Source organism: Bradyrhizobium sp. CCBAU 51627, assembly GCF_028128765.1.
GTDB lineage: Bacteria > Pseudomonadota > Alphaproteobacteria > Rhizobiales > Xanthobacteraceae > Bradyrhizobium.
In genome coordinates this window covers 57,672-114,704 of record NZ_LBJG01000022.1, presented here as the reverse complement: position 1 = coordinate 114,704, position 57,033 = coordinate 57,672, and the positions used below count along the sequence as shown (strand labels likewise).

Annotated in this window: 51 protein-coding genes and 1 pseudogene; 31 read left to right on the top strand and 21 right to left on the bottom strand. The window is 62.6% G+C overall.

What is annotated here, in order from left to right; all coding sequences use genetic code 11:
* Positions 1-60 precede the first annotated feature (60 nt).
* Positions 61-759, top strand: coding sequence for an ABC transporter permease (locus tag XH88_RS11490; RefSeq protein ID WP_271615468.1), 699 nt, complete (start codon positions 61-63; stop codon positions 757-759).
* Here the strand turns inward: XH88_RS11490 and XH88_RS11485 are convergent.
* Entirely contained in the window at positions 733-1,542 is an 810-nt protein-coding gene (locus XH88_RS11485) for an extracellular solute-binding protein (protein WP_271615467.1), read from the bottom strand. The genes XH88_RS11490 and XH88_RS11485 overlap by 27 nt on opposite strands.
* Before the next feature lie 162 nt (positions 1,543-1,704).
* Here XH88_RS11485 and XH88_RS11480 point away from each other — a divergent pair, with 162 nt between their 5' ends.
* The 3 genes from XH88_RS11480 (at position 1,705) to XH88_RS11470 (ending at position 5,883) form a co-directional block, all read left to right on the top strand.
* Positions 1,705-1,992: a hypothetical protein gene (locus tag XH88_RS11480; RefSeq protein WP_271615466.1), complete on the top strand. Its 288-nt coding sequence runs from the start codon at positions 1,705-1,707 to the stop codon at positions 1,990-1,992.
* A 183-nt stretch (positions 1,993-2,175) separates the two neighbouring features.
* Positions 2,176-3,489, top strand: a complete 1,314-nt coding sequence (locus tag XH88_RS11475; protein WP_271615465.1) for a hypothetical protein — start codon at positions 2,176-2,178, stop codon at positions 3,487-3,489.
* A 387-nt stretch (positions 3,490-3,876) separates the two neighbouring features.
* Positions 3,877-5,883, top strand: coding sequence for a putative bifunctional diguanylate cyclase/phosphodiesterase (locus XH88_RS11470; RefSeq protein WP_271615464.1), 2,007 nt, complete (start codon positions 3,877-3,879; stop codon positions 5,881-5,883).
* Positions 5,884-5,890: 7 nt separating this feature from the next.
* Here XH88_RS11470 and hutU read toward each other — a convergent pair whose 3' ends face one another.
* The 3 genes from hutU to hutI are packed head-to-tail and all read right to left on the bottom strand — an operon-like array spanning position 5,891 to position 10,344.
* Positions 5,891-7,561, bottom strand: coding sequence for a urocanate hydratase (gene hutU / locus XH88_RS11465; protein WP_271615463.1), 1,671 nt, complete (start codon positions 7,559-7,561; stop codon positions 5,891-5,893).
* 12 nt (positions 7,562-7,573) lie between these two features.
* Positions 7,574-9,130, bottom strand: a complete 1,557-nt coding sequence (hutH, locus tag XH88_RS11460) for a histidine ammonia-lyase (RefSeq protein ID WP_271615462.1) — start codon at positions 9,128-9,130, stop codon at positions 7,574-7,576.
* Entirely contained in the window at positions 9,130-10,344 is a 1,215-nt protein-coding gene (hutI, locus tag XH88_RS11455) for an imidazolonepropionase (protein ID WP_271615461.1), read from the bottom strand. Before hutI ends, hutH begins: the two co-directional genes overlap by 1 nt.
* A gap of 78 nt (positions 10,345-10,422) precedes the next feature.
* On the opposite strand from hutI, the gene XH88_RS11450 reads away from it, so the two are divergent.
* From XH88_RS11450 to XH88_RS11415, 8 genes are all read left to right on the top strand, one after another.
* Complete coding sequence (locus tag XH88_RS11450) at positions 10,423-11,781, top strand: formimidoylglutamate deiminase (RefSeq protein WP_271615460.1); 1,359 nt, start codon at positions 10,423-10,425, stop codon at positions 11,779-11,781.
* Entirely contained in the window at positions 11,778-12,506 is a 729-nt protein-coding gene (gene hutC, locus XH88_RS11445) for a histidine utilization repressor (protein ID WP_128964844.1), read from the top strand. The genes XH88_RS11450 and hutC overlap by 4 nt, the downstream gene beginning before the upstream one ends.
* Positions 12,507-12,608: 102 nt before the next feature.
* The gene (locus XH88_RS11440; protein ID WP_271615459.1) at positions 12,609-13,553 is read left to right on the top strand and encodes an ABC transporter substrate-binding protein; all 945 of its coding nucleotides are present in this window, start codon (positions 12,609-12,611) and stop codon (positions 13,551-13,553) included.
* Between the two features lie 71 nt (positions 13,554-13,624).
* Positions 13,625-14,398 (top strand): ABC transporter permease, encoded by a 774-nt coding sequence (locus XH88_RS11435; RefSeq protein ID WP_271615534.1) that lies wholly within the window; start codon positions 13,625-13,627, stop codon positions 14,396-14,398.
* Positions 14,395-15,180, top strand: a complete 786-nt coding sequence (locus XH88_RS11430) for an ABC transporter ATP-binding protein (protein ID WP_271615458.1) — start codon at positions 14,395-14,397, stop codon at positions 15,178-15,180. Before XH88_RS11435 ends, XH88_RS11430 begins: the two co-directional genes overlap by 4 nt.
* Positions 15,173-16,414 carry a Zn-dependent hydrolase gene (locus XH88_RS11425; RefSeq protein ID WP_271615457.1) on the top strand — a complete coding sequence of 414 codons (1,242 nt, stop codon included), beginning with the start codon at positions 15,173-15,175 and terminating at the stop codon, positions 16,412-16,414. Before XH88_RS11430 ends, XH88_RS11425 begins: the two co-directional genes overlap by 8 nt.
* Positions 16,415-16,471: 57 nt before the next feature.
* Positions 16,472-16,768, top strand: coding sequence for a hypothetical protein (locus XH88_RS11420; RefSeq protein ID WP_271615456.1), 297 nt, complete (start codon positions 16,472-16,474; stop codon positions 16,766-16,768).
* A 61-nt stretch (positions 16,769-16,829) separates the two neighbouring features.
* Entirely contained in the window at positions 16,830-17,552 is a 723-nt protein-coding gene (locus XH88_RS11415) for a DUF72 domain-containing protein (protein WP_271615455.1), read from the top strand.
* Between the two features lie 6 nt (positions 17,553-17,558).
* Here XH88_RS11415 and XH88_RS11410 read toward each other — a convergent pair whose 3' ends face one another.
* The 3 genes from XH88_RS11410 to XH88_RS11400 all read right to left on the bottom strand — a co-directional run bounded on the left by XH88_RS11410 (position 17,559) and on the right by XH88_RS11400 (position 19,239).
* A complete protein-coding gene (locus XH88_RS11410; RefSeq protein WP_271615454.1) occupies positions 17,559-17,747 on the bottom strand; it encodes a hypothetical protein in 189 nt (62 codons plus the stop codon).
* A gap of 11 nt (positions 17,748-17,758) precedes the next feature.
* The gene (locus XH88_RS11405; RefSeq protein WP_271615453.1) at positions 17,759-18,088 is read right to left on the bottom strand and encodes a four-helix bundle copper-binding protein; all 330 of its coding nucleotides are present in this window, start codon (positions 18,086-18,088) and stop codon (positions 17,759-17,761) included.
* A gap of 77 nt (positions 18,089-18,165) precedes the next feature.
* On the bottom strand, positions 18,166-19,239 hold the full coding sequence (locus XH88_RS11400; protein WP_271615452.1) for a flavodoxin family protein: 1,074 nt from the start codon (positions 19,237-19,239) through the stop codon (positions 18,166-18,168).
* 159 nt (positions 19,240-19,398) lie between these two features.
* Here XH88_RS11400 and XH88_RS39055 point away from each other — a divergent pair.
* A pseudogene (locus XH88_RS39055) lies at positions 19,399-19,773 on the top strand (oxalate decarboxylase); the annotation flags it as partial.
* Positions 19,774-19,862: 89 nt separating this feature from the next.
* Here XH88_RS39055 and XH88_RS11390 read toward each other — a convergent pair.
* Complete coding sequence (locus XH88_RS11390; RefSeq protein WP_271615451.1) at positions 19,863-20,471, bottom strand: cysteine hydrolase family protein; 609 nt, start codon at positions 20,469-20,471, stop codon at positions 19,863-19,865.
* 206 nt (positions 20,472-20,677) lie between these two features.
* Here XH88_RS11390 and XH88_RS11385 point away from each other — a divergent pair, with 206 nt between their 5' ends.
* The gene (locus XH88_RS11385; protein WP_271615450.1) at positions 20,678-21,415 is read left to right on the top strand and encodes an SCO family protein; all 738 of its coding nucleotides are present in this window, start codon (positions 20,678-20,680) and stop codon (positions 21,413-21,415) included.
* Here the strand turns inward: XH88_RS11385 and XH88_RS11380 are convergent.
* The 6 genes from XH88_RS11380 to XH88_RS11355 all read right to left on the bottom strand — a co-directional run bounded on the left by XH88_RS11380 (position 21,357) and on the right by XH88_RS11355 (position 28,409).
* A complete protein-coding gene (locus tag XH88_RS11380; RefSeq protein WP_271615449.1) occupies positions 21,357-22,364 on the bottom strand; it encodes a hypothetical protein in 1,008 nt (335 codons plus the stop codon). The genes XH88_RS11385 and XH88_RS11380 overlap by 59 nt on opposite strands.
* Positions 22,365-22,465: 101 nt before the next feature.
* Positions 22,466-22,996 (bottom strand): c-type cytochrome, encoded by a 531-nt coding sequence (locus XH88_RS11375; protein WP_271615448.1) that lies wholly within the window; start codon positions 22,994-22,996, stop codon positions 22,466-22,468.
* Positions 22,993-23,523, bottom strand: coding sequence for a DUF3341 domain-containing protein (locus XH88_RS11370; RefSeq protein ID WP_271615447.1), 531 nt, complete (start codon positions 23,521-23,523; stop codon positions 22,993-22,995). The genes XH88_RS11375 and XH88_RS11370 overlap by 4 nt, the downstream gene beginning before the upstream one ends.
* Positions 23,516-24,868, bottom strand: coding sequence for an NrfD/PsrC family molybdoenzyme membrane anchor subunit (gene nrfD / locus XH88_RS11365; RefSeq protein WP_271615446.1), 1,353 nt, complete (start codon positions 24,866-24,868; stop codon positions 23,516-23,518). The genes XH88_RS11370 and nrfD overlap by 8 nt, the downstream gene beginning before the upstream one ends.
* Positions 24,869-24,876: 8 nt before the next feature.
* A complete protein-coding gene (locus XH88_RS11360; protein ID WP_271615445.1) occupies positions 24,877-27,756 on the bottom strand; it encodes a TAT-variant-translocated molybdopterin oxidoreductase in 2,880 nt (959 codons plus the stop codon).
* A complete protein-coding gene (locus XH88_RS11355; RefSeq protein ID WP_271615533.1) occupies positions 27,753-28,409 on the bottom strand; it encodes a cytochrome c3 family protein in 657 nt (218 codons plus the stop codon). Before XH88_RS11355 ends, XH88_RS11360 begins: the two co-directional genes overlap by 4 nt.
* A gap of 117 nt (positions 28,410-28,526) precedes the next feature.
* On the opposite strand from XH88_RS11355, the gene XH88_RS11350 reads away from it, so the two are divergent.
* The 5 genes from XH88_RS11350 to XH88_RS11330 are packed head-to-tail and all read left to right on the top strand — an operon-like array spanning position 28,527 to position 32,361.
* The gene (locus tag XH88_RS11350; RefSeq protein ID WP_271615444.1) at positions 28,527-28,880 is read left to right on the top strand and encodes a hypothetical protein; all 354 of its coding nucleotides are present in this window, start codon (positions 28,527-28,529) and stop codon (positions 28,878-28,880) included.
* 26 nt (positions 28,881-28,906) lie between these two features.
* Positions 28,907-29,848: a cytochrome c oxidase subunit II gene (gene coxB, locus XH88_RS11345; RefSeq protein ID WP_271615443.1), complete on the top strand. Its 942-nt coding sequence runs from the start codon at positions 28,907-28,909 to the stop codon at positions 29,846-29,848.
* Positions 29,845-31,452, top strand: a complete 1,608-nt coding sequence (gene ctaD / locus XH88_RS11340) for a cytochrome c oxidase subunit I (RefSeq protein WP_271615442.1) — start codon at positions 29,845-29,847, stop codon at positions 31,450-31,452. Before coxB ends, ctaD begins: the two co-directional genes overlap by 4 nt.
* The gene (locus tag XH88_RS11335) at positions 31,445-32,089 is read left to right on the top strand and encodes a cytochrome c oxidase subunit 3 (protein WP_271615441.1); all 645 of its coding nucleotides are present in this window, start codon (positions 31,445-31,447) and stop codon (positions 32,087-32,089) included. Before ctaD ends, XH88_RS11335 begins: the two co-directional genes overlap by 8 nt.
* Positions 32,086-32,361, top strand: a complete 276-nt coding sequence (locus tag XH88_RS11330; RefSeq protein ID WP_271615440.1) for a cytochrome C oxidase subunit IV family protein — start codon at positions 32,086-32,088, stop codon at positions 32,359-32,361. The genes XH88_RS11335 and XH88_RS11330 overlap by 4 nt, the downstream gene beginning before the upstream one ends.
* A gap of 3 nt (positions 32,362-32,364) precedes the next feature.
* Here XH88_RS11330 and XH88_RS11325 read toward each other — a convergent pair whose 3' ends face one another.
* From XH88_RS11325 to XH88_RS11315, 3 genes are all read right to left on the bottom strand, one after another.
* The gene (locus tag XH88_RS11325; RefSeq protein WP_271615439.1) at positions 32,365-32,694 is read right to left on the bottom strand and encodes a c-type cytochrome; all 330 of its coding nucleotides are present in this window, start codon (positions 32,692-32,694) and stop codon (positions 32,365-32,367) included.
* Between the two features lie 286 nt (positions 32,695-32,980).
* Entirely contained in the window at positions 32,981-33,493 is a 513-nt protein-coding gene (locus XH88_RS11320) for an Lrp/AsnC family transcriptional regulator (protein WP_271615438.1), read from the bottom strand.
* A gap of 56 nt (positions 33,494-33,549) precedes the next feature.
* Positions 33,550-33,870: a hypothetical protein gene (locus XH88_RS11315; protein ID WP_271615437.1), complete on the bottom strand. Its 321-nt coding sequence runs from the start codon at positions 33,868-33,870 to the stop codon at positions 33,550-33,552.
* Here XH88_RS11315 and XH88_RS11310 point away from each other — a divergent pair.
* From XH88_RS11310 to lpdA, 4 genes are read left to right on the top strand one after another with little or no spacing between them, the layout of a single operon-like run.
* Entirely contained in the window at positions 33,870-35,159 is a 1,290-nt protein-coding gene (locus XH88_RS11310) for a 3-methyl-2-oxobutanoate dehydrogenase (2-methylpropanoyl-transferring) subunit alpha (RefSeq protein WP_271615532.1), read from the top strand. The two genes, XH88_RS11315 and XH88_RS11310, sit on opposite strands and share 1 nt — an antisense overlap.
* Positions 35,160-35,162: 3 nt before the next feature.
* Positions 35,163-36,176, top strand: a complete 1,014-nt coding sequence (locus XH88_RS11305; RefSeq protein ID WP_271615436.1) for an alpha-ketoacid dehydrogenase subunit beta — start codon at positions 35,163-35,165, stop codon at positions 36,174-36,176.
* Position 36,177: 1 nt separating this feature from the next.
* Complete coding sequence (locus XH88_RS11300; RefSeq protein WP_271615435.1) at positions 36,178-37,449, top strand: dihydrolipoamide acetyltransferase family protein; 1,272 nt, start codon at positions 36,178-36,180, stop codon at positions 37,447-37,449.
* 7 nt (positions 37,450-37,456) lie between these two features.
* Positions 37,457-38,854 (top strand): dihydrolipoyl dehydrogenase, encoded by a 1,398-nt coding sequence (gene lpdA / locus XH88_RS11295; RefSeq protein WP_271615434.1) that lies wholly within the window; start codon positions 37,457-37,459, stop codon positions 38,852-38,854.
* A 434-nt stretch (positions 38,855-39,288) separates the two neighbouring features.
* Here lpdA and XH88_RS11285 read toward each other — a convergent pair whose 3' ends face one another.
* Complete coding sequence (locus XH88_RS11285; protein ID WP_271615433.1) at positions 39,289-39,735, bottom strand: host attachment family protein; 447 nt, start codon at positions 39,733-39,735, stop codon at positions 39,289-39,291.
* A gap of 129 nt (positions 39,736-39,864) precedes the next feature.
* Here XH88_RS11285 and XH88_RS11280 point away from each other — a divergent pair, with 129 nt between their 5' ends.
* A complete protein-coding gene (locus XH88_RS11280) occupies positions 39,865-40,551 on the top strand; it encodes a CBS domain-containing protein (RefSeq protein ID WP_271615531.1) in 687 nt (228 codons plus the stop codon).
* Between the two features lie 226 nt (positions 40,552-40,777).
* A complete protein-coding gene (gene ppsA, locus XH88_RS11275) occupies positions 40,778-43,189 on the top strand; it encodes a phosphoenolpyruvate synthase (RefSeq protein WP_271615432.1) in 2,412 nt (803 codons plus the stop codon).
* A 22-nt stretch (positions 43,190-43,211) separates the two neighbouring features.
* On the opposite strand, the gene XH88_RS11270 is transcribed toward ppsA, so the two are convergent.
* The gene (locus XH88_RS11270) at positions 43,212-44,552 is read right to left on the bottom strand and encodes an agarase (protein WP_271615431.1); all 1,341 of its coding nucleotides are present in this window, start codon (positions 44,550-44,552) and stop codon (positions 43,212-43,214) included.
* A 190-nt stretch (positions 44,553-44,742) separates the two neighbouring features.
* On the opposite strand from XH88_RS11270, the gene XH88_RS11265 reads away from it, so the two are divergent.
* The 4 genes from XH88_RS11265 to XH88_RS11250 all read left to right on the top strand — a co-directional run bounded on the left by XH88_RS11265 (position 44,743) and on the right by XH88_RS11250 (position 49,187).
* Complete coding sequence (locus XH88_RS11265; protein WP_271615430.1) at positions 44,743-46,077, top strand: GH1 family beta-glucosidase; 1,335 nt, start codon at positions 44,743-44,745, stop codon at positions 46,075-46,077.
* The gene (gene glk, locus XH88_RS11260; protein WP_271615429.1) at positions 46,074-47,051 is read left to right on the top strand and encodes a glucokinase; all 978 of its coding nucleotides are present in this window, start codon (positions 46,074-46,076) and stop codon (positions 47,049-47,051) included. The genes XH88_RS11265 and glk overlap by 4 nt, the downstream gene beginning before the upstream one ends.
* The gene (locus XH88_RS11255) at positions 47,044-48,009 is read left to right on the top strand and encodes a 1-phosphofructokinase family hexose kinase (RefSeq protein WP_271615428.1); all 966 of its coding nucleotides are present in this window, start codon (positions 47,044-47,046) and stop codon (positions 48,007-48,009) included. The genes glk and XH88_RS11255 overlap by 8 nt, the downstream gene beginning before the upstream one ends.
* A 212-nt stretch (positions 48,010-48,221) precedes the next feature.
* Entirely contained in the window at positions 48,222-49,187 is a 966-nt protein-coding gene (locus XH88_RS11250; RefSeq protein WP_271615427.1) for a metallophosphoesterase, read from the top strand.
* Here XH88_RS11250 and XH88_RS11245 read toward each other — a convergent pair.
* Together XH88_RS11245 and XH88_RS11240 are read right to left on the bottom strand one after the other, a co-directional pair.
* Positions 49,168-49,656 carry a CDP-archaeol synthase gene (locus XH88_RS11245; protein ID WP_271615426.1) on the bottom strand — a complete coding sequence of 163 codons (489 nt, stop codon included), beginning with the start codon at positions 49,654-49,656 and terminating at the stop codon, positions 49,168-49,170. The two genes, XH88_RS11250 and XH88_RS11245, sit on opposite strands and share 20 nt — an antisense overlap.
* 114 nt (positions 49,657-49,770) lie before the next feature.
* Positions 49,771-51,051 (bottom strand): family 4 glycosyl hydrolase, encoded by a 1,281-nt coding sequence (locus XH88_RS11240; RefSeq protein ID WP_271615530.1) that lies wholly within the window; start codon positions 51,049-51,051, stop codon positions 49,771-49,773.
* Between the two features lie 122 nt (positions 51,052-51,173).
* Here XH88_RS11240 and groL point away from each other — a divergent pair, with 122 nt between their 5' ends.
* Together groL and XH88_RS11230 are read left to right on the top strand one after the other, a co-directional pair.
* Complete coding sequence (gene groL / locus XH88_RS11235; protein ID WP_271615425.1) at positions 51,174-52,796, top strand: chaperonin GroEL; 1,623 nt, start codon at positions 51,174-51,176, stop codon at positions 52,794-52,796.
* Positions 52,797-53,461: 665 nt separating this feature from the next.
* Positions 53,462-56,500 carry a response regulator transcription factor gene (locus XH88_RS11230; protein ID WP_271615424.1) on the top strand — a complete coding sequence of 1,013 codons (3,039 nt, stop codon included), beginning with the start codon at positions 53,462-53,464 and terminating at the stop codon, positions 56,498-56,500.
* The last annotated feature ends 533 nt before the right edge of the window (positions 56,501-57,033 follow it).

Below are 57,033 nucleotides of genomic sequence, written 5' to 3'. Positions count from 1 at the left end.
TCGCAGCCACGACATCGACGATTCCATGTCATTCGGCTTGGCCCTGAGGCGTCGGGCCGGATGAACGATTTCGCACGATCCATTGCCGCCGCGTTCACGCTGATTGGGGAAGCCGATCCCGAGCTGCTCAGCATCGTCGCGCTGTCGGTGCGTGTCAGCCTGACGGCCAGCGTCGTCGCACTGCTGCTCGGCGCTCCACTCGGGGCCCTGCTAGCGATTGCCCGCTTTCGTGGCCGGCAGGTCATCATCGTTCTGACCAATGCGCTGCTTGGCCTGCCGCCGGTCGTGGTGGGGCTTGCGCTTTATCTGATGTTGTCGCGATCCGGCCCGCTCGGGGCGGCGGGCCTGTTGTTCACGCCGACAGCCATGGTGATCGCGCAGACGCTGCTGGCGACCCCGATCGTGGTCGCGCTGGTGCACCGGCCAGCGAGCCTGTTGTGGGCCGAGTATGGCGACCTCGCGCGGATCGACGGGCTCTCGATATTGCGCAGCATCGGCCTCTTGTTCGCGCTCGGCCGGACTTCGCTGCTGACGGCCTTCCTCGCCGCGTTCGGGCGCGCGATCGCCGAAGTCGGCGCCATCATCATCGTTGGCGGCAATATCAGCGGTTTTACCCGCACGATGACGACCGCGATCGCGCTGGAAACCAGCAAGGGCGACCTGCCGCTGGCACTGGGTCTCGGGCTGATCCTGCTTGCGCTCAGCGTCGCCGTCTCGACCGTCGCCTTCCTGCTAGTGGGACGCGTTGGGGAAAAATAGCTGCTCGCCGCCGACCTTGTAACCGGCGATCGCATCCTGGCCCTTCGGCGAGATCAGCCAGTCGATGAAGGCCTGGCCGTCCTTCGCCTTGACATCAGGATGCTTGTCGGGATTGACCAGCATGACGCCGTATTGGTTGAACAGCCGCTTGTCGCCCTGGGTGAGGATTGCAAGCTCGCCACGGTTCTTGAACGACAGCCATGTGCCGCGGTCTGACAGCAGGTACGCATTCGAGGACGATGCCATGTTCAGCGCCGGCCCCATGCCCTGGCCGATCTCGCGATACCAGCTGCCCTTGGCCGTCGCGATGTCGACGCCTGCCTCTTTCCACAATCTCAGCTCGGCGGCATGCGTGCCGGACTTGTCGCCGCGCGAAATGAACGGCGCCTTGGCCGCGGCGATCTTGCGGAGCGCATCGGCAACGTCCTTGTCGCCGGCAATGTGGGCGGGATCGCTCTTCGGTCCGACAATGACAAAGTCATTGTACATCACGTCGTAGCGCTTCACGCCCTGCCCTTCGGTCATGAACTTGTCTTCCGCCACCCTGTCATGGACGAACACCACGTCCGCATCGCCACGCCGACCGATATCCAGGGCCTGGCCCGTGCCGACGGCGACGACCTTTACGGCGATGCCCTTCTCTTTCGTGAACAGCGGCAGCAGGTAGCCGAACAAGCCCGATTGTTCCGTCGACGTCGTCGAGGCCACCGTGATGGTGCGATCCTGCGCGTATGCGCATGTCGACCAGAACAGGAGTGTTGCGATAGCGGCAAGCTTTCTCATGCGTCGTCCCTCGAACAAGCAACGGCACCTTCCAATAGCCGCTGGCGATGAGGGCGGGAACCCCCGACGTTCGGCGGAGAGTTGATGCGGTGGCGCCGCATCGGGTGGAACGTCGTCGGCACAACCGGTTTGCTGGGGCAGCGCAACGTGAAGGAGAGTCCAATGAAGACAGTCATTCTGGCATCCGCCTGCGCCATGGCGCTGGCGAGCGGTGGCGCCTTTGCGCAGACACAATCAGCCCCCGGTGCCTCCGGTCAGGGCGACGTCGGCCCCTCGTCGCGAGGTCCCGCAACCAAGGGCATGACGACGGGCCGTGCCTCGAACATGCAGAACGAGATCAGCGACGGCAAGGGGACTCAGTCGCCATCCGCAGGTGGCAGCAACACCAACAACACGGGCAGCCAGGCCGGCGGCGGAGCGGGCGCCAGCTCAAGTTCCGGCGGGCGATAGGCCTAAGTCGGCACGGAGATGAACGCGGCGGGAGCTGCTGTGCAGATGTTCTGCAATTGGTCCCGCCTCAATTGACAGGGGTGTGACGGCCGGGGCAGTTTTTCACATTGCTGGCGAATCAGCGCTTGCCCACGGCCCTGAGTACCTCTTGGACAACTCCCAGTGCTATCGAGACTGATATCATTGCTGAGCCGCATTCCTGCGGTGAAATGGGCGTTCAAGCGGCTTCGGCCTCCGCCGCATAACGGCAGCATCGGGGTGATGCCGAGTGCTGCGGATGAGCAGCCAGCAATCATAGCAGAGGCTGCTCCGACGCTCGACAGCGTCAAAATCGAGCCGATGCCTGGCGACGTCGACATCGAAGTCTACGCCACTGCCTCTGTCATCGAAGAGACCCCGTCCGCGGCGACGACCAATGTCCGCGTCAACGACGATTCATCTCGGGAGACACCGGCAGAGGTCGAGTCCGTCGTCATCGTCGAGCAGACTCCGTTCCCGTCGGTTGAGGTCGCGAGCGAGCCGGTTGATCCGCTCGAAGTCATCGGCAACGATCCGACTGCGGCACGTCTGACGGCGGTTGAACCCGAGGTCGTCGACGAGGGACCCGCTTCGTTTGCCGAAGTCGAAGCAACCGATGCTCCCGAGCCGGTCGTCAGCAGCGATCTCCCGGTAGAGCTCCTGACGGATGTTGAAGCCGAAACCGTGGAGGAGACTCCGGTCTCTTCCGTCGAAGGTGAAACGGTTGAAGCCACTGAGCCCGTCATCGGCCGCGATGCATCCCCGGAACGGCCTGAGGATGTCGAGCCGGTCACCGTGGAGCAGGTCTACGTCGCCGCTGCAGAGGCGGAGACAATGTCGGACGCGGCCTGCGAGCAGGTCGTCGAGGACGAACCGGTCTCCGCCGAACCGGTCGCTGTCGACGAGGCCCCCGTCATCGTGGTCGACGAAGGGATTGCCGTGCCCACCTCCGCAGAGGTCAGCGTCGACAGCGAGCCCGCTCCCAGCGTCGCGGCGGAGATCGAGGCCGATGTCGCCAACGATCTGCCGGCCGTCGCGGACATTGCCGCGGAAGATGTGTCCGCCGACGCGCCTGTTGGCATCGCGCACATCGAGCCTCCTGCGGCTTCCTCTCCGAAGAGTTCGAACGCGCCGAAGGCCCGAGCAAAGATCGTGGAGCCCGCCGACCGCGCCACACTGATCCGGCAGCGCTGGTCCGAGACCGGGATCAGGATGTGGAATCCACGGCTTCACGGCACCGGCGAAGCGACCCTGAACATCCAGGGACGCATCGAACTGCTGCCGCCCGAGCCCGGCGAGACGATGCCGCGCTACGACAAGCTGGAATTCAAGATGCTCGGCGGCCAAATCGTCTGTGAAGGCATTATCGTCGAGGCGCCAGTGCATGCGAGCCAGCGCAGCTTTACGCGGCTCGCCGAGCCGCGTGGCGCCGACCGGGCCCGCGAGCCGGTGCGGGCACGACAGGCCGCTCTCGCCTGATCTTTTCAGGGACGCGACGGCAGAGCGCGGCGCGATCGGGCGCCCACTGCCGCCGCGCTCAAACCGGACAGCGCCCGCAAGGCTGGCTCACAGGCGTCTCTTCTACACCTCTCTCTACGGATCCCTACGGGAGAGGTGCACCGAGCGCACCACGCCACCGCGGCGGATATGGTTAGCAGGACGTTGTGCCGTGATGACGGATGGCCCGCATCGCCGCTGCCGGCCCGATATGCTTAACAGTCCCTCAGCGAACGCGCGCGGCTGAAATATGCTGCAATACCAACAACCTGCGATTGTTGTTCCCGCCCGGAACCAATCTAACGCACCCTTTACCCGCGCTGTGCAAGATCGCCTTCGTTTTTGAAGGGATTTGGGGCGCGTATTGCCATGCCTGCCGTTGATTTGAGAGTTCATCTCGCCGCCGCGACGCGGCTGTTTCGCGTGCCGGAGGACCCGGATCTGTCGCGCGCGCAATTCGACGCCTTCTCCAAGCAGATCCCGCTGCTCTACTTCATCCTGATCAGCAATACGATCGCGGTCGCCTATACCTATGTCAACGTCGCCCCGGACTGGCTGACGATGACCGTCCCGAGCGTGCTGACGCTGCTCGCGGCGCTTCGTACATTCTGGTGGCTGCGCCAACGTCACCTCGTGCGCACTGACGCCGACATCCTGCGCAATCTGCGCGCCACCAACTGGATGACCCTGCCGATCGGTGCCGGCTTCACCGCCTGGTCGTTCGCGCTCTATCCTTATGGCGATCCCTTCGCCAAGAGCCAGGTCGCGTTCTACATGGCCGTGACCGTGATCGGCTGCATCTTCTCGCTGATGCATTTGCGTTCGGCGGCGCTGATCGTGACCTTGGTCGTCGACGTGCCCTATGTGCTGTTCTTCTGGGCCACGGGCGAACCGACGCTGAAGGCGATCGCGGTCAACAATCTCCTAGTCTCCGGCGCGATGGTGACGGTGCTGTTCATCTATTATCGCGACTTCGCCGATCTCGTCGCTAGCCGCAAATCGTTGCTGGAGCAGCAGGCGGCGACGCAGGCGCTGTCGGACGAGAACTTTCGCCTCGCAAATCTCGATGCCCTGACCGAGCTGCCGAACCGCCGCCGCTTCTTCGCCGAGCTATCGAGCGCCTTCAGTGATGCCGAGCGCAGGCACTTGCGCGTCGCGGTCGGCATCATCGACCTCGACGGCTTCAAGCCCATCAACGACAATTATGGCCACTCGATCGGCGACCGCGTCCTGATCGAGGCCGGGCGCCGCATCCGCGAGGTCTGCGAAGGCTTTGAGCCGCAACGGGTGGAATTCGCGCGCCTGGGCGGCGACGAATTCGGCCTCGTCGTGTGCGGCGGCCCCGAGGACGCCGATCTGCGGCGGCTCGGCGAGCGTATCGGCGAGCAGGTCAGGCTGCCCTACCAGCTCGACACTGCCCATACCAGCCTGTCCTGCTCGATCGGCTTTGCGCTGTATCCGCGTTCGGCGACGACGGCGGAAGCGCTTTATGAATGTGCAGACTATTCGCTCTACCATGCCAAGCGTCATCTGCGCGGGCGGACGGTGATCTTCTCCAGCGAGCTCGAGGCGGAGATCCGCAGCCGTGGCGTGATCGAGACCCTGCTGCGCACCGCCGATTTCGACACCGAGATGGAGCTGGTGTTTCAGCCGATCGTCGATGCCATGAGCGGGCACACCACAGGTTTCGAGGCGCTGGCGCGCTGGCAGAGCCCCCGCCTCGGCTGGGTCTCGCCGGCCGATTTCATTCCGGCTGCCGAGCGGATCGGCCTGATCCGTCCCCTGACGCAGGCGCTGCTGGTGCGCGCGCTCGCGACCGCCAAGACCTGGCCGAATCACGCCCGCCTGTCGTTCAACCTTTCGGCCCACGACATCTGCTCGCCCGAGGGCATCCTGCCGCTGATCGCCATCATCGAGAGGAGCGGCGTGCCGCCGCGCCGGCTCGACTTCGAAATCACCGAGACCGCCGTCACGTTCGACTTCGTGCGCGCGCAGCAATCGATTGCCGCGCTGAAGGCGATGGGCTGCGGCATTTCGCTGGATGATTTCGGCACGGGCTATTCGTCGCTGAGCCATGTGCACCGCCTGCCGCTGGACAAGCTCAAGATCGACCGCAGCTTCGTCGCCGACATCAACGAGAACCAGGTCAGCCACAAGATCATCAAATCGCTCACGGGCCTGTGCGACGACATGGAGATCGCCTGCGTGGTCGAGGGCGTCGAGACCCGCGCGCAGCTAGACAGCCTGCGCCGCCTCGGATGCGACTTCGTGCAGGGCTATTACTTCTCCAAACCCATGCCGGGTGCGGCGATCGAGGATTATCTGACGAAGGAACGCGAGCGCCTGGAGCAAGGCGCAGCCAAGGTCGTGGCCTGAGGCCGCGCTACTTCGCAAGGCTCGGCAGATCGAGCCCCTTGTCACGGGCGCAGTCGATCGCGATGTCGTAGCCGGCATCCGCGTGGCGCATGACGCCGCTGGCAGGATCGTTCCAGAGCACCCGCGCGATGCGCTTTGCCGCTTCGGGCGTGCCGTCGGCGACGATCACCATGCCGGCGTGCTGCGAATACCCAATGCCGACGCCGCCGCCATGGTGCAGCGACACCCAGGTCGCGCCGCTGGCGCAATTGAGCAGCGCGTTGAGCAGCGGCCAGTCGGACACCGCGTCCGAGCCATCCTTCATCGCCTCGGTCTCGCGGTTCGGGCTCGCTACCGAGCCGCTGTCGAGATGATCGCGGCCGATCACGATCGGCGCCTTCAACTCGCCGCGCGCCACCATCTCGTTGAAAGCAAGCCCGAGGCGATCGCGGTCGCCGAGGCCGACCCAACATATCCGTGCCGGCAGGCCCTGGAATTTGATGCGTTCCCTGGCCATGTCGAGCCAGTTGTGCAGATGCTTGTCGTCAGGCATCAGCTCCTTGACCTTGGCGTCGGTCTTGTAGATGTCCTCGGGATCGCCCGACAGCGCAGCCCAGCGGAACGGCCCGACCCCGCGGCAGAACAGCGGCCGGATATAGGCGGGCACGAAGCCGGGGAAATCGAAGGCGTTCTTCAGGCCCATGTCCTGCGCCATCTGGCGGATGTTGTTGCCGTAATCGAGGGTCGGAATGCCCTGCGCGTGGAAGTCCAGCATGGCTTGAACGTGCTCGACCATCGACATCTTCGAGGCGCGCTCCACTGCCTTCGGATCGGAGGCGCGCTTGGCCTCCCAGTCGGCCAGTGTCCAGCCCTTCGGCAAATAGCCGTTGATCGGATCATGTGCGCTGGTCTGGTCGGTGACGATGTCGGGCTTGACGCCGCGGCGGACCAGTTCGGGGAAGATTTCCGCGGCATTGCCGAGCAGGCCGACCGAAACCGCCTTCTTCGTCTTCGCAGCGTCCGCCATGATCGCGAGCGCTTCGTCGAGCGTTGCGGCCTGGCGATCGAGATAGCCGGTGCGCAGCCGCATCTCGATGCGGCTCGGCTGGCATTCGACCGCGAGCATCGACGCACCCGCCATGGTCGCTGCCAGCGGCTGCGCGCCGCCCATGCCGCCGAGGCCGGCGGTGAGGATCCATTTGCCGGCGAGGCTGCCGTCATAATGGCGGCGGCCGACCTCGACGAAGGTCTCGTAAGTGCCCTGCACGATGCCCTGGCTGCCGATATAGATCCAGGAGCCTGCCGTCATCTGGCCGTACATCATCAAACCCTGGCGATCGAGCGCGTTGAAATGATCGAGCGTCGCCCAATGCGGCACGATGTTGGAGTTCGCGATCAGCACGCGCGGCGCATCGGCATGGGTACGAAAAATGCCGACCGGCTTGCCTGATTGCACCAGCAGGGTCTGGTCGGATTCGAGCTTGCGCAAGGCGGTCGTGATCCGGTCAAAACTCTCCCAGTCGCGTGCGGCGCGGCCGATGCCGCCATAGACCACGAGTTCGCTCGGGCGCTCCGCGACGTCAGGGTCGAGATTGTTCATGAGCATGCGCAGCGGCGCTTCCGTCAGCCAGCTCTTGGCGCTGATCTCGCTGCCGCGCGGGGCGCGGATGACGCGGTCGTTGTCCAGTCGGCGGTTCATGCGGAAACCTCTTCAGTCGAGTCGCGGGAACGGATCAATCGGCAGCGCGCCGATTGCGGCGGCCGGCAACGCATCGGCTTCGATGAGCGCAGCAGCCTTGGCGAGATCGCCGGCCATGTAGCGATCGGCGCCGAGCGCGGGCACCTGCTCGCGAAGCCTCGCCATGACGGCAATGAGCGGCGGGCTGGTCGCATGCGGCGCGCGCAGTGCAATCCCTTGCGCGGCGACCAATAGCTCGATGCCGAGGATGGACGCGAGATTGTCGGCCATGTCGGACAGGCGCCGCGCGGCATGCGCGGCCATCGAGACATGGTCTTCCTGGTTGGCGCTGGTCGGCGTCGAATCGATCGAGCAGGCAGCCGCGCGCTGCTTGTTCTCGGCATAGAGCGCGGCCGCCGTCACCTCGGCGATCATGAAGCCGGAATTGATGCCGGGGTCGGGCGTGAGGAACGGCGGCAGGCCGAAATTGAGTGCAGGATCGACCAGCGTCGCGATCCGCCGCTCGCTGATCGCTCCGATTTCCGACAGTGCCAGCGCGATCGTGTCGGCGGCAAAGGCGACCGGCTCGGCGTGGAAATTGCCGCCGGAGACGATCTCGCCGGTCTCGACCAGCACCAATGGATTGTCAGTGACGGCATTGGCTTCGACAATCAGCGTGCGCGCGGCCTGCGTGATCAGGTCTAGCGCGGCGCCGGCGACCTGCGGCTGGCAGCGCAGGCAATAGGGATCCTGCACGCGTTCGTCGCCTTCGAGATGCGACAGGCGGATGTCGCTGCCCTCGAGCAGCGCGGTCAGCGTCGCGGCCGCGGCGATCTGCCCGGCGTGCCCGCGCAGCGCCTGGATTTCGGGGCGGAACGGCGCGGTCGAAGCCATCGCCGCATCGACCGACAGCGCACCGGTGACGAGCGCAGCACGGACGAGACGCAATGCGCGGAGCGCGCCTGATATGGCATAGGCAGTCGAGAATTGTGTGCCGTTGATCAGCGCGAGACCCTCCTTGGGGCCGAGCGTCAGCGGCGCAAGACCGGCTGCCGCCAGCGCCTCAGCGCCCGACACGGTTTTCCCATCGCCGATCGCCTGCCCTTCGCCGATCATCACCGCCGTCATATGCGCAAGCGGCGCGAGATCACCGGAAGCGCCAACCGAGCCCTGCTGCGGCACCAGCGGTGTGACACCTCGCGCCAGCATGGCTTGCAACTGCTCGATCACCTCGCGCCGCACGCCGGAGGCGCCGCGCCCGAGCGAGATGATCTTCAGCGCCATCATCAGCCGGACGATCGGCTCCGGCGTTGCGGGACCGACGCCGCAGCAATGCGAGACGATGAGGTTGCGCTGGAGCAGCGCGGTCTGATCAGGCGGAATGCGCTTCGAGGCCAGCTTCCCGAAACCGGTGTTGATGCCATAGACGGGATCCGCAGCCCGCGCGGCCTTTGCGACAATCGCCGCGGCCGCCTCGACGCGCGGCCACAACGTGGGATCGAGCTCGACAGAAGCGCCCGCAAGCACGAGCGCAAGATCGTCGAGGCTCACCGTTCCCTTGATGACGGCCATCGTTGCGCCCAGCGCCATCACTGCCCCCTCCAGACACGGCGATGCAGCGGGTTGAAACCGATGCGGTAAACGAGTTCGGCTGGCCGCTCGATGGCCCAGATCGCGAGGTCGCACCATTTTCCGGCTTCCAGCGTGCCGGTTTCGGCGAGCACGCCGAGCGCACGCGCGCCTTCACGGGTAATGCCGGCGAGGCATTCGGCGACGTCCATCCGGAATAGCGTCGCGCCCATGTTCATGGTGAGCAGCAACGAGGTCAGCGGCGAGCTGCCGGGATTGCAATCGGTCGCGAGCGCCATGGGCACGCCGTGCTTGCGGAACGTCTCGACCGGTGGTTTTTGCGTCTCGCGGATGAAGTAGAACGCACCGGGTAGCAGCACCGCCACCGTGCCCGCCTGCGCCATCGCGGCAGAGCCGGCTTCATCCGTATGCTCGAGATGATCGGCGGAGAGCGCCGAGAACTTTGCGGCGAGCGCAGCACCGCCGAGGTTCGAGAGCTGATCCGCGTGCAGTTTCACCGGCAGACCGAGCGACCTGGCCGTCTCGAACACCCGCGCCGTCTGCTCGGCCGAGAAAGCGATGCCCTCCATGAAGGCATCGACAGCATCGGCCAGACCCGCCTTCGCGACAGCGGGCAACATCTCGTTACAGACGAGGTCGATGTAGCGGGCCTTGTCGCCATCGGCCTCGACCGGAAGCGCATGCGCGCCGAGGAAAGAGGTGCGGATGGCAACCGGCCGCTGACGGCCAAGATTACGTGCGGCAGAGAGCTGCCGCATCTCGGTCTCGGTGTTGAGGCCGTAGCCGGACTTGATCTCGACCGTGGTGGCGCCCTCACCGATCAACGCATCCAGCCGGGGCAATGCACTCGCGACCAGTTCGGCTTCATTCGCCTTGCGCGTCGCCGCAACCGTCGAAACGATACCGCCGCCGGCACGGGCAATCTCCTCGTAGCTCGCGCCCTTCAGGCGCAGCTCGAATTCGTGGGCACGATCGCCGCCATAGACGAGATGGGTGTGGCAATCGACGAGGCCCGGCGTGATCCACCGTCCCTCGCAATCGATCCGCTCGGTCGCGTCGGCATCGCCAGGAAAATCCGCTTGCGTGCCTACATAGGCGATGCGGCCGCCGCGCGCGGCGATGACACCGTGCTCGGTCTCGCCGAGATCGGGACGGTCGGCTCGCATCGTGGCGAGCCGGGCGTTGTGCCAGATCCGGTCGAAGCGCTCTGCCATGCCGATACCCGTCGGATGCTTGACTTATATGTCTAGACATATAATCGTAAGGCGGTTCTGTCCAGCCGGCGTGTCATCATGTCCCGACTGCATTTCGCCTCCGCGCTCCTGCCCTCGGGCTGGGCCAATGACGTGCAGGTGGTCATCACCGCCGGCGCGATCGCGGAGGTGACGCCTGATGTGGCACCAGCCGCGGGCGACCAGCGTCACGCCATCGCGCTTCCGGGCCTTGCGAGCCTGCATAGCCACGCCTTCCAGCGCGGCATGGCGGGACTTGCCGAGCTGCGCTGCGATTCCACCGACACGTTCTGGACCTGGCGCGAGACGATGTATCGCTTCGCGCTGGCGATGACGCCGGATGACGTCGCCGCCGTCGCGACGCTGCTTTATGTCGAGATGCTCGAGCACGGGTTTACCCGTGTCGGCGAATTCCATTATCTGCATCACGATCGCGACGGATCGCACTATGCTGATCCCGCCGAGATGGCAGGGCGTATCGCGCAGGCTGCCGAAGCCTCAGGCATTGGGCTGACGCTGCTGCCGAGTTTTTACGCCCACGGCTCCTTCGGCGGCGCCGCGCCGCATGACGGCCAGCGTCGCTTTATCAACTCTGTGGATCAATTCGCCGCGCTGATGACCGCCTCGCGCAAGGCGATCGGAGCATTGCCGGGCGCCAATATCGGCATCGCGCCTCACAGCCTGCGCGCGGTCGCGCCGGGCGAGCTCGCGACAATCATTCCCCTCGCGGATGGTGGGCCGGTGCACATTCATGCCGCCGAGCAGGTGAAGGAAGTCGAGGATTGCCTGGCCTGGTCGGGGCAGCGGCCAGTGCAGTGGCTGCTGGAGCACGCGCCACTCGACCAGCGCTGGTGCCTCATCCACGCGACCCATATGACGGATGCGGAACTCAGCAGATTCGCAGAGACCGGCGCTGTCGCAGGGCTCTGCCCTGTGACTGAAGCGAGTCTCGGAGACGGCATCTTTCCGGCGCGCGAATTTCTCGACGCCGGCGGCATGTTCGGCATCGGCACCGATTCAAACGTGCTGGTCGGCGTCGCCGATGAACTGCGCCAGCTTGAATACGGCCAACGGCTCAAGCATCGCGCGCGCAACGTGCTCTCCGGCGGCGCCCGCCATTCAACGGGACGCACATTGTTCGATCACGCACTGGCAGGCGGCGCGCAGGCATTGGCGCAGTCGGCCGTCGGCCTTACCCCGGGCGCGCGTGCTGACATAGTCACGCTCGATGCCACGCATCCGTCGCTGGCGGGGCGCCGCGGCGATGCCCTCATCGACGGCTGGATCTTTGCGGCCGGCGGCAGCGCGATCGATTGCGTCTGGGCTGGCGGCAACAAGGTTGTTGAGGGCGGGCAGCACAGGCTGCGCCAGTCCGCGCGCGAAGGCTTCAATGCCGCGATCCGGAGGCTCGTCGCATGAGCCTTGCCACAGATAGCGCCGACAAGCCGACGCTCTACAAGCGCATCCGCGCCGACATCGAGAAGCGCATCCTGACCGGCGAATGGCCGCCGGGCCACCGTATTCCCTTCGAGCACGAGCTCGTCGCGCGCTACGGCTGCTCGCGCATGACGGTGAACAAGGCGTTGTCGGAGCTCGCGCAGGCGGATCTGATCGAGCGTCGGCGCCGCGCCGGCTCGTTCGTGCGCCGACCGCAACATCAGTCGGCCGTGCTCAAGATCGCCGATATCCGCGCCGAGATTACCGCGCTCGGCCGCAGCTATGGTTACGAGCTGATCGGCCGCAAGTTGCGCGCGGCGACCGCCGCCGATCGCGCGCGTCTCGGCGTCAAGAAGGCCGGCAAGGTGATTGCGATCGCCTGCCGCCACAGCGCCGACAACGTGCCCTTTGCCGTCGAGGACAGGTTGATCGATCTGTCCTCGGTGCCATCTGCTGCGACCGCGGATTTCTCGCGCGAGCCGCCAGGCTCGTGGCTGCTTCATCATGTCCCATGGACTGAAGCCGAACACACGATCAGCGCCATCGTTGCGGATGACCGCACCGCGGAAGCACTCGACATCGCAATCGGCGCGCCCTGCCTGGTGATCGACCGCTATACCTGGCGCAGCGCGCGCACGATCACCGCCGTGCGCCTGCTTTATCCCGGCGACTCTCACCGCCTTGTCGCGCGATTCAAGGGAGGCTGAGAGAACTATATCGGCACAAATCGTGCACGCTTCCCCCAACGGTCCATAGGGCCGAGAAAGATCAACAGGACGTCAAACCTTCTGGGCAAGAGGACGACAATCATGCGTAGTTCGACAGTTTTTGCGACCATCATTGCGCTCACGGCCACCACGCCCGTGCTCGCCGACGACGTCAAGGTCGGCATCGGCATCTCCGGATGGACCGGCTTCGCGCCACTAACGTTGGCGAAGGAAGCCGGCATCTTCAAGAAGAACGGCCTCGATGTCACCATCAAGAAGATCCCGCAGAAGGATCGTCACCTCGCGATCGCCTCCGGCGACGTGCAGTGCGCGGCAACGACCGTCGAGACCTGGATCTCCTGGAACGCCAACGGCGTCGCGACCAAGCAGATCTTCCAACTGGACAAGAGCTATGGCGCCGATGGCATGGCCGTGCGCAACGACATCAATTCGATCAAGGAGCTGAAGGGCAAGACCGTTGCGGCCTCGGCGCCCGGCACCTCGCCCTACTTCGCGCTGGCCTGGATGCTGAAGAAGAATGGCCTCACGGTGAAGGACGTCACCGTGGTTAACCTCGAGCCGGCTGCAGCCGCGCAGGCGTTCGTCTCCGGCCAGAACGACGCTGCGATGACCTATGAGCCCTACCTGTCGACCGTGCGCGCCGCGCCCGACAAGGGCAAGATCATCGCGACGACGCTGGATTATCCGATCGTGATGGACACGTTCGGCTGCACGCCGAAATTCCTGAGCGAAAACCCGAAGGCGGCGCAGGCCCTCGCCAACAGCTATTTTGAGGCCCTCGACATGATCGCCAAGGACCAGGCCAAGTCCTACGAGATCATGGGCGCGGACGTGAAGCAGACCGGCGAGCAGTTCGGCAACTCGGCCAAGTACCTGCGCTGGCAGGACAAGGCCGCGAACCAGAAGTTTTTCGCAGGCGACTTCCTCGCCTTCAACAAGGATGCGGCCGGGCTGCTGCTCGAGATCGGCATCATCAAATCAGCGCCGAAGGTCGAAGACCTCTACGACGCCAGCTTCATCAAGTAAGCCCCGACAGGCCGCTGGTCCCGCCGTGCGGCGGGACCAGCGCATGATCGACCATTCGGATAGATTGTTTGATGCGCCCCCTGGATTCCGTGACATCGAAGCAGCGCGTGGCCTATGGCTTCGCGTTCTTCGTGCTATTCGTCGCCCTCTGGTCCTGGGCGACCTTCGGCGGCCATGTGTCAAAGACCTTTCTGGCCAACCCGCTGACCATGGTGCAGGAAGGTTATGACCTCCTGGTCAAGCAGGGCTTCCTGTTCGACATCGGCATGACGATCTGGCGCGTCGTCGGCGGCTTTGCTCTGGCCGCCATCATCGCGGTGCCGCTCGGCGTGCTGATGGGCGCCTACAAGCCGATCGAGGCCTTTCTCGAACCCTTCGTCTCCTTTGCGCGCTATCTGCCCGCCTCCGCCTTCATCCCGCTGCTGATCCTCTGGGCCGGCATTGGCGAGCTGCAGAAGCTGCTGGTCATCTTCATCGGCTCTGTGTTCCAGGTCATCCTGATGGTCGCAGTCACCGTCGGCGCGACTCGGCGCGATCTGGTGGAAGCCGCCTATACACTCGGAGCCAGCAACCGCGGCATCATCCGCCGCGTGCTGCTGCCCTCCTCCGCACCCGAGATTGCGGAAATCCTGCGACTGGTGCTGGGCTGGGCCTGGACCTACGTCATCGTGGCCGAGCTGATCGGCTCCTCTTCCGGCATCGGCCACATGATCACTGACAGCCAGGCGCTGCTCAACACCGGCCAGATCATCTTCGGCATCATCGTGATCGGACTGATCGGCCTGCTCTCGGACTTTCTGTTCAAGGCGTTCAACGCCTGGCTGTTTCCGTGGAGGCTCGCATGACGATCCTCAAGGTCGAGCAGATCTCCCGTACCTTCCCCGCCCGCCACGGCAACGCTCCCACAAGGGCGCTGGAGCCGACCGACCTCGCCATCGGCAACAACGACTTCGTCACTATCCTTGGCCCCTCCGGCTGCGGCAAGTCCACGCTGCTGCGCATCGTCGCTGGCCTCGATCGTCCGACCAGCGGACGCGTCACCCTCGACGGGCGGGAGGTCACCGGTCCCGGCGCCGACCGCGGAATGGTGTTCCAGTCCTACACGCTGTTTCCCTGGCTGACCGTGCGGGAGAACATCGCCTTCGGCCTGCGCGAGCGCGGCGTATCCGAGGCTGAGCGCAACAAGGTCGCCGATGGCTTCATCCGCCAGGTCGGACTTGCCGGTTTCGAAGACCACTGGCCGAAACAGCTCTCCGGCGGCATGCAGCAGCGCACGGCGATCGCGCGTGCGCTTGCCAATGATCCAAAGATCCTGCTGCTCGACGAGCCCTTCGGCGCGCTGGACAACCAGACCCGCGCCCTGATGCAGGAAATGCTGCTCGGTATCTGGGAGCGCGACCAGAAGACCGTGCTGTTCGTGACCCACGACATCGAGGAAGCGATCTTCCTCGGCAGCCGCGTCATCGTCATGAGCGCTCGCCCCGGCCGGATCAAGGCCGAGATCGCCGTCGACCTGCCGCATCCGCGCTCCTACAAGATCAAGACCACGCCCGAATTCGTCCAGTTGAAGGAACGGCTGGTCGAGGAGATCCGCACCGAGGCGCTGAAGGTTGCCGAACATGCCTGACACTGATCCCCGCGCCAATGGGACGCGCGTTCTTGCCGATCTGAATGCGCTCCGTGCCTTCGGCACCTACAGGACCGGCGTGCACAAGCCGACCTTCTCGGAGCCGCATAAGCAATCGCTGGACTGGCTGGTGCGGAAGCTGCCGGAGGCCGGCCTCACCGGCGCAATCGACGGAATCGGCAACATCGTCGGGACCAGCGCTAAGCCCGGACCGAAACTGCTGGCCGGATCGCACCTGGAAAGCCAGAACTACGCCGGCTGGCTCGATGGACCGCTTGGCGTCGTCTATGCGCTCGAAGCGGCCCGCGTGCTCAACGCCGATCCCTCCATGAAAGGCGCGGTCGAGGTCGCCGCGTGGTGCGACGAGGAAGGTCATTTCGGCAGCTTCCTTGGCTCGCGCTCCTATGTCGGTCAGGTCACCGAGGCCGAGATCGATGCCGCGCGCGACCGCACTGACGGCCGCGCCATGCGCGACGCGCTGACCGACATGGGGCTCGCCGGACGGGCGCGCATCACGGCCGAGCCGGGGCGGCACGTCGGCTATCTTGAAGCTCATATCGAGCAGGGCGATACGCTCGAAAGCAGCAAGCTCGCGATCGGCGTCGTCACCTCGATCGTCGGTATCTGGCAATACCGCATCACCTTCACCGGCGAGCAGAATCACGCCGGCACCACGCGGATGGCCGTGCGCAAGGATGCAGGCCTCGCACTGGCAAAGTTCTGCGTGGCGGTCGACGAACGTTTTCCGACCGCATGCGGGCCGCGCACCGTCTGGACCACCGGCCGCATCACGCTCGATCCGGGTGCACCGAGCATCATTCCCGGCGGTGCCGAGATGCTATTCCAGATCCGCGACGACAATCCGGCCGTCATCGCGCGGCTGGAGGGACTGCTGCGAACGATGGCAGCCGAAGCGAGCGTGAAGGGTCCCTGCACCGTCAACGTGGAGAAAATCCGCACCGGCGCGCCGGCCATGATGAATGCGGGCATTCAGGACGCCATCGCAGCCGCGAGCAAGGTACTGGCTGACGGACGTTTTATCCGCATCCCCAGCGGCGCCGGCCACGACGCACAGATGCTCGCGACCATCATGCCCGCGGGCATGCTGTTCGTCCCCTCGATCGCCGGGATCAGTCATCACTGGACCGAGAACACTGCGGACGCCGACATCGTCACCGGCGCGCAGGTTTTCGTCGACGCCTGCCGGCGGATTCTCTGTGGCTCCGCTACGTGACCATCCGCAATGGAACCAACACGCTGATTCGTGCCTTGAAGATCAAGGAGGATCAACATGGCACGAACAGCATGGAAACGTCCCGGCTCGCCGATCGGCAAGAAGGGACCGCGCAAGGCCAACCCCTCGTACAAGCGCCGTTCGCGTCAACCGTGGACGACGGCGGACGTCAGGATGTTGCGGCAGCTTGCCAAGGGCAACACGCCCACAGGCGTCATGAGCATCAAGCTTCAGCGCCCGATCGCAGCGATCCGCAGCAAGGCGCATCGCGAGGGCATCTCGCTGAAGCCCGTCAATCGCTCGCCCTATAACCGGCGAGCAACCCGCCCCCGCGCTGCCAAGCGGCGAGGCTGACGGAGCAAGCCCGGCCTCCCTCGCGAGGCCGGGCTCCCGCGCAATTTATAGATGGCCTCGAATGGCGCGCGTTCTGATTGGTACTTCCGGCTGGCACTATGACTCCTGGCGCGGGCCGTTCTTCCCCGAAGGCCTGCCGCTGAAGCAGCAGCTGCCGTACTACGCCAGCCAATTCGAGACCACGGAGCTGAACGGAGTGTTCTACCGCACGCCAACGCCGGAAGCGGTCGAGGCATGGCGGGAACAGACTGGACGCGATTTCGTCTTCGCCTGGAAGGCCTCCAAGTTCATCACGCACTGGAAACGCTTGACCGATCGGTCCCAAAACAGCCTTGAGCTCCTGGAGGACCGCATTTCGATCCTGCGGGGCAAAGTGGGACCGATCCTGTTCCAGCTGCCCCCGCAATTCGAGGCGAACGCCGACAGGCTCGGCTCGTTCTTCAAGCTGCTGTCAGGAAAACGCCGCTACAGCTTCGAATTTCGTCATCCAAGCTGGTATCAGCCTCGCATTCTGCGAATGCTGGCCGATGCAAACATCTCGCTCTGCTTGTCGGATCACCACGATGCGCCCGCGCCGTGGAAGCGCACGGCGGACTTCGTCTATGTGCGCGGCCACGGTCCTGGCGGCCGCTACCACGGCCACTATACAAACCCGGCGCTCGCGCAATGGGCGAGGCGGATCAAATCCTGGAAACGGCAGGGCTGCGACGTGTATGTCTACTTCGACAATGACCAGAAGAGTGCCGCCCCAGCCGACGCGCTGAAGCTGAAAGCGCTGCTTTAGTCCATGCTATGGCCCGCCGGCGACCGAGCCGGCAATGACCATGGCGAGCTCGGCAAGGTCGATCTTGCCATTGACGACCAGCTCCTCGGAGCCGCCATCGACCTTGAGCGTTTCTACCTTCAGCGCCTGCGGCCGGTTGGCGGCCTGACGCTTGAGCTCGCCGATGATGGCTTCCTTGAGTTTCTCTTCCAGCATGGGACCGGTCCTCACGCCGCCATGGCCCGGCAGGACTCGGCGCAGGAGCGGCACATGGCGACACATTCGTCCATGCCACCGATCCGCTCGCAATCTTGCGCGCACTCCGAGCAGATCTCTGCGCATTCCCGGCACGTGTGCTTGTGGTGCGGCGTGTTGATCAGCATGAAATGCGCCGAGGTACGGCACATCTCGGCGCACGCCATCATGAGACGGAAATGCTTGGGTTCGACGTGCTTGCCGCCGGTCTCAAGGCAATGGTTCATGGCCATGCCCAGGCAAGTCCGGTAGCAGCTCAGGCACAGCTCGATACAGCGAGTCATCTCTTTGGTTTGGGCCATGGTCTCTCCAGCTATCGCAGCCCCTTTTCCAACCAGTCAAAGCCAGCCGGCGCCCTTCGTTCCCGGGCTCCGCCGCGTCATTTTGGGTTGGGATCTTCAAGCCCGGCCGCCGGGTCGTCGTACCGTTGCCGTGCAAGGCGGACAGCGTTACCGAGCGCGCGCGCCGCATTCAGAACCTCGTGTTGAAACGCGCGATCGTCATCCAGGTCGCGATGCGACGTGGCGTATTTTTCCATGTAGCCGACATAGCCGTCCATCTCGCCGAAGCGCCCCGACGAGACCAGATGCATGTCCGTCAGCCAGTCGGACAGGGCACGGCGCACGCCTTCCGTTCCGGTGCTGTCGCCATGGACGATCAGGCCGAAATGCCGGCCGGCGAGATGCCGAGGATACGGCCAGCCCTTCAGCTCGATCGCCTTCGCTTCCGCAGCTTTCTTGCCGTGGGTCGACGTCGGGTCGGGATTGCCGCCATCGGCACAGACTAGGCGATCCATCATCGCCTTGAGCCCGCCCGGGACGTGGTACCAGTTCACTGGCGTCACGATCAGGATGCCGTGGGCGGAGGCCCAGAGCGGATAGATCTCGCTCATCCAGTCGCTGGTTTGGCCGAGCGAATAGTTCGGGTAACAACTGCACGGCCAGTGGCAGAGCGGCATGGCCGTCGAGACGCAGGATTTGCAGGGATGGATTCTCTTGCCGAACTCCGAAGTCAGGCGAGAGAGATCGAGAATGTCGACGCCAAGTCCCATCTCGACGAAAACCGGCTCGGCCAGCTTGACCATCCGCCAAGTCTTCGACATTTCGCCGGGACAGGTGTGCTCACTGCGGGCGGAGCCGTTGATGATGAGGATGCGAGCCGGCACGCTGGGGTCATCGTGGCGCCTCTGGGCATCCAATACCGCCGCGCGGGTCTCCAGCCAGTCGACGGCCAGGTCGTAGTCCGGGTCGGCAAAGCCCGCGCCTGCCTTGCGCGTCAGCGGCGCCTTGCGTGAATTGCTGTAGGCGTCCCAAGCGGCGCCGATGATTGCATCGAGCTCATGCTGAAGCGGCGCGAAGGCCGGATCGACGAACGCGCGTCTGTAGCGCCGCTCGAACTCTTCGCGCGACAGCCTGACGGGCGGCATCCCCTTGCGAATGTCGGGTTCCGTCATGCCGGGTCCTCGCTGAGCAGTTGCGATCCCACCAACCCAGGATCGGACGTGCAGTTCCAGAGACCTCAAAGATAGGAACCCGCCCGGCGTTGAGGCGTCAGCCAGCATGGCTCGGCACATCAATTCCGATGCCACCAATTCCGGCGACGACGGCGTATCATGAACACTCCAAATCGACGATCTCTGCTGGCGGCGGCAGCCGCCTTTGGCGCGACCGCAGCGTCCTCAGCCCAGCAAGGCAACGAACCGATCATCGGCAACAAGGGCGCAACCATCATCGGTCCGCGCAATCCTGAGCGCGAGGCACAGAATCCCGACATTCTGCGGCCTCCCTCCACGGATCACGGCACGATGCCGAACCTGCGCTTTTCGTTCGCCGATGCGCACATGAAGATTCGGGAGGGCGGCTGGTCGCGCGAAGTAACGCAGCGGGAGCTCGCGATCTCGACCACCATGGCGGGCGTCAACATGCGGCTGACGCCGGGCGGCGTCCGCGAGATGCATTGGCATAAGCAGGCCGAATGGTCGTTCATGCGGGCAGGCAAGGCGCGCATCACGGCCGTCGACAATGACGGCCACACCTTCATTGCAGATGTGGCAAGGACAAGCAGCCGGTCGTGTAGCTACTCGCGCCAGAACTCGTCCAGCTCCTCTGAGGTCACCAGGTCGACTTGGCCGTGGAAGCGCGTTCGGTACATCGTCATGAGCGCATCATGGCCGACATCCGACGAGCTGCACAGCGCGTCCTCCACAATGACGACCCTGAAGCCGAGATCGACGGCGCTCAGCACCGTCGAAAGGACACAAACGTCCGTTTCCGCGCCTGATATCACCGCCGTTCCGATGCCGAGCTCGACCAGCAAACTTGCCAGCGCGGGGTTGCTGAACGCCGAGTAAGCCGGCTTGTCGACGATACGCAGTGGCGGCACATAGCGCGCCAGCGCCGGCACGAGCTCGAGCGCGGACGGTGGAAGATGATCGCGAGTCGCCTGGTGCCAGCGCCGAAAATAGCTTTGCCACTGGCCCGGACGGTCTTCGGGGAGTTTCGGCGTGATGAAGCGGGTGAAGATCGTCCGCGGCTGATGGCGCGAAACGATATCGACGATTGTCGGCAAGACGCGCTCCATCCAAGGCGTTGCCCAAAGGCCGCCCGGAGCGAAGATGTTCTGCATGTCGATGCACAGGTGGACTGCATCCCGGATTTCGGCGACCTCTGACTTGCCGTCCCTCATCGTCCTCCACCATCGCGACCGGCGACATTCCGCGCGCATCTGCGCGTCCCGCATAGGAACCCGCGTCCTGGCGAGGCGTTCCAATGCCGCTATTGGAGAAGGGAGACATTTTGCCGATCCAATCCTCGACCGAAACATCCCAAAACCGAAGCTGCAGAAGGGTCGCGGGATGGATCATCACCCTTTGTGCCTGTCTGGCGATGTCATTGCCGGCGCAAGCTGCCGTCACCGCATCGGCACTCGATGAGGTCAACCTCGTTCCCCGCGTCAATATACTGCTTCCCCTGCATATCCCGATTCGCGACGTGAGCGACCGCACCGCACCGCTGCAGAGCTGGCTTGGCGGCGTGCCGACGGTCTGGATTCTGGCCGATTACACCTGCCAAACGCTTTGCGGACCGGCAGTATCGATCGTCTCCAATGCGCTGGCCGATAGCGGCCTGAAGGCCGGTCAGGACTACCGGTTGATCGTTTTCGGCCTCGATCCCAGGGACGGGCCGGCCCAGGCACAGGCCATGAAGAGCGAGCAGGTCAGTCCCAGGGGCGGCCTGCCCGAGCACAGCTATTTCCTGCGTGCGGAGACCGCTGACGTGAGCAGGTTGCTCGACGCATTCGGAGTGAGGACGATCTACGATCGCGAGCACGACCAATTCGCGCATCCCGCGGCCGCTTTCGTAGTCACATCGCAGGGGCGGATTTCACGGGCGCTCTCCGCGCTATCGGTCGACGCCCCGAGCCTGCGCCTTGCGCTGGTCGAGGCAGGCCAGGGGCGCGTCGGACGCTGGACCGACCAGGTCCACCTGCTCTGCTACGGGTTCGATCCCGCCAGCGGCGTCTACACGCTGGCGGTGCGCCGACTGCTGCTCGCCGCCGGTTCGATCAGCGTCATCGTCCTTGCCCTGCTGATCGGATTCCTGTTTCGCGGCGAAGCCGTGGCCAGATAGCAGCAAGGGGCGGCATGTCCTCCGCTGCCCTCGCCAGGGCGGCATCAAACGCCAACCACAGTATCAGACCCAGAAACAGCAGTGCGGCAATCAGCATGACGGCTGTCATGGTGAACGATAGGCCATGGACGGCCGGAAGGATAAGAATCGCCGATTCAAATCCCCGCATCGCCAGCGTCAGTGCGCACAGAGCGAGCAGCCAACGCGGATGGGATCGCACCCTGCTGCCGAGCATCGCGCAAAATGGAAAGACGAATTGTCCGAACGAAAGCAGCGCCAGGACGAATTGCCATCCGCTCTCTGATCGCGCGACATACCACGTGACCTCCTTGGGAATGTTGCCCGACCAGATGACGATGTACTGCATGGCATGGAGATAGCACCACAGCATCAGCACCGAAAGCAAAAGGCCGCTATAGCCGCGGCTCGGGCCGATACTCCATCTCGACAGCAAGCCGGCGCCGATGACGAAGGCCGTCCCGTTCACGAGCGTGAAGCTCAGATAGATCAGGCCATAGATCGACGAGTGAAACTCAGGCTCCAGCGATTCGATCCAGTCAATGCCGGCGAACGATACCAGAAGGGTCCAGACGATCGACCCGACCGATGCCGCGCGCACCATCGCCTCGTCGTTGCGCCAGGAACGCCGAAGCCATTCGGCCAGCGCGACCCAGAGCAAAAAATAGATCACGGTCCGCAGCACGAAAAACCACGGCACGAACCAGCGCGCTCTGAACGGCGGCAGCGACGCCGAGTCTGCGATTGCGGGGTAGACGTCCTTCATGACCAGCAGAACGGGAACGAAGGCCAGCGCGACGATCGGCAGAAGGCCGGTCGTTCCCACGAAGACCGGATGCAGTGCCTCCGTCCAGCGTCGCCGCACCAGATAACTCGTCATGAAAAGGATCAGCGCGCCGATCGGAATCGCACCCCAGGCGAGCCAGGCCACAAGATAGGCCGCACCGGTCGACCTTGTATCGATCATGAATCCGACGACCAGGATAAGACCGGAGATGACCGCCAAACTCGCTCTCGTCCGCCTGTGGACGCTCATGGCGATGTCTCCAGCTTGCTCCGCTCATCCGCCGGAACGTCGTCGAGGGAGGCGTGCCGACTGAGCTGAAGCGCGCGGATGTAGGCAACGATCGCCCAGCGATCCGCCGGCGGGACGCGCGCGGCGTAGGAATACATTGCGCCATAGCCGTTGGTGATGACGTCGAAGAAATGCTGATCGTCGGCGGCAAGCAGCCGATCGTCGTGATAGCTGGTCGGACGCGGCATGCCGCGCTGAACAATGATTCCTGTGCCGTCGCCGCCGGCGCCGTGGCATGGCGAGCAGAAGATGCCGAAGCGCTGTCGACCTCTCGCCAGCAGCTCGGGCGTGAGCGCGGGTTTGCTGCCAGCGGACTTCTCCCGCGCGAGGTCGTCCCGGGCAATCGTGTTGGCTGGCGGCGGGCGCAGCACGCTACCGCGAAACAAGGGCACGCGCGAATATCCGCTATAGCGCGGCTGCTGGTCCATGTTCTGATCGCAGGCAGCGAGCAGGCAGGCCAGCGCAAGGATGAGCGGAAGTCGGGTCATTTGGGGACGAGCTCGACCGAGAGCGCGCCGATCCCGCTCAGGAACGCGCGCGTCTCTCGCTCGTCGAACAGCGCGTCCTGCGCGTTGACGCAGAGGAAAAACCGGTCCCTGCTGGCGCGGTGAAATCGTTTGGCGGCGAACACCGGATAATTGAGGCGAGGAAGCCCGTTCTGCCACAACATCGCGATGAGCATGGCCAGCGCAGAGAACAGGATGGTGAGCTCGAACGTCACGACCGCGAAGGCCGAGATCGCGTAGACCGGGCGACCGCCGACATTGAGGGGGTAGTCGTAGTTCACGTAGAACTGCATCAGCAGCGCAGCGCCTGCACCCGCAATGGCCCCGCCGAGGCCCGCGAATGAGATCGTGGGCCGTGGCAGACGAACAACACGGTCCAGCCCTTCGACCGGAAATGGCGTGAAGGCATCGAGATCACGATAGCCCGCCTCCATTGCCTGGCGCGTTGCTTCCAACAGGCGTTCAGGGCTTTCAAACTCTGCCAGGACCCCATAGAGGTGCTCAGCCATGCTTCTCCTCCTTTTCTTCGTGGAGAAGCTCCTTGGTCTCGGAGATCGAGATCATGGGGATCAGGCGGATGGCGATGAGGAAAGGCACGAGAAAGAGCCCGATCGTTCCGAAATAGGTCGACCAGTCCCAGAAGGTCGGCGTGAAGTGGCTCCAGGACGAGACCAGAAAATCACGATAGAGGCTGGTGACGAGGATCATGTAGCGCTCGAGCCACATTCCGATCGCGACCGACACGGAGATCAAGAGCAGCATCCATCCCGTCCGCCGCACGAGGCGCCACCACAGCGCCTGGAGCGGGATGAAATTGAAGATCACGGCGCCCCAATAGGTCCAGGCGTAAGCACCGGTACAGCGGTCGGCCAGCGTCTGGAGCTCGTGCTCCTCTCCCGAATAGAGGGCGTCGAACACTTCGAAGACGTAGCCATAGGCGGTCATCAGCCCGGTCGCGAGCAGGACTTTTCCAAGCACATCAAGGTGATCGTCAGTTACGAGATTCTCGAGCCCGAACCAGGACCGCAGCGCCACGGCGATGATGGAGACCACGGCGAAGCCGGAGAACGCGGCCCCCAGCACGAAATAGGGCGGGAAGATCGTCGAATGCCAACCTGGAATCTGGCCCGCGGCGAACAGCAGCGAGACTTCGCTATGGACCGACACCACCAGCGGCACCGCGAGGCCCGCCATCAGCCGATATGTCTGCGACCAGCGCAGCCAGTGCCTTGCCGAGCCGCGCCATCCGAGCGCGGTGATCCCAAAGAATATCTGCCAGCCGCGCCGGGTTGCCCGATCCCGAGCCGCCGCAAGATCGGGGATCAGCCCCGTGTACCAGAAGGCCAGTGAGACTGTCAGGTAGGTCATCACTGCCCAGATGTCCCATTCCAGCGGGCTGCGAAATTGCGGCCACACGCCCATGGTCGCGGGGTAGGGAAACATCCAGTAAACGTACCAGGGCCGCCCGAGATGCAGGATCGGATAGATTCCGGCACAGACGACGGCAAACAGCGTCATCGTCTCGGCAAAGCGATTGAGCGAATTACGCCACTCGCTACCGGTGAGGAGCAGGAGCGCCGAGATCAACGTGCCGGCATGGCCGATGCCGAGCCACCAGACATAATTGTGGATCGCAAAGGCCCAGTTCACGGGGATATTGATGCCCCAGATGCCGACACCGCGCGCGAACAGCTCAATCGCCGAGACCAGCAGCAACAGCAGCAGTGCACTCGCGAACAGCATCGCGATCAGCCAGCGCCGCTCCGCTGGGAAATACAGGGGAATGCCGGTGAGCTGGTCGGAGATCCCGCCCATGCTCTGGCGCGTCGGCAGGATGTCGGATTCTTCGCTCATTCCTGCATCTATCCCGTATCGTCTTCGCGCCAGCGCGCCAGATAAGTCGTGCGTGGTCGCGTTCCCTGCTCCTCGAGCAGGACATAGTGCCGGCCATCGCGTTTCAGGCGCGCGACCTCCGAGTTCGGATCATTGATGTCGCCGAACACGATCGCTTTGGTCGGACAGGCCTGCTGGCAAGCGGTGACCACGTCGCCATCGCGTATGGGGCGGCTCTCCTTGTCTGCAGCGACATGCGCAGCCTCGATGCGCTGGGTGCAATAGGTACACTTCTCCATGACCCCGCGCGATCGCACGGTGACCTCTGGATTGTGCGCAGCATGCGTAGGCGACTCCGCTGGCGCGCGGTAATCATAGAAATTGAAGCGGCGCACCTTGTAAGGGCAGTAGCTGGAGCAGGTGCGCGTGCCGATGCAACGGTTATAGACCATCTGATTCACGCCCTCGGGACTGTGCGTGGTGGCATGCACCGGGCAGCCCATTTCACAGGGAGCATCTTCGCAATGCATGCAGGGCACCGGCTCGAAGAAGCTGCGCGGCTCGGCGATGTCGCCGGTGTAGTAGCGCGCGATCCGCAGCCAGTGCATTTCACGGCCGGCTCTGACCTGGTCCGGCCCGACCACCGGGACGTTGTTCTCGGCCGTGCACGCGGCCACGCAGGCATTGCAGCCGATGCAGCTGTCGAGATCGATCACCATGCCCCAGGCGTTCTTCGCCGAAGGCCATGGCGGATAGAGGCTGGCCTGATCCGCCGACGCCTCTTTGACCTGGCCCGGGCTGATCTCACGGGCAAGATCAAAGCCCTCTAAGCGATGATGCAGCTGGGTAATGGCGAGATCCTCGCGCGAGGCGAGCTTGTGCAGGCTTCCCTGCGTCAACCAGGGCTCGGCATCGGACCGGACCTGATACGCGTCATAGCCGAGATTATCACCTACCCGACCCGCGCGCGTCCTGCCGTAGCCGAGATAGAGCGCGACCGTACTGTCAGCCTGGCCCGGCGTGATCCAGAGGGGTCCACTGATGCGACGTGTGCCGACCGACACCTCGACATGATCGCCATTGGCCGCCGAAAGCCGCGCTGCCAGCGCCGGGCTCACTCCAATCACATTGCTCCATGTCACCGTGGTCAGAGTCTTGGGAAGCTCCTGGAGCCAACCGACATTGGCGAACTGGCCGTCCCAGACCGTCGGATCCGGGCGAAATACGATATCGAGGTCGCCGCCGGCACTGGGCGCCGCCACCGCTTCAGCCACGGGCGACGCCGTAACGAACGAAGCCTTGCCCTCGACGAAGCCATCATGCAAGGCCTGCTTCCATCGCGCCTCGAATGAATCGCCAAAACTGTTCTGCCAGGTCTCGCGGACAGCGGCATCCGCGGCCGGATCAACCTCGCCAAGCAGCATCGCGAGGATCTGATGCGTTGTCCGCACATCGTAAAATGGTGAAATCACGGGTTGAATGATTGTCGAAGTTCCGTCGACAGCGCGTGCGTCGCTCCAGCTCTCCAGCGCGTGAGCCAACGGCAGCTGCCATTCGCAGAGGTTGCCAGTCTCGTCCCGCTGCGTGCCGACATGAATCGACGAGCGGACGCGCTTGAAGGCCTCGCCAAGCGCGAGCTCTCCCGGCGCGGTATAGGCCGGATTGCAGTCGATCACGACGAGAGAGGTCACGCGTCCGGCACTGATGTCGGAAGCGAGTTCGGCCAGCGTTGCAGCGCCGACAGGACCCGTGATCGCATCGGTCAATTTCAATGTCTGACCGGCGTTGGCGAACTGTTGGTTAATTCGGGCGATCCAGAGGGCGGCTGCGGCGCCACCGCTCAGCCCCGACACAAACAGCGAGCGCCCCTTGTGTTCGCTGCAGGCCCCAACGACGCGCGCAATCCAGCCGGCCTCGGCCTCTGTCAGGCTCGGCCTGGATGCACCGACTACGCCGATCGCACTGGCAAGCGCTTCGGCCAGGGCCGGCATCCGTCCGGCATCGGCGATCAAGCGGTGATCGGCCAATGCGCCTGTCGCAGAGGGAACGCTCTCGGCCATGAACAGCCGATTGCCCGGCCGGTCACTGGAACGCCGGCGCGATTGCGACCAACCCAACGCATTGCGCACCTGATGGGGTCCTGGGCCCAGAAAGTCTTCGTCGAGCCCGACCACGACATCGCAGACCGCGAGCTCATAGTTCGAATCCACTCGCCGTCCATAGACGGCGGCCATGATCTCACGCCTCTCATCAAGGCCTGCTGCCGCATGGGTGTGAACGCGGGCCTTCGGGAATTGCTTCAGGAAGGCATCGATCTGCCGCAGCAGCGTCGGCGACGTGGTGGGGCCGAGCAACAGGCGCGCGCCCTCGCCCTGATCGGCGCGCCAGCCCTCACGCATGATCCCGATTGCCGATTCCACATCCGTCCAACTCACGGGCTCGCCATGCCTGGTCGGTGCATTCGCGCGGTCGGGATCATAGAGTTGCAGCACGGCGCTTTGCATGAAGATATCGCTGCGGCCTTGCGTGACCGGATGGTCCGGATTGCCGTCGAGCTTGGTCGGCCGTCCCGCATGGGTGGTCGCGATGACGGGCTGCGCGTAACCATCGAGCAAGACCGCGGTCGCGTAGTAGCGCGGCCGGCCCAGCGTTTCGCTGTCGGGCTGATCGACATAGGGAAGCGCCGCAACGAACGAGCTCTTCTCGCATCCGGTCAGTCCCGCCAATGCGAACGAAGCTCCCATCAGCTTCAGGAACTGGCGGCGCGCGGTCTTCGATAACTCCTGCACTGCGGGAAATTCCGCATCGATGAACGCCTGAAACTCCGGATCGGCCGAAAGCTCCTCGATGCCCGCCCAAACTCGCGGCCCGCGCGCTATTGGAGGCTGGTCGCAGGTGCGGCGCTTCATCGGTGACACACGTAACAATGGGTGAGCTCGCCGAAGCGAATACCCTCATGAGCGGCGATCTCCTCGCCCTCCTTGCGCGCCCGTGGAGACGGCTGCCAAGCCATGTCGGTGATGTGATCCTGCGGTCGCAGATGGGGCCCGGGGTCGCGATGGCAATCGATGCAGAACTGCATCGTGAATGCCTTGGCCCGATAGGTCAGCGCCATCTGGTCAATGCGGCCGTGGCAGCTCTCGCAGCCGACGCCTTTGGCAATGTGGATGTCGTGACGGAAGAAGACGTAGTCGGGAAGCTTTGCGACGCGCGTCCACTCGATCGGTGTGTTCATCGCCAGACTTTTTCGCACCGGTTCCAGCATGGTCGCATTGGTCCAGATTTGCGAATGACATGTCATGCAGGTCTCGGTCGGCGGGAGGCCGGCCTGTGGGCCCGTCTCGACATTGCTGTGGCAATAGCGGCAGTCGATACCCAGTTCCCCCGCATGATGGCGGTGGCTGAACGGCACAGGCTGGTGCGGACGAGTGTCGGTGTCGGTCATGTATGCCGAACGTGCAAACCCAATCACCGCGATCATACTGCCGCCGGCCAGTGACAGCCCGCCGATCAGGAACAGGCGCAACCAGGTGTCCGCCACAGGGGAGAAATTCTGGACCATTCTCGGAGCCGCCTGATGGCGAGTGTCAGGACGGCAATCCCAGGGATCCTTATTGGTTCCTAAATAGGAACGCCATCCCCGGTCGGGCATTGTCATGGCGCGATCGAGGGCGGCAGCATGGCGGACAACAAGCGCTTCGACTACGAGCGGTCGGATGTCCCGATTCGCCTTGTCAGATGGCTTGCGGGCAGCCTTGCGACCTTCATCCTGGTCGTTCCGCTCGCGCTGCCGTGGATGTTCCCGCAATCGATGATGCCAACCACACCTGCGAGCCGACCCGCCTTGAGTTCAAATGCGCCACCGCTCGAGGTCAATCCGCGCGACAGTCTGGAGAGATCGCGACAGGGCGGCGCGCAATTTGCGAGCAGCTATGGCTGGGTCGATCGCGAAAAAGGCACCGTCCACATTCCCATTGATCGAGCCGTCGACCTTCTTCTGCACAAGGGTCTGGCAGGATGGCCGTCGCCATGAGCGCGCATCGAGGGAGATCGTCCTAGATGTGGCGCGAATGGATCCCGTTCTGGCGGCCGGGACTTTCGCCGCAGAGCAGCGATGTCGATCTGCTGTTTACCGGCCTCCTGATCGCCAGCGCGCTCGTCCTCGGCCTGCTGTTCTTCCTGCTCGCGTTGTTTTGCGTGCGTTATCGCGCAGGCAATCAGATCGACCGCGGCCACCGCACATCCAAGAGCTGGCATTGGGAGGTTAGCTGGACAGTAGCATCGTTCATCTGCTTTCTCGGGTTGTTCGTCTGGGGTGCGAGCGTCTATTTCGAGATGTACAGGACGCCGACAGACGAGCTCGTTGTCTTCGTCGTCGCCAAGCAGTGGATGTGGAAGACGCAGCATCCGGGCGGCCAGTCCGAGATCGACGCGCTGCACGTTCCGCTCAGGCGCCCGGTCCGGCTCGTCATGGCCTCCCAGGACGTCATTCACAGCTTCTACATCCCGGCGCTGCGGCTGAAACACGACGTCGTGCCGGGCCGTTATCAGGACCTTGAGCTCGAGATCGACAAGCCTGGTAGCTATCACCTGTTCTGCGCCGAGTATTGCGGCACCGACCACTCCGGCATGATCGGCGAGATTGTCGCGATGGAGCCCGCCGACTTTTCGCGCTGGCTGACGCAACAGGCGCCATCAAGTCCGCTGGCGGACGAGGGCGGCGCGCTGTTCCGTCAGCTCGGCTGCAGCGGCTGTCACGGGAAGGGCAGCAAGGTTCGCGCTCCCCCGCTCGAAGGGCTGTACGGCAAGCCCGTGCCGCTCTCCGACGGCAGCAGCGTCGTTGCGGATGACAAATACATCCGGGATTCGATCCTGCTGCCGCGCAGCCAAATCGTGGCCAGCTACGAGCCCTTGATGCCGTCCTTCGCAGGCAAGCTCAGCGAGGACCAATTGTTGCGGCTCGTCGTCTATGTCAAGTCGCTGGCGGGGAACCGATCATGAGCGAGCCAAATTACCTGACCACCGATTACACGCTGCAATCCTGGTTCCTGACGACAGACCACAAGCGGATCGCAATCCTCTATTTCGCAAGTCTGATCTTCTTTTTCTTCATCGGCGGCGCTGCCGCCACGGCGATCCGCATCGAGCTCGCGACCCCACAAGCCGACCTCGTCAGCTCCGACGTCTACAACCGCCTGTTCACCATGCATGGCATCATCATGGTATGGTTCTTCCTGATCCCGTCCATTCCCAACACGCTCGGCAATTTCCTCGTTCCCTTGATGATCGGCGCGCGCGATCTCGCCTTCCCGCGGCTTAATCTGATGAGCTGGTACATCTTCATGCTGGGCGGCTGCACCACGCTGTTTGCCATTCTTGCCGGCGGCATCGACACCGGCTGGACCTTCTACACGCCGTTCTCGACCCTCTACTCCAACAGCTATGTCATCGTCGCGGCCGCAGGGGTCTTCATTGCCGGATTCTCGTCAATCCTGACCGGGCTCAACTTCATCGTCACCATCCACCGCCTGCGCGCGCCCGGATTGACCTGGTACCGCCTCCCCCTCTTCCTGTGGTCACTCTACGCGACCTCGGTCATTCTGGTGCTGGCGACGCCCGTGCTCGCCGTCACGCTTCTGTTGATCGCGACGGAGCGCTTCTTCGGCGTCGGCATCTTCGATCCCCGGATCGGTGGTGACCCGCTGCTGTTCCAGCACCTGTTCTGGTTCTACTCGCATCCCGCGGTCTACATCATGATCCTTCCGGGCATGGGCGTGGTCAACGAGCTGGTCTCCTGCTTTTCGCGAAAGCCGGTCTTCGGCTACAAGTTCGTGGCATGGGCCAGCCTTGCGATCGCCGCGGTCGGCTTCCTGGTGTGGGGGCACCACATGTTTGTCAGCGGCCAATCGCTGATCGCAAGCCTCGTGTTCTCCTTCATGAGCTTCGTCGTTGCGGTGCCTTCGGCAATCAAGGTGTTCAACTGGACCGCGACGCTGCACAAGGGCTCGATTCACTTCGACGCCCCAATGCTTTATGCGCTGGCCTTCATCGGCCTTTTCACCATCGGCGGCCTTACCGGCCTGTTCCTGGCCTGTCTTGCCTTCGACGTGCATGCAACCGACACCTACTTCGTGGTCGCACATTTCCACTACATCATGGTCGGCGGCATGGTGACTGCCTATTTCGGCGGCCTGCACTATTGGTGGCCGAAGATCACCGGCCGGCTCTATTCCGAATATTGGGCGCGCACTGCCGCCGTGCTGATCTTCTTCGGCTTCAACCTGACATTCTTTCCGCAGTTCATCCTCGGAGCGGAAGGGATGCCGCGGCGCTATCATGTCTATCCGCCGGAATTTCAGGTCTGGAACGTGCTGTCATCCGGCGGCGCTGCGATTCTAGCCGTCGCCTATCTGCTGCCGATGTTCTATCTCGGATATTCCGCCTTCTTCGGCGCCCGCGCGCCGGCGAATCCGTGGAACGCGCCCGGTCTTGAATGGCAAACCTCTTCGCCGCCGCCCGAAGAGAATTTCGAAACACAGCCTGTCGTGACGCGCGAGCCGTATCAATACAACGAAGCCTTTGAGGCGGAGCCGCAAAATGCCTGAGCCGCCCGCCTTTGCATCGCAGTTTGTTTCAGTCCCGCACCGCGACCACACCGCCGAGCTCGGCATGTGGTTGTTCATCGCGACCGAAGTGCTGCTGTTTGGCGGCCTGCTGCTGGCCTACTTCGTGTATCGGCACGCTTTTCCCCAATCCTTTGCGGAAGGTAGCCGCCATACCGACATCCTGATCGGAACGATCAACACGGCCATTCTCCTGACGTCGAGCTTTCTCGTCGCGTGGGCGGTGGAAGTCTTCTCGCCCGCGACCGTCAGGATCGTCACATGGCTGCTGGTCGGGGCCGCCTGCCTGGGCCTCGTATTCATCGCGCTCAAGGGCATCGAGTATAGCGGCGAATATGACGAGCGTCTCGTCCCCGGCGTCGACTTCCAGTTTGGAGGTCCTCTCGCCAATGGCGTCCAGCTATTCTTCATCTTCTATTTCGTCGCCACCGCGATCCACGCCGTCCACATGCTGATCGGAATCTGTCTGTTACTCGTGCTTGCGATCATCGGCCGACGGGCACCGACGACACGCCATCACGCCGCGTTGCACAGTGCGGCTCTCTACTGGCACTTCGTCGATGTTGTCTGGATTTTCCTGTTTGCGCTGATCTACCTGCCCGGGAGGGCCTCCTCATGACGGAGTGGCGACCACCGCTCGCGCTCGTCGGCGCCTGGCTCGCTCTGCTGGGCTTGCTGGCGCTGACCGTCACGCTCGCCTATGTGCCGCTCGGCGCTGGCAATGCCGTCGTCGCCCTCAGCATCGGCACCATCAAGGCGGTGCTCGTCGCCGCCATCTTCATGGAGTTGCGGAAACGGCACGGCTTGACGCTCGTCTTTGCGGCCGCCGGGCTGTTTTGGCTCGGCATCCTGCTATGGCTCGGGCTGATGGATTTCATGACCCGGACGTGAGACTCAGTTGATTCTGGTATCGAGCGAGGTGCGCTCTTTCCTGACGTCGTCTTTGCTGACCGGCGGCGCCTTGCCCCAATGATTGCGAATGTAGGTTGCGACCGCTGCCACTTGTTCGTCATTCAATTGCCAGCCGAAGGCGGGCATGGCGGGACCGGTTGGCTCCCGATCGGTCGCGACGCTTTGCGCGATGCCGAGCGTAGCGACGTTGTTCAGAGGCGTGAGGACGTTTCCGGCTGTGAGGAATTTCGGCAGGAAGAGCGAGAACGCGCCGATCAAGACGAGCGTGATGCAGAAGATGACCTCGTCCTGCGTCAGCGCGAATGACGGCATTCCTCGCACCGGATGCTCCAAGCGGATCATCCGTTGGCACACCGTAGCGGACACAGAGCCTTGCCGGCCTCACGAAACTTAGAGGCAGGACACAGTCGCGCTCTCGCTGGACGGGCCGCTCGTAACCATGGTTTCCTCGCCTGCAACAGGCCTTCTTTTTGGTGGCGCAAGATGAGCGGTGTCGCCCCGCTTCATGCAAGGCGCTTTTTCTGAACCCCCTGTTTGATTTTTCTGATGTACTCAGACTCGCCCGCAAGGGAAGGAACCGTGAGCTCGCATACGCGGACTAAACCTGCACCGAGGTCAGCTTCTTCAGGCAGCGCAGCGCAAACGATGACCGACTGTGGCGGATGCCTGGGATGCGGTAGAGCTTTTCCCGCAGAAAGCGTTCGTAGCCCGCGGTGCTCTCGACCGCGACCTTGACGACGTAGTCGTAGTCACCAGTGGTTAGATAGGCCTCGATGACTTCCGGCAAATTCGTCAGCAGCTGGCCGAAACGTTCGAGCATCTCCTCGTCATGGCGATCGAGCGTCAACTCGATGATCACCGTCTCAGGCAAGCCGAGCTTGTCCTGATTGAGCAGCGCGACATAACCATCGATGTAGCCCTGAGTCTCGAGACGCTTCAGCCTGTTCCAGCACGGTGTGGTGGAGAGCCCAATCCTGTCGGCGAGTTGCGCCGTCGTGAGGCGCGCATCCTGCTGCAAGGCGCGCAGGATCTTGCGATCGATTTCGTCGAGCCGAAGCGCATCTTTACGGGGAGGTCTGACCGGCCCTGTGGCACGTCCGACTGACGCCATACCGAGAACTCCATTCTGGGATTACGATCCTTGTCTAGAATATCCGCGCTGTGCATTTAGGCTACACCCAGATTAGAGGAACAACAATCCTGACCTTTTCCAGTACGATATGCCAATAAAACGAGACATCTGCGGTGTTTTTGGTGTTTTTGCTCGAACTCCAGACCAGCGATATGCACGCCGCACTTGGCCGCCTGCTCGATCAGGCTCGTGTCGCGGGACTTCGGCTGGCTGCCGTCAGCGCGCGGGCGGACGCAGGCGCATGCCGCATCTCGGCTTCCATAGAGATCGATGACCGCGACATCGTCGACCGGCTCGTTCGCCGGGTTGGCGCGTTGTTCTGCATCGATGCGATCGAGGTGAGAGGTGAATGCCAATGCCCGACTCCGACCTCACACAGCACACCGTGATCCCGCAGCGCGAGGCGGCTCCATCCGCCGAGCCTGCGCCACTGAAGCTGCACGTGCCGGAACCGGCAGTGCGTCCGGGCGGCACGCCCGATTTTTCGAACATCCGCATCCCACGCGCCGGCCAGGTCGATCGTCCCAGCGTCGACGTTGACGCCGAGGCGATACGCGACCTCGCCTTTTCCGTCATCCGCGTGCTCAACCGCGACGGCGAGGCGGTGGGCCCCTGGGCGGGCCAGCTTACCGACGGCGAATTGCTCGAGGGCCTGCGCCACATGATGACGCTGCGCGCGTTTGACGCGCGCATGATGGTGGCGCAGCGTCAGGGCAAGACGTCGTTCTATATGCAGCATATGGGCGAAGAGGCCGTGAGCTGCGCCTTCCGCAAGGCGCTCCTTCCGGGCGACATGAATTTTCCGACCTATCGCCAGGCGGGACTTCTGATCGCCGGCGGCTATTCGCTGGTCGAGATGGCCTGTCAGATCTATTCCAACACGCACGATCCCCTGAAGGGGCGCCAGCTCCCCGTGATGTATTCCTCCCGGGAGCACGGTTTCTTCTCGATCTCCGGTAATCTCGCCACCCAGTACATCCAGGCAGTCGGCTGGGCCATGGCGTCTGCGATCAAGAACGACACCAAGATCGCAGTTGGCTGGATCGGCGACGGGGCAACCGCCGAATCCGACTTCCATGCCGCGCTCGTGTTCGCATCGACCTACCGCGCGCCGGTCGTGCTCAACATCGTCAACAATCAATGGGCCATCTCGACGTTCCAGGGCATCGCGCGCGGCGGCTCCGGCACGTTCGCGGCACGCGGCCTCGGCTTCGGCATTCCGGCGCTGCGCGTCGACGGTAACGATTATCTCGCGGTTCACGCGGTCGCCAAATGGGCCTGCGAGCGAGCGCGCCGCAATCTCGGCCCGACCCTGATCGAGCACGTGACCTATCGTGTCGGCGCGCATTCCACGTCCGACGACCCCGCGGGCTATCGGCCGAAGACGGAATCCGAGGCATGGCCGCTCGGAGATCCCGTGATCAGGCTGAAGAACCATTTGATCGTGCGCGGCGTCTGGTCGGAGGAGCGGCAAAAGCAGGCCGAGGCCGAGATCATGGACACCGTGATCGCGGCGCAGAAGGAGGCCGAGAGCCACGGCACGCTGCATTCCCCTCAGCATGCCTCGGCGCGCGACATGTTCGAAGGCGTGTTCGCGGAGATGCCGCCGCATCTGCGCCGGCAACGCCAGGAAGCCGGAGTCTGAGCGATGCCGCGCAAAACCATGATCGAGGCAATCCGCGAGGCCATGGACGTGATGATGTCGCGCGACAGTGACGTCGTCGTGTTCGGCGAGGACGTCGGCTATTTTGGCGGCGTATTCCGGGCAACGCAGGGCCTGCAAGCGAAATACGGAACAAGCCGCTGCTTCGATACCCCGATCAGCGAGCTCGGCATCGTCGGCATCGCCGTCGGCATGGCGGCCTATGGCTTGAAACCCTGTGTCGAGATCCAGTTTGCCGATTACATGTATCCGGCCTACGACCAGATCGTCTCAGAGGCTGCGCGGCTGCGCTACCGCTCCAACGGCGGGTTCACCTGCCCGCTCGTGGTGCGCATGCCGACCGGCGGCGGCATTTTTGGCGGACAGACGCATAGCCAGAGTCCGGAGGCGCTGTTCACCCATGTCTGCGGCATCAAGACGGTGGTGCCGTCGAACCCGCGCGATGCCAAAGGCCTCTTGATTTCGGCGATCGAGGACCCCGATCCTGTGATCTTTCTCGAGCCGAAGCGGCTCTATAACGGCCCGTTCGACGGCCATCACGACCGGCCGGTGACACCATGGTCGAAGCATGAACTCGGAGAAGTCGACGACGGACACTTTGCAATCCCGCTCGGCAGCGCGGCGATCCGCAGGCAGGGCAGCGCCGTCACCATCCTTGCTTACGGCACAATGGTTCATGTCGCCGAGACCGCCGCCGCCGAGACCGGCATCGATGCCGAGATCATCGATCTGCGCACCCTGCTGCCGCTTGATCTCGACACCATCGAAGCCTCGGTCAAGAAGACAGGACGCTGCGTGATCGTGCATGAGGCCACGCTCACATCGGGATTCGGCGCCGAGCTCTGCGCGCTGGTCCAGACGCGGTGTTTCTATCACCTGGAAGCGCCGATCGTTCGCGTCGCCGGCTGGGACACGCCCTACCCGCACGCGCAGGAATGGGACTACTTCCCGGGACCGGCGCGGATCGGCCGTGCGCTGATCGAAACGGTGGAGGCCTGAGATGGCGGAGCGCGTGGTCAAGCTGCCCGACGTCGGCGAAGGCATAGCGGAAGCCGAGCTCGTGGAATGGCATGTGAAGGTCGGTGATGTCGTGCGCGAAGACGCCGTTCTCGGCGCTGTCATGACCGACAAGGCGACAGTCGAAATCCCCTCACCGACAGACGGACGCGTCATCTGGCTCGCCGGCCATGTGGGCGACCTCCTCGCCATCGGCTCGGATTTCGTCCGGCTGGAGGTCGACGGCAAGAGCGAGCCGGCGACGGAGGCGGCGAAGCTCGCATTGCCCGGCGCAGGTGCTGCGACCAGGAGGTCTGATCGCGTAGCAGCCGCGCCGCGCGCGCCGGCGAGCGAACCGACAAAAGAACTGGGCTCGCAGCCCTCCGCGTCGCCACTCCACCACGCAGTCGAACGGCCTTTGGCCGCTCCCGCCGTCCGGCTCCGTGCGCGCGAGGCGGGCGTCGACTTGCGCCAGATCCGCGGCACGGGCCCCGCCGGGCGGATCACCCATAATGATCTTGATGCCTATCTTGCGCGCGACCGCACCGGAACGACAGCGACGCCGCATCCGGCACGAACCGCCGTCACCGACATCAAGATCATCGGCTTGCGCCGCAAGATCGCCGAGAAGATGTCGATTGCGAACGCCCGAATCCCGCACATCACCTATGTCGAAGAGATTGATGTCACGGCACTCGAGGATTTGCGCGCGAAGGTCAACGGCCAGAAGCGGCCCGGCAAGCCGAAGCTGACACTGCTGCCGTTCCTGATGCGAGCCATGGTGCGCGCGATCGCTGAACTGCCGCATCTCAATGCCCATTTCGACGATGAGGCCGGCATCGTGCACCAGCACGCTGGTGTTCACATCGGGATCGCCACGCAGACCCCGACCGGTCTGGTGGTGCCCGTCGTCCGACACGCGGAAGCACGCGATATCTGGGATTGCGCCACTGAGGTCGCACGGCTCGCCGAAGCCGCTCGAAATGGCAACGCGACCCGCGACGAACTCACGGGCTCAACCATCACCATCACATCGCTCGGCGCGCTTGGCGGGCTCGCGACGACTCCCATTATCAATCACCCGGAGGTCGCGATCGTCGGCGTCAACCGAATCGCCATCCGACCGCACTGGGACGGTGCGGCCTTCGTGCCGCGCCAGATCATGAACCTGTCATCCAGCTTCGACCATCGCGTGATCGACGGTTTTGATGCAGCTCAGTTCGTGCAACACATCAAGCTGTTGCTGGAAACACCGGCCATGATCTTCATTGACTGATGGAACGATGACTGAAATCGCCTGCAAGCTTCTTGTCATCGGCGCGGGCCCCGGCGGCTATACCTGCGCGATCCGGGCCGGCCAGCTCGGCATTGATACGATCATCGTCGAAGCCGGGAAGCCGGGTGGTACCTGTCTCAATGTCGGCTGCATTCCCTCGAAGGCTCTGATCCATGCGGCCAGCGAGTATGAAACGATCGCAGGTGCCGCCGAGGGCAAGAGTGCGCTCGGAATTTCCGCGGCAAAGCCGTCGCTCGATTTCGCCAAGACTATTGCCTGGAAGGACGGCATCGTCCGGCGCCTCAATGGCGGCGTGGCCGGCCTGCTGAAGAAAGCGGGCGTCAGACACATCGCCGGGCACGCTCGCTTTCGCGACGGCAAATCGATCGAGGTCGCGACGCAATCCGGCCTACAGACGATCCATGCCGAGACCGTGGTGATCGCGACGGGATCCGAGCCGATTGCCATTCCGGATTTGCCGTTCGGAGGCCGCGTGATCTCGTCCACGGAGGCCTTGGCGCTCACCGAGGTTCCGAAGAAGCTTGTCGTGGTGGGTGGCGGCTACATTGGCCTCGAGCTCGGCACGGCCTTTGCGAAATTGGGCGCGGCCGTCACGGTTGTCGAGGCTGCGTCACGCATTCTGCCGCAATACGACGCCGAGCTGAGTGCGCCGGTCGCCAGGCACCTCGGCGCGCTCGGGATCGCCATTCTGACGGGCACCAAGGCGAAAACGCTGGGCGCCGACGGGACCGCGCTCATGATCGAGACCTCCAGCGGTGAGCAGAGAACGCTGGATGCCGACCAGATCCTCGTTACGATCGGCCGAAAGCCGGCGACATCCCGCTTTGGCCTCGAAAGTCTCGATCTCGACATGACCGATTCTTTCATCCGGATCGACGACCGATGCCGCACCTCGATGCACGGGATCTTCGCGATCGGCGATATTACGGGAGAGCCAATGCTGGCACATCGCGCCATGGCGCAGGGCGAAATGGTCGCAGAGATCGTCGCCGGTCAGCGTCGCGCCTGGGACCGGGTCTCGATCCCGGCGATCTGCTTCACCGATCCCGAGATCGTCACCGTCGGCCTGTCACCAAGCGAGGCCAGCAGCAAGGGCTTCGATGTCAAGACGGATCTCTTTCCGTTCAAAGCCAATGGCCGCGCAATGACGCTGCAGCGCGAGGACGGCTTCATCCGAACCGTTGCGCGGGCAGATAACCATCTCCTGCTTGGTATCCAGGGCGTCGGCGTCGGCATCGCCGAGCTTTCAGCCGTCTTCAGCCTTGCGCTGGAGATGGGTGCACGCCTCGAGGACATCGCGATGACGATCCACGCGCATCCGACCCAAAGCGAAGCGTTTCACGAGGCAGCATTGAAATCGCTTGGACACGCGATTCATATCTAGAACATTAGAACGTCCGCCTGGAATAGAAGCTTCTCGGACTATCGGCGCTTGTTGCGACCACGCAAATTCAGCGCCTCACGCACCTCGTCGTCTTCGACGGCGTCCCTGATCGTGCGATCCGCCAGCCCAGTCTCGACGAGCCGCTCTCCGCGATCCGGAGCGGGTGCCTCCGCCCGTCGCCTCACTGAGCTCTGCTGCGCCGCTTGACCATCCTTGTCCATTGCACACTCCCGCCGCGTTGCCCCTCAGTGCGACATCAGCAGACAGACCGCAGCCTGTTGCAGAAGGGCTTGCGTCAAGCCGCCAAAACTCCATTCTCCTAACCGGTCATGTCCAGATACAATGCTACTCTGGAGAAGTGTGCGGAGCGCTTGACCGAGATCAAACCAGCTGGCCTCGCCGACCGATGCGGCGGGGTACAAGCAAACCCCTTCTCAGGCGTCCCGCAGATGCTTCTCGATGTCGCCCACAGGGTGCTTCGTGAGATCCTTGTCCAGTTCAGCGACGATCCGACGCTTCACGTCGTCATGAAAGGCTGACCGAAGCTCCGCCAGCGTGCGGGGCGGCGCGACAACAATGAGGACCGTTGCATGTTCGCCACGAAGGAGACGCTCTGCGGCGGCCGCGACCTGCCTCGCAAAGCGTGCCTCCTCGAGCTCGTGCCAATCGGTTATTTCCACTGCACTTCGCTGCCCCGAATGCGAGCCTTTGCTGACCCGGCCGGGCCGATCGCTGCCTTGGGAATGCGCGGACGGATTCTCTGTCTCGAACACCGCCTCCGTCTTCAAGTTCGGGACCTTCTCATTGCCCTCGTTACGAAGGAACAGCGCTTTCCGTCCGTCGCCAACGAACACGACAGCCCGATGTGGTATCCTGACCATTTCGACCTCCTCGCTGCAAACCTTTAATTCCTATCGCCAGGAAGCCTGCCCTGCTTGATCCTGATCAAATCAGGCAGCGGGCGATCGGGCAGGATTATCCAAAATCGAGAGGCGATATGGAGGTTTGCCATGCAGGCACGAGACGTGATGGTCTCACCGGTGGTTACCGTTGGGCCGACCGCAACCGTCCGGCAAGTCGCACAGACCCTGCTGGATCGTCGGATCAGCGCTGTGCCGGTCGTCGATGCCGACAACAAGATTCTCGGTATCGTGAGCGAAGGCGATTTGCTGCACAGGACCGAGAGCGCAACTGAACGCTCTCCTTCGTGGTGGCTGCGCCTGTTGACCGGCGACGCCCAACTTGCGACCGACTACGTCAAGTCGCACTCGATCAAGGTGCAGGACATCATGACGCAGGATGTTGCGACAGCTGCACCCGAGACGCCCTTGCACGAGATCGCCATGGTTCTCGAAGAACGTCAGATCAAACGCATTCCTATCGTCAATAAGGAAGGCCAGCTCGTCGGGATCGTCAGCCGCGCCAACCTGCTTCAGGCTATCGCGAGCGCCAGACCAAAGCTCGAAATTTCGCTTCCCGATTCGGCCATCAGGAAGAAGTTCCTCGAGGAGCTTCGGAGGCAGCCTTGGGCTCACACCTTTAATGTAAGCGCGACGGTACAGAATGGAGTGATCGATATCTGGGGCTTCGCGCCATCACTCGACGAACGCACGGCCATTCGCGTTGCCGCCGAGGCGATCCCCGGCGTGGTGAAGGTCAATGACCATCTGCTGGAAACTCCGGCCTTCGTCTATTGACCGCATACAAACCTGCGGCTACCCGCCGAACAGCCGTTCGCTGGGGTGAGGCGCGACGCGCGAACCGCAACTCAGGTGATCGAAATGGCCACGAGCTCATCACATCCGAGCGAGTCCAGATGTTGTTGCCGAAGGTGATCGACAGCTTTGCAGGCGACCGCACAAATGCATGAAAAAGGTTGACCTGCCTCAAGCACGGGAGGCCATCACCTGATCTGCTGCTGCCATGTCATCGTGCATCAGATCTTTCCTTGAAATCGATTTGGGCGACGTCGGCCTGGTCGGCGGCAAGACTGCTTCGCTGGGCGAACTCTACTCCGCGCTCGCCTCACAAGGGATTGCAGTCCCGAACGGCTTTGCGATCACGGCCGACGCCTATCGCGAGGCGCTGTCGCGGGACGGCGTCGCGGCCGCACTTCATGGGCTTCTCGACGGGATCAACAAGAGCAACATCAGGCAGCTCGCCAGCAGGGCGGCGAAGGCTCGCGCCATCATATACGAGGCGATGGACACGCCTCATCTCCGCAAGCAAGTCGTGGAAGCGTACCGGCAACTCGAATGCGAAGCTGGGACCGGGGTTGCCGTCGCAGTGCGAAGCTCCGCGACCGCCGAGGATTTGCCGACCGCGAGCTTTGCGGGTCAACACGAAAGCTATCTCAATGTACGCGGACCCAAGGATCTGTTCGAAGCGTGCCAGCGCTGCTTTGCCTCCATCTTCACAGACCGCGCGATCTCTTACCGCATCGATAACGGCTTCGATCATTTCAAGGTCGCGCTCTCTGTCGCCGTGATGAAGATGGTTCGTTCCGATTTGGCGGCCAGCGGCGTCATGTTCACGCTCGATACCGAGTCCGGCTTCCGTGACGTGATCTTCGTGACCGGCTGCTATGGTCTCGGCGAGACCATCGTGCAGGGCCAGGTCGATCCAGACGAGTTCTACGTCCACAAGCCCACACTGAGTCAGGGATATCGCCGCGTATTGCGGCGCCGGCTCGGAGCCAAGCAACTCCGCATGATTTACAGCAAGCGTGGCGGCAGCCATGCGACGCTGACCCGCAATGTCCCTGGAGCCGAACGCCAGAAATTCTGCATCTCCGACCCGGAGGTGCTGAGCCTTGCCGAGATCGCGGTCCGGATCGAAGCCCACTACTCTCGACATGCCGGCGTCCCGATGCCGATGGACATCGAATGGGCCAAGGACGGCGCCGACGGGAAGCTCTACATCATTCAGGCCAGGCCCGAAACAGTCGCCTCACGGCGCTCCGCAGGCGTCTACGAGACCTACAATCTGAAAGCCCACGGCCCGGCAATCGTCAGCGGTCGCGCCGTCGGCGAGAAGATCGCTTCGGGACGCACGCGCCGCGTCATGACCGCGCGCGACCTCGCCGCCTTCCGGCCCGGCGAGATCCTGGTGGCGCCGGCCACCAGTCCGGACTGGGAGCCGGTCATGAAGATCGCGGCCGGCATCGTCACGGATAAGGGCGGCCGCACCTGCCATGCTGCCATCGTTGCCCGAGAGCTGGGCATTCCCGCCGTGGTGGGGGCAACGCTCGCGAGCGAAAAGATCAAGACCGGGGTCGAAGTCACGATCTCCTGCGCCGAAGGTGACATCGGCAGCGTCTATCAGGGAACGGCCGAGTTCGACGTGACGAGGACGCCGGTGAGCGAGTTGCGGCAGCCGCGTACGGCCATCATGGTGAATGTCGGCACCCCGGAGATGGCATTCCGCACGGCGATGCAGCCGCAGGCCGGGGTCGGCCTCGCGCGCATGGAATTCATCATTAGCGAGCATATCGGCGTTCACCCGATGGCATTGCTCAAGCCGGACAAGATCAAGTCAGCCAAGGCGCGTGCCGCAATCGCGCGCCTAGTGAAGGGCTTCACGAGCCCCGCCGACTTCTTTGTACAAAGACTCGCCGAAGGCGTCGGCACCATCGCCGCGGCATTCTATCCTAAGCCCGTGATCGTGCGACTTTCCGACTTCAAGACCAATGAATATGCCAGCCTGAGGGGCGGCGAAGGCTTCGAGCCCCGGGAAGAGAATCCGATGCTGGGATTCCGCGGCGCCTCTCGCTACAGCCACCCCGCCTACGCCGAAGGGTTCGCGCTGGAGTGCGCCGCGCTCCGTCTGGTGCGAAAGGAGATGGGCCTCTCCAATCTGCGCATCATGGTGCCGTTCTGCCGTACCGTCGAGGAAGGCCGGCGCGTGATCGCGACGATGGCGGCCAATGGATTGAAGCGCGGCGAAGACAGTCTCGAAATCTACGTCATGTGCGAGATTCCGAACAACGTCATCCAGATCGATGCGTTCGCGGAGCTGTTCGACGGCTTTTCGATCGGCTCCAACGATCTCACCCAGCTGACGCTGGGGGTCGATCGGGATTCCGATATCGTGGCCTTCGACTTCGATGAGCGCGATCCGGGAATGCTGGAGATGTTCCGCCAGGCGGTGGCTGGCGCCAAGCGCAACGGCCGCCATATCGGCATCTGCGGCGAGGCGCCCGCGAACTACCCGGAAATCGCGCGTTATCTGACGGGGCTCGGCATCGACTCCATCAGCGTCAATCCGTCGAGCGTGTTTCGAACCATGGCTGCCGTGTCGGACGCCGAGGCCGCTCCCCCAAAGCCGGAAACATGACGGGTTTTGCGTATTGCCGCAATCAGATCGCGGCCGGGACGGAATGAGCGTGAATATGTTCCGCCGCGGCATTCACCTTAGTCATCATCGTCGTCAGCTCATCATAAACCTGATCGTCGATGGTCACCGTGCCGAAATTGGAATCCTCGCCGTCAAAGCGGCCCTCGGCCGGTTGATCGGCATGCTCGAACCAGTGATAGCCGACCACATTCGGCTTGCTCAGGGCTGCCACGACGTAGCCCTCGAGAGCCCGGGCGCGCTGGGTCTGGGTGGGCACCCGCGGTCCGGCCCCGCTCGAATTCGGCAGGCCCGCATCATCGCCGCGGAATGAGAATTCCGAAATCAGGCACGGCCTGCCGGAGGCGGCGTAAGCGTCGATGACCGGACCCGGGTCGAAGTCGTAGCAATTGAAAGAAACCACGTCCAGGTGACGGCCAGCCGCGGCAATCACGCCGTTGAGCGGTTGATATCCGAACCGCGAGCCAAGCACGAGATGATTGGGATCGGCTGCCTTGATCGCCGAGACGCACAGTTCGAAATATTTGTCGGCCACGACGGCCACGAAGGCATCGCAATCGGCCGAGAAAGCCTCGCGAGCGGGATCTGCCAAATTGGCCTTGGTCTCGAGCGCATCGTTCAGGACGCCGGGTCGGAGTCTGACAAAAGGCGCCACGACGTGCTCCATCCTGCCGAGCTCTTCCCAAGATCGCGCTTGTGTACGCCATACCGCATTGAATTGGACAAAGTCCCGGTAGTGTGCCTGCAGAGCCGAGATAGCGGCAATCCTGCCCGGACGATGGGATGGCAGGTTCAGAAACAGCGTCAAAAGCTCATCGGTGCCGCGCCAGTCGGGCGACCAGTAGAGCTCGTTGTCGATGAAGGTACCGAGCAGGCCGGGGTCATTGCGTCGATGCCTGCAGCGTTGACGGGCGCTCACGCGGAGATGCGCCGAGAACTCGGGATCGTAGACATCCGGAAAGATCTGATCGCGGCGATGCAGGCGAAAGGACGCGCCGAGCTCCGCGGTTGGCGTGGTCGCCAGCAATTGCGATCCCGCGCTGGCGACGAGCTCATCCGACCAGCAGCCAACCGTGTTGAACTTCCAGCTTGCCAGCCGGTCGGACGTCGCGGCGCGCCAGATACGCGGACTGCCGTACTTGGCCGTGCAGGCCTTGGCGTAAGGCACGCGATCGGTCCGTCCGACGTGGTCCTGATCGAAACGGATGTTGTTGACGCCTTTGGAAAGAAAGCGGCCACCGTCGGGATCAACGAGCCAGAAGACGCCATTACGCTCGGCAACGCGAAAAAAGCCACTTCCACTGAACTCGTTGTCGACGATCCCACCCCACTTCGTTCTTTGCAACTGCGGCCCCCGGCCAGTGACCAAAACCGTCAATTAATCGCACGGTCCTGCCCGGAGCCCTTGACTCATCTCAATACCATTCGGAACCAGCCTGACTACCAATACCCGGGGGAAGAAGGCGAAAACCCCGCGAGCCCGCACGCAACGGCGTGGCCGGGCACAGGTGGAGCAGGACCACGCAGGTCGTTTGATGTCGACAATTCCATTGCCAAACACCGCCAGTCTGCGCTCCGACTTCATCTGGGGCGTTTCCACCTCGAGCTTCCAGATCGAGGGGGCTACGCGTGAGGACGGCCGCGGAGCCAGCATTTGGGACATCTACTGCCAAAACGGTACGATCAAGAATCACGATACAGGCGACGTCGCGTGTGACCACTATCATCGCTACCGCGAGGATGTGGCCCTGATGAAAGCGCTGGGCGTGCGAGCGTACCGGTTCTCGATTGCCTGGCCACGTATCCTGCCGCAGGGACGCGGAGCTGCCAACGAAGCCGGTCTTTCATTCTACGATCGCTTGATCGATGAGCTCCTGGTCGCCGGCATCGAGCCTTGGCTGTGCCTGTACCATTGGGACCTGCCGCAGGCCTTGGAGGAGCGCGGCGGCTGGCAGAATCGTGAAATGGCGACCTGGTTCGCCGACTATACGGCTCTGGTTGCAACCCGCCTCGGCGATCGGGTCAAGCGTTTTGCGACGATCAATGAGCCATCGATCTTCAGCCTGTTCAGCCGATCACTCGGCAAGCGGGATCGCAGCAGCGAAGACAAGCTCCATCGCATGATCCACAATATCAATCTGGCGCATGGTGCGGCGGTAGATGTTGTCCGCGCAAAAGTCGCCGGGGCCTCGATCGGATGCATTCACAATAGGCAGCCCTGCCGGCCGTCCAGCAGCAGCGAGGCCGATGCAGCTGCGGCGGCACGCCTGGACGTTTACTGGAACAGAGCCTTTCCGGACCCGCAATGCCGTGGTGCATATCCGGAGTCGATGCGGGCGGCGATCGAACCGTATCTGCAGCCCGACGACATGGCGCGCATTTGCCGGCCGGTCGATTGGTTCGGACTGAACCACTACAGCCCGGTCTATGTGAAGGCAGATGCGGTTTCGATGCTGGGCTACGACTTCGGCGACAAGCCAGCCGGTGTGCCCCTGACGCCGATCGATTGGCCGATCGAGCCCGAGGCTTTCAGAGACACATTGCAAGGTGCCCATGACCGGTATGGCTTGCCGATCTATGTCCTCGAGAACGGATACGGCAATTTCGACCAGCCCGACCAAAACGGCGCGGTGATGGACACAGGTCGGATAGAATTTCTGAAGGCCTATATCGACGCGATGAATTCCGCCTCCTCCCGCAGCGTCGACGTTCGCGGATATTTCGTATGGTCGCTGCTCGACAATTTCGAATGGGATTCCGGCTACAGCATCAGGTTCGGCCTGGCCTACGTGGATTATGCCTCGCTGCGGCGAACACCCAAATCCTCCTTCGACTGGTATGCCGGGCTGATCAAGGCGAGGCAGCCATGACGAAGGCAACTCCTCCAGTGCGGACCACCTTGCTCGCCGATATCGGAGGAACCAACGCCCGCTTTGCACTCCTGACGAATGGTAAGCTTAGCACGATCGCTCGTACCGCCGTCAGCGATCACGCCACCTTCCCGGAGGCGCTCACTGCCTATCTTGGTGATGCGGCAAAGGGCGGAACAATTCAGCACGCAATCCTCGCCGCGTCCGGCGCGGTGCAGAACGGCCGGTGCATTCTCACGAACAATTCCTGGGTCGTCGATGCAGGAGAGCTGCGCGAGGCCTATGGATTCTCGTTCGTGCGCCTGATCAACGACTTTGAAGCGGTCGCGCTCGCCCTGCCCCGTCTTCTCCCGGGCAGTTTGCTGCAACTGGGGGGACAAGAAAGGGTCGCCGGAGCGCCCCTCGCTGCGATCGGCCCCGGCACGGGCCTGGGCATGGCCGTCACCGTACCGCACGGCGACGACCAGATCGTCCTTTCCAGCGAGGGCGGCCATTCCACGATGGCGGGTGGCTCTTTGCGCGAGGACGCCGTCATCGCGCATTTGAGGCAACGTTTCGGGCATGTATCGTCAGAGCGCGTCCTGTCGGGCACGGGGTTGGAGAACCTCCATGACACGCTTGCGTTTCTCGACGGGGTGACAGTTCCCAAACGCCGATCGGCCGACATCACGCGGGCTGCAATCGAAGGGACTTGCCCGGTCAGCCGTGCCGCCGTTGAAATGTTTTGCGCGATGCTTGGATCCGTTGCGGGCAATTTTGCGCTCGCGGTCGGCGCAAGAGGCGGGATGTTCATCGGCGGGGGCATTTTGCGTCATATGCCCGAATATCTTGCCGCGTCCCAGTTTCGCATGCGCTTCGAGGAAAAGGGACGTCTCAAGACATTCCTGGAGCCGGTCCCCGCCTATCTCATCCTTGACGACGACGTTGCATTCACCGGTCTTCGCGCCCTGATGGAGATCGAAGGCCTTGACTGAGACGCCACCCATCCAGATCGTAACGTTGACCATCAACCCGGCCGTCGATATCTCGACTTCGGTCAGAAAGATGATGCCCTTCACCAAGATGCGCTGCGCGGAAGCCCAGCGCGATCCTGGCGGAGGCGGAATCAATGTCGCCAGGGTTCTGACGCGGCTCGGCATCGACGCGATCGCGATCTATCCGGCCGGAGGCGCCAGCGGACAAACCCTGGCGAGGTTGGTTGAACGCGAATCCGTGCAAAGCATCGTAATCCCGTCCGCGAACGATACCCGCGAGGACGTTACCATCTTCGACGAGACAACCCGCGAGCAGTTTCGCCTGGTCTTTCCAGGCGCCTCGCTCAGCAAATTCGAATGGCAGCAGTGCCTTGACGCCGTCGCGCGCATCAGCTCGCAAGCCGCATTTGTCATCGCGAGTGGCAGTCTGCCGCCTGGAATACCTGCCGACTTCTACGGAAGGGTGGTCCAGGCATCGAAAGGAGCAACCAAGGTCATCGTCGATACGACGGGCGTTTCGCTGAAAGCCGCGTTGGAGACCGGCGTTTATCTCATCAAACCCAATCTTCATGAGTTCCAGGAACTTGCCGGGATTAGCACCGAGGACGAGCCTTCGCTGCTCGAAGCCGGGCGTCGCCTGTTCGCTCGCTATCGCATTGAGGTAATTGCACTGTCGATGGGCTCGCAGGGCGCCCTGCTCCTGACGCGCGACATCGCCTTGCGCGCAAACGGCCTTCCGATCGAGCCCGTCAGCGTTTCCGGCGCCGGCGACAGCTTCCTGGGAGCGATGGTGTCCAGTCTTGCACATGACGACGATTTCGAAGCGGCTCTGCGCTATGGCGTTGCCGGCGGTTCGGCCGCGCTGCTTAGCCCCGGCACGGGGCTGTGTCTGAGAGAGGACATTCATCGTCTCGCTTCCAGCGTCAAGGTGACTGCTGTCGCCGGCTATCATTCCTAGCAAGGACGTGTATCAATCGCCGGGCGAACGCCAACTGCCTTGCGATACCAGCAGCTGGTTCGCAGAAAATTATCCGCGGCTGACGGAATGGGCCCGCTTCGGCCAACCGTGTTGCGCCGCTTCTTGTTGCTCTGGACAAGCTCGATCAATGTCCCGGGGATGACGAGCCAGCGCGTATACGCGGTTGAAGCCACGAACGAAAGGCACACCAGGTGGAAGACGAACTGCTTTCGAAACTGGAGCAGCGTCTAGGCCGGATCCACGCCCGGCAGCGGCTCGGTATCGAAGCTGATCATGAGGCCCAGATCTTCGGCCAAGGACTCAACTTCTTCCATATCGAGAACTGGTACTCTGTTCATTCTCTGATACGAAATATTCTGAAGCTGTCCGGGCTTTACTGGCGGGGCCGCCGAAATGCCGAGCGTATCACGGTGAAGTATAACACGATCGAATGTGCAAATTTGCCAGCCCTGTTCGACGGCTTCACGATCCTTCACATCAGTGATACCCACGTCGATATGAGCCATCGCGCCATGCGGCGCCTGATCGAACTGGTCCGGGGCCTGGACTATGATTTATGCGTCTTGACCGGCGACTATCGTGGCAAGACCTTCGGAGCGTTCGATGCCGCGCTGGAAGGCATGGCACAGGTCGTGGTCCACCTGAAGCAACCCGTTGTCGGCGTGCTTGGCAATCACGACACCATCAGGATGCTGCCTGGTCTGGAGGCCATGGGCATACGCATGCTTCAGAACGAATGCGCGACTATCAAGCGCGCCGAGCAGCAGATATTTGTCGCAGGGATCGATGATGCACACTATTTCAGGGTCGATAACATTGAGAAGGTCGGGTCGGAGATTCCCGACGGCGCATTCTCGGTCCTACTGTCCCACACCCCGGAAATCTACCGACAGGCGGCGCATGCCGGCTTCGACGTGCTACTAAGCGGACATACACACGGAGGACAGATATGTCTTCCGGGATCGATCCCCATCACCCTTGACTCGGTGCTGCCGCGTCGGATGGGCGCCGGCGCCTGGCGCTATCGTGACATGGCCGGGTACACGTCAGTGGGCGCTGGATCAAGCGTCGTGGCCGTGCGCTTCAATTGCCCGCCCGAAATTACGCTGCATCGATTGAGTCGACCGACCGATCGCTTCAATACGGCTGATCCCTGATGCGCAACACGTACAGCACGCGGGAGATCGCGAGCTCGCCAACGAAAAACATCAGGGCGACCACAACGATATCGCCGTGGCTCAGCCCTAGGCCCTCCCGGCAGACCACGAGGGGGAAGAGCGATTCCGGAACCTGGTCCAAACCCAACGCCTGGCTGCTTGGCGGCATGTTCATGCGCCGCTTCAAGAAGCTGGAGAACAAGTCTCCCGCCATCGCGACGATGGCCATGAGAGCTCCCAATTCGTAACCCAGCCCAAGAAGGATCCCGCCCGCCGCGGTCACGACGATCGACGCAACAATGCCGCGAACCGTCTTCGAGGCCCCGAATATCGGTCGGCCGTCGAAGAACAGAAGCCCTCCATCCAGCGCGAACGCGAATCGGGAGCCGAAGAGCTTCTTGGCCACGACCGGCGAGCCGTTTGCGAGCGTCAAAAGCAAGATTGCGTAAAGAATTGGGAACGCGGACATCAAGCATCCCGCGGACAGCATCGAATCATGGACAAACCGACACGCCGGAACTTCGTTTCAGTGCTCATGTCCGGCATTTCCTCGCGATCAAAACGTTATGAGACGGGACCACCTTTAGATGCATCGGCGAATGTAGGGGCGATTGATCTCCCACAATTCCTCCAGCAACCCTCGCGCGGCATCCTCCGAATTTATGACGGGATCGATCAGCAGTGCCTGCAGTGCGAGTTCCTTTGAGCCCTGCATAGCCGCCTCGACCGCGAGCTGTTGAACACCGACCTGGATTGCCATCAGCCTGGAGACCGGTTCCGGAAGCGGTCCCAAGGAAACCGGGTGAATTCCTGCGGCATCTGCAACGACGGGCACTTCGACTGCCGCATTAGCCGGCAGATTGGGGATAATTCCGCAGTTGTGGATGACGGCCGACTCGATCAGCTGCTTGCGGTCATGAAGCACCGAAGCAATGATCGTTGCAGCGCGTTCGCCGGAGGGCTGCAACCACCACGATGGAATTGATGCCCTGCCAGCGAGGACATCATCGATCAGTCGTACCAGCTTGCCGCGTTCGTCCTCGTCCCAGCCGAAGTTGTAACCGCCCTCGCCCGCCTCCCATCCGAAAGACAAATACTCGCCGACATGGGCATCGCCACAACCAAGCCAATGGCCAAACGCGCGCAGCAGCTTTCGTGTCAGCGGCGCAATGGACGCCTCAACGCTCTTTTCCTTCTCCTTGAGAAGCGGATAGAGATCGGCGCCAGTGTCGCGATCGCGGATCTGCATGAGGCACTGAAAATGATTCAGACCGGCGGCCCAGACATCGACCCGGTCCTCTGGCAGGCCCAGTATCGAAGCCACCTGCCCGCGTGCCAAAAAGATGCCATGGCATAGGCCCAGGCTCCGAATCCTACTGTGCTGGCCCAGGGCGAGAATGATCCGGCTCTCCGGATTGGAGAAGTTGATGAACAGCGCTCGCGGGCAGCGCCGTTCCATCTCTCGCACGAAGTTGAAGACAACCGGCAATGTCCTCAACGTGAAGAAAAGTCCGCCCGGCCCGCCATTTTCGCCGAGCGTGTGGCGAATCCCGTATTTGCGCGGCACTTCGAAATCAAAGCGCCACAGTCGGTTGCGATCGATCGCTGTCGAATGAACAACGAATTCCGCGCCGTCCAGCGCCGCGCGCCAGTCCGTCGTCGATTCGATCCTCAACCCCGCCCCGGTCTTCTCATTGAGCAACTGCGCCAGGCGCAGCGAGCGATCAAGCCGCTCGATGTTTCTGCCCACCAGGATCAACTCGCTGCCCGCAAGATCGGACGTTGAAAACAGGTCGCGAAACATGCTCATGCCAAACGCCGCGCTGCTGGCGCCCAGAAACACGATCTTGCTCTTCGAGCGCATCTCAATGCTCCGGTATTTCTTGGCCAGCATGCGTTCTTGTCCAAAGCTGATCTTGAGCAAAATCAATGTCCGCTGCATTGGGTCCTTATATTCTGCCGGTACCCAGGCGAGCGGAGATCGACATGCCCCACAAGCAGGTTCTGTTTCACTCTGCCGCGCGCGAAAAGGTTCTGCGCGGGGCAACCCTTCTGGCTGACGCTGTGCGGGTGACGCTGGGGCCAAAATCCAAATCCGTTCTGATCCAGAAGGGCTGGGGTACGCCGATCGTCTGTAATGACGGCGTCACCATTGCCAAGGAATTCGATCTGAAGGATCCCGAGGAGAACCTGGGTGCGCAGGTGCTCAGGCAGGCGGCCGAACGGACCGGCGATGTCGTCGGCGACGGCACCAGCACCGCGACGATCCTGGCCCACGCCATTCTCGCCGAAGGCGTTCGCAACGTCGTTGCCGGCGCAAGCGCGATCGATCTCAAGCGCGGCCTCGATCGTGCGGCGCGAGCGGCCATTGACGCACTGCGTGCGAGTTCGCGGCCGGTGAAGGCACAGGCAGAGAAGGCGCAGGTCGCGGCGATTTCAGCCCATAACGACGCTTCGATCGGGGGCCTTGTGGCGGAGGCACTGGAGAAAGTCGGCGGCGACGGTGTCATTTCGGTCGAGGAATCCAAGACCACGGAAACGGCGCTCGACATAGTGCAGGGGCTGAAATTCGATCGCGGCTTTCTCTCGCCTTATTTCGTCACGGACGCTGAGCGGATGGAGGCCGTGCTCGAGGATCCGTATGTCCTGCTTTGCGATCACAAGATCGGAGCGTTGCGTGATGTGGTCGACTTGCTCGAACAGGTCGCGAAGTCAGGACGTCCATTGTTGATCATCGCCGAGGACATCGAAGGAGAGGCCCTGGCCACCCTGATCGTCAACAGGCTGCGAGGTATTCTCAAAGCATGCGCAGTAAAAGCACCGGGCTTTGGCGATCGCCGCAAGGCAATGCTGGAGGACATCGCGATCCTGACAGGTGCGCAGGTGATTTCGGACGACATCGGCCTAAAGCTCGAAAATGCGGGCCTTGCCCAGCTCGGCCGCGCCGCACGCGCGGTCGCCGACACCGAGAACACGACCTTGATCGGTGGCGGTGGCGACAAGAGCCGCATTGAGGCGCGGGTGCAACAGATCCGCCGGGAGATCGAGAAGACGAAAAGCGACTATGACCGGGAGAAGCTCCAGGAAAGACTGGCCAAGCTTTCCGGCGGCGTCGCCGTCATCCGCGTCGGCGCTCCGACGGAAACTGAAATGAAGGCAAAGAAGGAAGCGCTTGACGACGCCATCAGCTCGACCAAAGCAGCCGTCGCGGAGGGCATTGTGCCCGGTGGCGGATTGGCGTTGCTCCGTTGCATCGAGAAGGTCGGCCAGGAAGAAGAGCACTGCGAGGGCGACGAAAGAACCGGCGTCCAGATCCTCAAGCGCGCACTTGAGGCGCCAGCGCGCCAGATTGCCGAAAACTCCGCCACGGACGGCGGCGTGGTCGTTGCCCGCATGCTGGCGAGCCGGGACAACACCGGGTTCGACGCCGCACGCAAGGAATATGTCGATCTGGTTGCGGCTGGGATCGTGGACCCCGTCAAGGTGGTTCGAACCGCCCTCGAAAACGCAGTTTCGGTGGCGAGCATCTTGCTGCTCACGGAAGCAACGATGACAGAGATTCCGGAGCCTAAGCGAGAGCGGTTGACCGAGACGGACATGGCCATGTGATCCAGCGCTTATCAACCACACCTGATGATACGCGCCCAAATCCTCCAGTCGCATGCGTGCTACCATGAAAATCGTCGCACGAGACCCGCTTTGGTCTGCCACGGGCCCACCAACTGCGAGGCGCGCTCTGGCACCGCAAGGCAAGGACGTCGCACACTGCTGCTGGATCATGCGGCGGCCTGGTGTGAGGGATTGCAGTCAAGCTCCTTGGATCTTCCGGCGACGTCGAACGCAAAAACGTGCTCATGAGACCGGTACGAGTGACGCACGAGATAATGATGCCGCCGTGCCAAGGATTGAGATCGTGCAACGTGATTGCCAGATGATCCCCGAAAGCGATCGACCCAATCGGGACGAAGTGCCTCGCGGCTGATAATGGATTTGACGCGCCCGTCACAGCAGCCGCAGCGAACCACGGCCTCTTCGGCAAACATGTCCAAGTTGGCTTCGATATCGCTCGCGCGGTAGGCATTTAAGCCAACCAATCGCAACGGCCATCGGGTCAAACGACAGTTTCTTACCTAAAGAGTATTCAAAAACAACACAATTTCAAGTCGAACAAGTCCCTAACTCTCTTTATTTCTTGAATTAGTTGTTCTCTAATACCTCACGCGACCTCGGCCACATGCGGAAGCGCATCGGCGGCCGGTCCCGAGGCAGAGTCCATGTTAGACAGGTCTGCGAAGCACGGGATATCCAAGCGCGTCCGGCTTGTGATCATCGATCGACAACCGGTCGTTCTACACGGACTGAAGTCGGTATTGGGGACACAGCGGGACTTTGAGGTTGTCGCATCATGCCGTGATGGCACTAGCGGCCTCGAAGCGATTCGGAATTTGACGCCCGACGCCGCGCTCGTTGCTGACACGCTGCCAGATCTGACGGTGTCCGGGATCCTCGCCATTACAAAAGCTGAGAATCTTTCCACGAGATTGGTGTTCTTTACAGAGTTCGAGCCCGAACCCGACCACGATCTTACCGCAGCTCTTGCTGCTGGCGCCTGCAGCGCGATCTCGAAGCATGCTTCGCCTGCCACTCTGTTGCACCAATTGAGATTAACAACAAGGCGGAGCGTAAAGCGGAGTGTATCGCCCGAGCAGTTTGATCTTTCGCCAACCGGCAAGGAAGTCGTCACCGGCGGCGAAATTGAAAAGATGCTACAGCAATTGACGCACCGGGAACGCCAAATTGTACGATTGGTATCAGAAGGAAAGTCGAACAAGGAAATCGCGCGCGAGCTGAACGTTTCGCCGGGTACCGTCAAAGTTCACCTTTACAACATATTTCAGAAGCTTGAGATCACCAACCGAACTGTGCTCGCGGCCCTCGCATTGTTGCGGCCCCGCTCCGGATTAGGCACGCTCTCGATCGTCCTTCTGGCGCTCGCAGTTGCAGACAAACTCAAGGGATCGGAAGCGAACGACATCGCTCCGGATGATAACGGCATCGGCCATACTGGAGAGCACGCCGGATATGGGCCATGGAAAGGAGCTATTCTCCGGGACCAGTTCGCCTGGGAAAGCCGCGCGGGGCCTCCGCTCACCCAGAGAGATTCTCTGGTCAGGCCGAACTCAGCCCCGACATCCATAGAAACGCTGCGCACGACTGAGCAATCTACAGTCTCGAAGCAATGGACATACCACGGCCCTGTTGGATCAAGCACGCCCAGTCTTCCTGCGCCCTTGCTGCGAGGAACCCGCGACACCCAACTTGGCGATCCGTCACCCGAACATCGTCTTCCGCAGCTTACTTCCGATCCAACGTTCGGATACGGTGGGTATGGCACCTTCGCCGCTCTCGTCGGTGCGCTGATCTACGCCGTGAACGACCCCCATCTCGCCGAGCAGACGTACCACACGGATCGCGCATCGTTTGACAGCTTCGTAGTCGCCGCCACCAGTGCTGACGCCAATCTTGTAGCCAACTCACCCCGTGGCCTCGCTTCGCCTCAGTTCCGTCTACCTTCCGCAGTGGTCACGACTGAAAGAGAAAGCGCCGTTGGAGAAAACGCTCGGGGCCAAATTGGTCATGGCGCCGGGGGTGACACCCTCCAGAAACCTGCTGGCTTGGTGGACGCTGGGCACGATGCCAGCATTGGCGGATATGGCCGCGATCAAGCCATGGAGAGCAAATCTAGCGAAAATGTTGCTCATGGCTCCCGGGCCGATTCCGATTCTACCTCTGCCGACTTTGTCTTCAATTTCGGATCCGGGTCCAGCAGGATCAATCTTGCGGCTTTCGGAGGGCTCGCCTGGTTGCATATGACAGCAGCAACCGGGTCTGTGCCGCCACATACACTCGCTTGGATCTATCACTCCGCGACCAACGAAACGATCGTGTATGTGAATTCGACCGATCGTGTTCTTGATATCGGGGATCGCGACCTGCTCGAACTCCATCTGGAAGGGATAGTTTCTATCGCGGCCTCGGATTGTGTCGCCCAGGAAGAAGTCACAGTTGCCGCTGTTACCTTGGAGCAACTCCAGGAAACACTGTTATCGGCAACCGCACTGAATGACACTCCTCAAAGTGCGGACGATGACCATCTTGGTATCGGGGCAAGCAGAGGCAAACTCACGGAGGTCGGAGCTGGGACCCTTTTCGCAGATGACAGTTTTCAGGTTCAATTCGGGCAGGCTCGAACCGACTTCCCGGCGGCGACGAGGTTCAGAGCTCCCGATGGCGGTACGGCGGGTGCAACGCAAGAGCCCGACGGTGCGTCCGCCGTTTCGGCTCACGCATTGTCGATCGAGCTTGCCCTTGGCGCGAGGGTGACGGCGACTGAAAATCCCTCATTGGAGAGTGAGCAGGTCAATGCTGACACCGGAATTTTATCGACCGGGTCCAGTGATATTGTCGGGCAGAGCGTTGCAACGCCTGCTGATGCGAACCGCGAGCAGTCACAGCACGCTTTGGAGGCAAGATCAGCAAACGAGGCAACCGCGGGGTCGAGCGCAGCCGGCATCAAACCAGGCAACGACGTTGGAAATGATGCCGAACATCACACTCCGACACCGGATGTTGCGCAAGCATCTTCGAAGGCGGCAGAAGCAGGCAACGTGAAACATGAAAGCTCCGGACACTCAGATTCTGCAAACGCGCCGGAAGCAGCTGACGTTATGCCGCCGGTTGGCGGCAACACCGGAGGTGGTCATCTGCAACATAGTTCGGAGCCGAAATCTGCAAAGGCGGCCGCCGCGGCGTCGAGCGAAGCCGGCATCAAACCAGGCAACGACGTCGGAAATGATGCCGAACATCACACTCTGACATCAGATGTTGCGCAAGGATCCTCGAAGGCGGCAGAAGCAGGCAGCGTGGAACATGGGAGCTCCGGACACTCGGATTCTGCAAACGCACCGGAAGCAGCTGACATTGCGGAGCCGGGCGTCACAATCGGTGGCGAAGCCCAGCAGGCCACGCCCTCTGCTGTGATCGTTCCAGAGGCCGCACAGTCGGCTAGAGCCGCATATGAGACAGGCGGTACAGATAAAGAGCCGGCGTTCCGCTTCGATAGCGCGTCAGCTTCCTCCACTCTCGGCGCGGCGGTTGAGCACAGCGAGCTCAATATTCCGATCGATCTGCGCGCTCCGCCGAGTCAGCAAGAGACCCTCGGGATGATCGTCAGCATAGTTCCGGACGAGCACGCGCCCAACCACGGCAATCACGGTCCGCATGTATCCGCGCCCAATGACTTTCTGATTTAGAGCGTTGCATTGTCGTTGACCAGAGATCGGCAAGCACGCGACAGCGATGAGCTTACCGGCCGGGTCTTCTGATCTGGAGCGCCCCGACAAGCCTGCTAGGAGGAGCGAAAGCCCGACGGCATCGTTCGCCAGATTTTATCATTGAGGCAATAGGCACAGCGCCCTCGAATATGTCTTCGGCGGCACCGCCCTAGACGAGGGACGTCGGGTCATCGGACTGGACAATATCAACCATTACTACGACCTGCCCTGAGGCATGCTCGGCTTGGCATTTTTGCGCGAGGTCCCTCGGTTGCTGCATATAGATCTTGGTGATCGCAGGACAGGACGGGGCGTCTGAGGCATTTTCGCGACGGACCGCGATGTATGACCAAGCTTCCTTACCAAAGATTGCGGCCCCGGGGGTAGGATTCGCAGGCCGGGGCCGCAAAGCTGCGCCGAAGTGGGCTCCGTCGACGCACTGTCATGGTAATCACAGAGGAGCAGGCGTTCATTCTGAATTCTTGATCATTCACATCAACTTGGAGGTACCC

Excerpts from the sequence above, each read along its gene's own strand:
- XH88_RS11485 (WP_271615467.1), bottom strand. The coding sequence starts at position 1,542 with ATGAGAAAGCTTGCCGCTATCGCAACACTCCTGTTCTGGTCGACATGC.
- XH88_RS11325 (WP_271615439.1), bottom strand. The coding sequence starts at position 32,694 with ATGCCGTCATTCGCGCTGACGCAGGACGAGGTCATCTTCTGCATCACG.
- XH88_RS11245 (WP_271615426.1), bottom strand. The coding sequence starts at position 49,656 with ATGTCCGCGTTCCCAATTCTTTACGCAATCTTGCTTTTGACGCTCGCA.
- nrfD (WP_271615446.1), bottom strand. The coding sequence starts at position 24,868 with ATGAGCGAAGAATCCGACATCCTGCCGACGCGCCAGAGCATGGGCGGG.
- ppsA (WP_271615432.1), top strand. The coding sequence starts at position 40,778 with ATGTCATCGTGCATCAGATCTTTCCTTGAAATCGATTTGGGCGACGTC.
- XH88_RS11435 (WP_271615534.1), top strand. The coding sequence starts at position 13,625 with ATGCGCCCCCTGGATTCCGTGACATCGAAGCAGCGCGTGGCCTATGGC.
- XH88_RS11230 (WP_271615424.1), top strand. The coding sequence starts at position 53,462 with ATGTTAGACAGGTCTGCGAAGCACGGGATATCCAAGCGCGTCCGGCTT.
- XH88_RS11450 (WP_271615460.1), top strand. The coding sequence starts at position 10,423 with ATGTCCCGACTGCATTTCGCCTCCGCGCTCCTGCCCTCGGGCTGGGCC.
- groL (WP_271615425.1), top strand. The coding sequence starts at position 51,174 with ATGCCCCACAAGCAGGTTCTGTTTCACTCTGCCGCGCGCGAAAAGGTT.
- XH88_RS11300 (WP_271615435.1), top strand. The coding sequence starts at position 36,178 with ATGGCGGAGCGCGTGGTCAAGCTGCCCGACGTCGGCGAAGGCATAGCG.
- hutU (WP_271615463.1), bottom strand. The coding sequence starts at position 7,561 with ATGAACCGCCGACTGGACAACGACCGCGTCATCCGCGCCCCGCGCGGC.
- XH88_RS11285 (WP_271615433.1), bottom strand. The coding sequence starts at position 39,735 with ATGGTCAGGATACCACATCGGGCTGTCGTGTTCGTTGGCGACGGACGG.
- lpdA (WP_271615434.1), top strand. The coding sequence starts at position 37,457 with ATGACTGAAATCGCCTGCAAGCTTCTTGTCATCGGCGCGGGCCCCGGC.
- XH88_RS11265 (WP_271615430.1), top strand. The coding sequence starts at position 44,743 with ATGTCGACAATTCCATTGCCAAACACCGCCAGTCTGCGCTCCGACTTC.
- XH88_RS11330 (WP_271615440.1), top strand. The coding sequence starts at position 32,086 with ATGACGGAGTGGCGACCACCGCTCGCGCTCGTCGGCGCCTGGCTCGCT.
- XH88_RS11280 (WP_271615531.1), top strand. The coding sequence starts at position 39,865 with ATGCAGGCACGAGACGTGATGGTCTCACCGGTGGTTACCGTTGGGCCG.
- XH88_RS11420 (WP_271615456.1), top strand. The coding sequence starts at position 16,472 with ATGGCACGAACAGCATGGAAACGTCCCGGCTCGCCGATCGGCAAGAAG.
- XH88_RS11390 (WP_271615451.1), bottom strand. The coding sequence starts at position 20,471 with ATGAGGGACGGCAAGTCAGAGGTCGCCGAAATCCGGGATGCAGTCCAC.
- XH88_RS11360 (WP_271615445.1), bottom strand. The coding sequence starts at position 27,756 with ATGAAGCGCCGCACCTGCGACCAGCCTCCAATAGCGCGCGGGCCGCGA.
- XH88_RS11405 (WP_271615453.1), bottom strand. The coding sequence starts at position 18,088 with ATGGCCCAAACCAAAGAGATGACTCGCTGTATCGAGCTGTGCCTGAGC.
- XH88_RS11350 (WP_271615444.1), top strand. The coding sequence starts at position 28,527 with ATGGCGGACAACAAGCGCTTCGACTACGAGCGGTCGGATGTCCCGATT.
- XH88_RS11355 (WP_271615533.1), bottom strand. The coding sequence starts at position 28,409 with ATGGTCCAGAATTTCTCCCCTGTGGCGGACACCTGGTTGCGCCTGTTC.
- XH88_RS11440 (WP_271615459.1), top strand. The coding sequence starts at position 12,609 with ATGCGTAGTTCGACAGTTTTTGCGACCATCATTGCGCTCACGGCCACC.
- XH88_RS11415 (WP_271615455.1), top strand. The coding sequence starts at position 16,830 with ATGGCGCGCGTTCTGATTGGTACTTCCGGCTGGCACTATGACTCCTGG.
- XH88_RS11335 (WP_271615441.1), top strand. The coding sequence starts at position 31,445 with ATGCCTGAGCCGCCCGCCTTTGCATCGCAGTTTGTTTCAGTCCCGCAC.
- XH88_RS11370 (WP_271615447.1), bottom strand. The coding sequence starts at position 23,523 with ATGGCTGAGCACCTCTATGGGGTCCTGGCAGAGTTTGAAAGCCCTGAA.
- XH88_RS11400 (WP_271615452.1), bottom strand. The coding sequence starts at position 19,239 with ATGACGGAACCCGACATTCGCAAGGGGATGCCGCCCGTCAGGCTGTCG.
- XH88_RS11425 (WP_271615457.1), top strand. The coding sequence starts at position 15,173 with ATGCCTGACACTGATCCCCGCGCCAATGGGACGCGCGTTCTTGCCGAT.
- XH88_RS11490 (WP_271615468.1), top strand. The coding sequence starts at position 61 with ATGAACGATTTCGCACGATCCATTGCCGCCGCGTTCACGCTGATTGGG.
- glk (WP_271615429.1), top strand. The coding sequence starts at position 46,074 with ATGACGAAGGCAACTCCTCCAGTGCGGACCACCTTGCTCGCCGATATC.
- hutC (WP_128964844.1), top strand. The coding sequence starts at position 11,778 with ATGAGCCTTGCCACAGATAGCGCCGACAAGCCGACGCTCTACAAGCGC.
- XH88_RS11480 (WP_271615466.1), top strand. The coding sequence starts at position 1,705 with ATGAAGACAGTCATTCTGGCATCCGCCTGCGCCATGGCGCTGGCGAGC.
- XH88_RS11320 (WP_271615438.1), bottom strand. The coding sequence starts at position 33,493 with ATGGCGTCAGTCGGACGTGCCACAGGGCCGGTCAGACCTCCCCGTAAA.
- XH88_RS11375 (WP_271615448.1), bottom strand. The coding sequence starts at position 22,996 with ATGACCCGACTTCCGCTCATCCTTGCGCTGGCCTGCCTGCTCGCTGCC.
- XH88_RS11410 (WP_271615454.1), bottom strand. The coding sequence starts at position 17,747 with ATGCTGGAAGAGAAACTCAAGGAAGCCATCATCGGCGAGCTCAAGCGT.
- XH88_RS11430 (WP_271615458.1), top strand. The coding sequence starts at position 14,395 with ATGACGATCCTCAAGGTCGAGCAGATCTCCCGTACCTTCCCCGCCCGC.
- hutI (WP_271615461.1), bottom strand. The coding sequence starts at position 10,344 with ATGGCAGAGCGCTTCGACCGGATCTGGCACAACGCCCGGCTCGCCACG.
- hutH (WP_271615462.1), bottom strand. The coding sequence starts at position 9,130 with ATGGCGCTGGGCGCAACGATGGCCGTCATCAAGGGAACGGTGAGCCTC.
- XH88_RS11470 (WP_271615464.1), top strand. The coding sequence starts at position 3,877 with ATGCCTGCCGTTGATTTGAGAGTTCATCTCGCCGCCGCGACGCGGCTG.
- coxB (WP_271615443.1), top strand. The coding sequence starts at position 28,907 with ATGTGGCGCGAATGGATCCCGTTCTGGCGGCCGGGACTTTCGCCGCAG.
- ctaD (WP_271615442.1), top strand. The coding sequence starts at position 29,845 with ATGAGCGAGCCAAATTACCTGACCACCGATTACACGCTGCAATCCTGG.
- XH88_RS11305 (WP_271615436.1), top strand. The coding sequence starts at position 35,163 with ATGCCGCGCAAAACCATGATCGAGGCAATCCGCGAGGCCATGGACGTG.
- XH88_RS11310 (WP_271615532.1), top strand. The coding sequence starts at position 33,870 with ATGCCCGACTCCGACCTCACACAGCACACCGTGATCCCGCAGCGCGAG.
- XH88_RS11240 (WP_271615530.1), bottom strand. The coding sequence starts at position 51,051 with ATGCGCTCGAAGAGCAAGATCGTGTTTCTGGGCGCCAGCAGCGCGGCG.